The organism is Demequina muriae (assembly GCF_030418295.1).
GTDB classification, from domain to species: Bacteria; Actinomycetota; Actinomycetes; order Actinomycetales; family Demequinaceae; genus Demequina; species Demequina muriae.
Genome location: NZ_JAUHQA010000001.1, coordinates 1,250,412 through 1,307,536, shown reverse-complemented (window position 1 = coordinate 1,307,536; position 57,125 = coordinate 1,250,412). Strand labels below are relative to the sequence as shown.

Sequence of the window (57,125 nt, the reverse complement as noted above, 5' to 3'; positions counted from 1 at the left end):
CCCTGCCAGCGCCGCCACGTCTGCGGCGTCAAGGTCGGCGTCCGTCGCCACGGTGGTCGGAAGGGTCACATCGGCGGCGTCCGTCTCCAGCAGCCCTGACACGGGGAGCGGGTCCACCCACGGCGCCGTCATGAGCGACTCGAGGGTGCCGGACGGGGTCGAGGATCCCGGGCGCCACGAATCGTCAATCACGGCCAGCACCGGCGCGCCGTCGGCCTCGTCGGCGAGCAGAGCCGACTCGGCGAGGACTCGCGCGCGTGCGGCCTCGGTGCCGGGACGGTATTCGGTGATCGCCTCGCTGAGGCGCGCATCCGGCACCAGCACCAGGGCGTCGCCCGCCTGGGCGACCGCCGCATCGGCCTGCTCTTCGAGAGCCTCGAAGCCTTCGGCCTCGGGCAGGGCGAGGACGGCGCCGGCGCCGAGCTCGGTGGCCGCCCTCGTGCTGGACGCGTCGATCCCCGAGGGGACGGCGAGCCATGGCGCGGTCCCGATGCTCGCCAGATTGGTCCCTGCGGGCATCGAGAGCGCCAGGTCCATGAGGGTGGTCTCGCCTGCGTGCGCCAGAGACGTGAGGTCAGGAGATCCGCTCGCGAGGCGCCACGTCTCTCGCTCGACCAGTCCGGAGTCAAAGGCCATCGCGTTGGTGACGGGAGCGGGGTCGACGGCGGTCGTGACGCCTGCGACGTTGGAGGCACCGAGGTGGGTGGCCACCCGGTTCGCCGTGCCGGCAGCGGTCGACAGCGTCGTGAGCGTGAGCTCCGGCACCGCTGTTCCCTGCCAGGTGAGGGGGACGGCGTCGACGGCGATCGCGCCATCCGCCGTCATCAGCGTGAGCACGGCGCCATAGACGCCCCAGCGACCGGCGGGCAGTCCGAGCTCGGTGGGGGTGGCGCCGACGGTGATGGTCCGAGAGGCTCCCGCAGCGATGGTCACGCCCTCCGGTTCGGGCTCGGCCGCAGCGTCGTCCTCGTCGCCGACGGCGCCCAGCAGGTCCGCCGGGGTGGATGCTGTGGTCTCGGCAGACGTCTCCACCGGTGGTTCGGGCTGCTGCGCTGCGAGCCGGGAGGAGAAGGCGGACGGGTCGTCGAGGAAGGCGTCGAGCGCGTCGCGGTCTCGCAGCGGCTGGTCGGTGAGCGCGAGCTCGAGCACCACCCCGTCGACGGGCAGGGCGCCACGGTTCGTGGCGGTGATCGTCGCGCTCAGGCGCGCCGAGGGGTCCAAGGCCGGGGAGGCGAGGTCCACCAGCCGTGCCGTCAGCATTCCTGTCTGATCGCGGAGCTCGGGAGTCCGCGCATCGGCCGACGAGGACGCCGAGGGCGTGGGGTCGGGGACCTCCGCACCCACCGCGGCCGGGCCGGCGGCGGTGAGCAGGACGAGGCTCGCCGCGAGTGCGGCGACGATTCTGCTCACGTCGGGATCGCCAGCAGTTGAGCCGCCACCTGGGCCATCTTGCGTTCGTTGGGGAACGCGAGTCGGCTGCCGAGGTCGGCGACGGGGATCCAGTCGGCCACTTCGGCTTCGTGGTCGGGATCGTTCTCGGTGGTGATGATGCCGCCCTTGGCCTCGAGCAGGAAGTGGTGGACGACCTTGTGCACGCGGCGATCGTCGCCCGTGAACCAGTAATCGATCACGCCGATGGCCTGGATCACCTCGGCAGTGATGCCGGTCTCCTCCGCGACCTCGCGGATCGCGGCCTCCTCCGGGGTCTCGACGCCTTCGATGTGGCCCTTGGGCAGGCACCACTCGAGGCGCCCCGCGCGGTTGCGCCGGCCGATGCAGGCGGCGAGCGCCACGCCGTCCTCGACCTTCACGGCGATGCCGCCCGCAGACGTCTCGTTCGACACCGGCAGCTGCGCCGCCCGGAGGACGTGCCCCTCTCCCCGCGACTGACCGGCCCGACGCTGGCGCAGCGAGTGCCCCGCCGGGGGGCGGGGGGTCGCTCCGGGGCGCGGATCGGACGGATGGGACATGCGCCAACTCTAACGAGGCCCGCCGGGACCCGGAGCAGGCCGCGCGGTGAGGGCACGGTGAGGGCCACCGAGCCGGTGTCTGGGATGCTGGTGCACGTGACCGACCCCATCCCCATGCCTCCCATGGACGTGCTGCGCCGCCGCGCCGCGTCCCTGTGGGAGGCGCTGCCCGCCTCCATTCTCGAACTGGCGGAGGTGTTCGACCAGGCCGGACACGAGTTCGCGCTCGTGGGCGGGCCGGTCAGGGACGCGTTCTTGGGGCGGTCCTCCTCCGACTTCGACTTCGCCACCTCGGCTCGCCCCGACGACACGGAGCGCCTGCTGCGGACGTGGACGCGCTCCACGTGGGACATGGGCCGGGAGTTCGGCACCATCGGCGGCCGCCGCGGCGACCTCGTCGTGGAGATCACCACATTCCGCGCCGACGAGTACGACGGCGAGACGCGCAAGCCGGTGGTGGCGTTCGGCGATTCGCTCGAGGGCGACCTCGCGAGGCGCGACTTCACCGTCAACGCCATGGCGGTGCGGCTGCCGGCGCGTGAACTCGTCGACCTCCACGGAGGCCTCGAGGACCTGGGCGGCGGTCTGCTGCGCACCCCGATCGAGCCCGACGTGTCCTTTGGCGACGACCCCCTGCGCATGATGCGGGCCGCGCGCTTCGCGTCACAGCTCGGCTTCGACATCGAGCCCGCGACCTTCGCCGCGATGTCTCGCCTGGCCGAGCGCATCGGCATCGTGTCTGCAGAGCGGGTGCGCGACGAACTGACCAAGCTGATGCTGGGCGCCTCCCCGCGCGCTGGCCTCAGGGCGCTCGTCGACTCCGGGCTCGCGGCGCACGTGCTGCCCGAGCTGCCCGCGCTCCAGCTCGAGGTGGACGAGCACCATCACCACAAGGACGTCTACGAGCACACGCTCACGGTGGTCGATCAGGCGATCGCGCTCGAGACGGGGACTGACGGGCCGGTGCCGGCCCCCGACCTGGTGCTGAGGCTTGCGGCTCTGCTGCACGACATCGGCAAGCCGCCCACGCGGCGGCTCGAGCCAGGCGGCGGCGTCAGCTTCCACCATCACGAGGTGGTCGGGGCCAAGATGACGACCAAGCGCATGAAGGCGCTGAGGTTCGACAAGGACACGACACGCGCGGTGTCGCACCTCGTGGGCCTGCACCTGAGGTTCCATGGTTACGCCGACGCACGCTGGTCCGATTCTGCGGTGCGCCGCTACATCACCGATGCGGGCGATCAGCTGGAGCGCCTGCATCGGCTAACGCGCGCCGACGTCACCACCCGCAACCGCCGCAAGGCCGACCGTCTGTCGTTCGCCTACGACGACCTCGAGCACCGCATCGCCGAGCTGCGCGAGCGCGAAGAGGTGGACGCGATTCGCCCCGACCTTGATGGCAACGCGATCATGGAGATTCTCGGCATCGGCCCCGGCCGCGATGTGGGGCTGGCGTACAAGCACATGCTCGAGCTGCGGATGGAGCACGGGCCTCTCGAGGATGACCGCGCTCGCGCCGAGCTGCTGGCGTGGTGGACGGAGAGGAACAGCTGATGATCTTCCTCGTCGTCTTCGCGGTGCCGGCGCTCACGGGACTGGTGGCGCTCGTCTACAGCGGAATCTGGCTCCTGCGCCCCGACGATCGGGACGACGTCGCTCGTCGATATCCGTTGCGGCTGCTGACGTGGCTCATGGCCGTTCCGGGTGGGCTGGCCTCGGCCGCCGCGGCGTTCTTCGGCATCGGCTTCGCGCTGGACGGAGGCTTCAACGGTGCGTTCCTGGCCGATGTCGTGGGCCGGTTCGCGATGCCCGCGTTGGGCCTGGTCGGCATGGCGAGTGCGATCGGGGTGATCGTGGTCGCTCATCGTGTTGCGTCCCCACAGCGGCGCTCGCGCCCCTGGTTGATGCTCGCGTTCGCGGGCGCACCGATTCTGCTGGTGCTCGTGATCACCGCCGCGTCGTTCGGCGCGGAGCCGGTGGGGGCGTTGTCCGGACTGGTGCTCGCGCTCGGTGCCACGGCGAACGCGCTGCTGGCAGTCGCATCGGCCGCTGCGCCGTCCACCCCACCGCCGCTGACCCCACCGCCGCTGACCCCGCCCCCGCCTCCCCTGTAGGAAGGTTCTGTACCCAGAACGACTTCGGAGCGCGTCGTGTGGGAACGTTTTCCACAGGTTCGCTCAACGCCCCTGTTGGCATGAGGCCTGCGCGGCTAGTCATGATCCATGTCGATCAGGGGTCTCATCGCCGAGGCGCAACGCCTCCCTCGCCCCTTCACCGTGGACGAGGTGCGCGGTCTCGCCACTCCGCGCGGAATCGAGGCAGCTGTCGCGCGTGGCGAACTCGTCCGCGTGGCACCGGGCCACTACGCGAGCGCCCTCCATAGTGAGTCGTGGTCGGTGCGATCGCTCGCGGCATGCGCGTGGATGCCTTCCGGAAGCGCGCTCACCGGCCGGGGTGCACTCTTTGAGCGGGGAATTCTGGAGCAGGCGCCCGACGTCGCGGACGTCGTCGTCCCGCGAGGGTGTCACCGCCGCGGCCCAGACTGGGTGCGCGTCGTGAGTCAGACGCATCCGATCAGCGCTGAACTGATGCCACGAGGCACCGTCACCGCCGATGCGCCACTCGCCTTGATCCACGCGTTTGCCCGGGAGCCGGAGTACTCACGCGAGTCGCTCGTCTACGGGGCGTGTGCCGCCGGCCGTATCGATCCGGGCACGGTGACCGAGCTCGTCGACCGTCTGCCACGTGTGAGGGGACGGCGCCGACTCGTGCGACTTCTCGGAAATGCTGCGGACGGCATCGAGAGCCACCTCGAACTCCAAGGCGCCACCACCGTGCTGACCGGCGCTGCCTTCGCGAACATCGTGCGCCAGCACCGCCTCACTGTTCGTCGCGATTCGTACCGGGTGGATGCCTACGATCCGCCCACGCGCACGGCATTCGAGTTCGATGGCGGACAGTGGCACTCGCGACCGTCGCAGCGAGTGAGAGATCTGCGGCGGGATGCGGTGTTGACCTCGGCCGGGATCGCGACGGTGAGGTTCGGCTACTGGGACGTGGTCGAGCGTCCGCAATGGTGTCGCGCGATCGCGCTCCGGACGCTCGCTGAGCGTGCGGCGTGAACAAGACCTTCCTACAAGGCGCACCGCCACGACGTTCTGTGTACAGAACCTTCCTACAAGGGGCTGGGGTGCTGGGCTGCTGGGGTGCCGGGGCGGGTCAGCGCGCCAGGACGGGCGACGGCTCGCGGGGGGCGCGTGCGAACACCAGCGCCGTCAGCACGTACAGCCCCACGAGCACCGCCATCACGGCACGCGAGTAGCCGTCGTCCGGCAGCACCAGACCGCCAATGACCGCACTGGAGATGAACGCCACGTTGTAGGCCATGTCGTAGAGGGTGAAGGCGCGGCCGCGCACCTCGTCCTCGGTGTCGCGCTGCACGATGGTGTCCACCGCGATCTTGGCGCCCTGGACCGCGAAGCTCACGACCACGGCGGCGGTGAAGAGCGACCACGGCTCCATGGAGAGCGCAAGGGCGGTCTGGCCGACGGCTCCGACCCCCAGGCACAGCACGATCCACTGGTGGCGGGTGAAGCGCGACCCGAACACCGGCGTCAGCACCGCGGCGGCCCCGAACCCCACGGCGGCGAAGGCGATCACGAGCGTGAAGTTTCCCAGCGCCTGCTCGGGACGGTCGGGGTCGCCCAGCACGTGGCGCGAGATCAGAATCGACGCGACGAACATCACGCCGTACAGCAGCCGCTGCGCCGCCATCACGAGTAGCGCGTGGAACGGCGTGACGCGTGCATGCAGATACCGGACCGCCGCCGCGAGCTCCGTGCCGAGCTCACGCACCTGGGCCCCGAGTCGCAGCTGCTCGAGCGGGTGCACGGGTCCGAGGGCGCGCCGCCCCAGCAGCAGCGTCGCCCACGAGGCGAGGCCGAAGGCGATGCCACCGCCCACCAGCGCAGCGAATGCGAGGCTCGCATCAGAGGCCTGTGGCGCGACGAACGTCACGATCCCGCCGATGGCGCCTCCCACGGCCGCCGCCACCGTGCCGAGCGTGGGCTGGATCGCGTTGGCGGCGAGCAGGTCCTCGGTCGCGACCACCCGCGGGATCCCGGCGGACATCGCCGCGAGCAGGAACCGGTTGACCGAGAGCGTGAGGAGCGCCACCACGTACAGCGTCCACACCGGTGCGCCCCCCAGCAGCAGCGCGCACAGCGTGCCGACCAGAGCGAGCCGCACCATGTTGCCGACGAGCAGGATGCGCTGACGCTGCCATCGATCGATGAGCGGTCCCACGAACGGCCCGACCAGCGTGAAAGGCGCGAGCAGCACCGCGAAGCCGGCCGCGATCGCGCCGGGCGTCGCCGCCGTCGTGGGGTCGAAGAAGAAGGCCGCCGCGATGCCCACCTGGAACATCCCGTCGCCGCCCTGCGAGAGCAGCCGCACATACGTCAGACGGCGAAAGCCATCCGAGCGCCACAGCCGGGAGAGATCGCGCGCGAACGACATGGCGTCAGCCTAGAGCCCCCGGCGACGGCGGCAGAGCGCTTGCTTTCATGCGGCCGATGCGCGGGCCGGGCCCGGCGATCGCGCACCACCGGGGTGCGCCGGAGGGCGACGGCGCGCGGGCGGCGGACTGCGCGGCCACGCATCGCCCTGGCTGAGGGGTGAACCCGCTACGCTCGCGACCAGGCGCCGGTGGCGGCACGCAACTATTCGACCGTTGAGGGGATTCACCGTGGGATTCGGACAGGCAATCAAGAACTGCTTCGGCAAGTACGCGACATTCGAGGGACGCGCACGCCGCTCGGAGTTCTGGCTCTTCTATCTGTTCACGCAGTTCGTGTCGATCCTGGGCTTCGGACTCGTGATGGTGACCGCGCTGACGGTGATGCCCACGTCAGAGGTCGAGGCTGACCCGTCCGGGGCCGCGCTCGCGGTCTTCTTCGTGGTGATCGGCATCGTGGTAATCGCTGCGCTCGCGCTGATCATCCCGGTGTACGCCGCGTGGGCACGCCGCCTGCACGACATGGGCCAGTCCGGTCACTGGCTGTGGCTGAACCTCGTGAGCCTTGGCATCGTGCCGTTGATCATGGCCTTCATGGACTCGCAGCCCGGCACCAACCGGTGGGGCGCCGATCCCAAGGCCGCGGAGCGCGGTCAGTACGGCGGCTATGAGCAGGCGCAGTACGGCCAGGCGCAGCCCGGCCAGGCACCGGGCGGCTACCTGCCTCCCCAGCCCCCCGCGCCCACGCAGTAGGGCGCTGCCCGCGCATCGGCCCTTCGTTCGGGTGGGTGCCGGAGGCGCCCGGGCCTTCCAGACGGCCGATGCGCGGATTAGCCTGTGCGCATGATCACCGGAGAGTCCCTGCTCGCGTTCGTCGCGCTCGCAAGCGTGCTCGTTGCGATCCCCGGACCCAGCGTGCTGTTCATCGTCGGTCGTGCGCTCCAGCACGGTCGCCGCGGAGCACTGCTCTCGGTGCTGGGCAACGCAGGCGGATTCGTGGTGCATGCGGTGCTCGTTGCTGCGGGGGTCGGGGCCCTCGTGGCGGCGTCCGCCACGGCCTTCACCGTGCTGAAGATCGCCGGCGGCATCTACCTCGTGTACCTAGGGCTGCAAGCGATCCGCCATCGCCGCGACGGTCTCGGTGACCCGAGCGTGGTGGACCCCGACGACGGGACGTTTCCTCCGCTCAGCGTGAGACGGGCGCTGTCCGAGTCGTTCCTCGTGGGCGTCGCCAACCCCAAGACCCTGGTGTTCATGGTGGCGGTGCTGCCGCAGTTCGTGGATCCCGCACGAGGCCCGGCATGGCCGCAGATCCTGGAGCTCGGCGTGGTGTTCGCGCTCATGGCGGTGCTCGTCGACAGCGTGTGGGCGCTCGCGGCAGCTCGGGCACGGGGGTGGATCGCCTCGTCCCCCGCGCGGGTGGCCCGGGTGCGCGCGGCTGGCGGCGGGATGCTGGCGGCGCTCGGCGTGGTGCTGATGGCGTCGCGTCGTGCCGCCTGACTGCTCTGCTGCGTGACCGCCGCGCCATTCCCACTTCCACTGAGCGCGAACGAACGTGCATCCGATGCGTGGACGGGGCATGGTGGAGCCATGACTTCTACTCCCCAGCGCATCGCCATTGTGGGCGGCCACGGCAAGATCGCCCTCCAGCTCATTCCGATCCTGAAGGGCCGCGGCAAGACCGTCGTCCCCCTGGCTCGCAAGCAGCAGCAGCTGCTCGACCTCGCCGCGATGGGCACCGAGCCCCGCCTGCTCGACATCGAGGCGGCGTCCGAGGAGGACTTCGCCCAGGCCTTCGAGGGCTGTGACGCCGTGGTGTTCGCGGCCGGCGGCGGCCCTGACGGCGACATCGACCGCAAGCGCACCGTCGACCTCGAGGGTTCGCTCAAGTCGATCGCGGGCGCGAAGGCCGCCGGCATCGAGCGGTTCGTGCAGATCTCCGCGTTCGGCGTGGACAACCCTGTGCCCGACGACACGGAGCCCGTGTGGAAGGCCTACGTCGACGCCAAGCGCGACGCGGATGCTGCGCTGCGCGACTCCGGGCTGTCGTGGACCATCATCCGCCCCGGCGGACTCACCGACGGCGCGGCGACCGGCAAGATCGCCCTGTCCGAGTCCGTCGACCAGGGCCAGATCCCGCGGGCCGACGTGGCCCACGTGCTCGCCGACTGCCTGGACCAGCCCGCATCGGCCGGCAAGCAGTGGGAGGCCGTGAGCGGCGAGACGCCCATCCCCGCCGCCATCGAGCGCGAGGTCGCGTGAGCGTAACTAGCGCAGTCGCGTGAGTGCAATCAACGCAGTCGCGTGAGCGCAATTCGCTCAGTCGCGTGAGCGCAGTCGACGCAGTCGCGTCGGCGCTCGCGACACCGCCACAGCGAAAGGGCCCGGTCACCGTGATGGTGACCGGGCCCTTTCGCTGTGTGACGACCGAACTACCGCTCGATGTCTGAACTACCGCTCGATGTCTCCGGCGATGAAGGCCTCGAGCTGGACGCGGCCCTTGGTGTCTTCCATCTGCACGGGCGGCGACTTCATGAAGTAGGTCGAGGCCGAGAGGATCGGCCCGCCGACGCCGCGGTCCTTGGCGATCTTCGCGGCGCGGATCGCGTCGATGATGATGCCGGCGGAGTTGGGCGAGTCCCACACCTCGAGCTTGTACTCGAGCGTGAGGGGCACCTCGCCGAACGCGCGGCCCTCGAGGCGCACGTACGCCCACTTGCGGTCATCGAGCCAGGCGACGTAGTCGGACGGGCCGATGTGCACGTCGCGCGAGTCCTTGAGGTCCTTGAGCGAGCCCTCGAGGTTGGACGTGACGGCCTGGGTCTTCGAGACCTTCTTGGACTCGAGGCGGTCGCGCTCGAGCATGTTCTTGAAGTCCATGTTGCCGCCGACGTTCAGCTGGTACGTGCGGTCCAGCGTGACGCCGCGGTCCTCGAACAGGCGGGCCATGACGCGGTGCGTGATGGTGGCGCCCACCTGGGACTTGATGTCGTCGCCCACGATCGGCACGCCGGCGTCCTCGAACTTCTTGGCCCACACGGGGTCGGAGGCGATGAACACCGGGAGGGCGTTCACGAACGCCACGTTCGCGTCGATGGCGCACTGCGCGTAGAACTTGGCGGCCTCTTCGGAGCCCACGGGCAGGTAGCAGACGAGCACGTCGGCTTCCGTCTCACGCAGCACCTGCACGACGTCGACGGGGGCGTCGTCCGACTCCGTGATGGTCTCCCTGTAGTACTTGCCGAGACCGTCGAGGGTGTGGCCGCGCTGCACCTGGATGTCCGTCTTGGGGACGTCGCAGATCTTGATGGTGTTGTTCTCGGAGGACTGAGTGGCCTCGACGAGCTCCTTGCCGACCTTCAGCGAGTCGACGTCGAACGCTGCCACGAACTCGATGTCCGAGATGTGGTAGTCGCCGAACTGAACGTGCATGAGGCCGGGAACGGTCTCGCCTGCGACGCGGTCCTTGTAGAACTCCACGCCCTGGACGAGGGACGTCGCGCAGTTTCCGACGCCGACGATGGCGACGCGAAGTGCAGCCATGATTTCTCCTTAGTTGTTGCCCGCGGAAGCGGTGTTGTTGGTGTCTCCGCGGGTCGCGGATCGTTCGTTCTCAATGAGCCGGTCGAGCCATTCGACCTCCCGCTCGACCCGTTCGAGGCCGTGACGGTGAAGCTCGGTGGTGTAGGCGTCGTGACGTTCGCGTACGCGCTGGAGGCCCTCGGCGACCTCCTCGAGCCGCTCGGCGAGGCGCGATCGGCGCCCCTCGAGAATGCGCAGGCGGGTCACGGAATCGGTGCGCTCGAACATCGAGAAGCGCACGTCGAAGGCATCGTCGTCCCACGAGGAGGCGCCCGAGCTCGCGAGTTCCTCCTCCAACCGGGCCTTGCCGGCGTCGGTCAGCTGATACGAGATGCGGGAGCGCTTCGAGGCGGTGGCGCGGATCACGCTGTCGTCACGGTCGTCGGTGGCGATGAGGCCCTCGCCGACCATGCGCTTGAGGCACGGGTACAGCGAGCCGTAGCTGAGGGCACGGAACGGGCCGAGCTCGTTGCCGAGTCGCTTGCGGATCTGATAGCCGTGCAACGGCTGCTCGGAGAGCATGCCGAGGATTGCCAGTGACAGGACGTCAGTCTTGGCCACGGGCCCTCCTCTCGTTCGTTGCTCGATGCGGGTGCTGCCAGGGCGGCGACCGCCGCAGCAGACGCTCACCATAGCAGTTGGTTGTATCGACACGATACATCGGCTAGCGTTCCTGTGCGAGGGCGCGCAGGCCGGGCCACGATTCGACGTCGTCGCGCGTTACTGACGTGACCACCGCATCGGCCGCCTTCCAAGCGCCGATGCCACGGCGGGCCGTTCCCCTGGCTCGCCCCGATCTCCCTAGGGTGAGAAGACAGTGACCGATTCGAGCAGGCCGCAGCGGCCGACCCCGCAGCGCAGAAGCACGCGTTCCACCACCGGAGCGCAGCCGACGCGCGCCTCGACGGGCGTGAGGCGTGACTCGTCCGGCGCACCCGCGAACGGCATCCCGCCGTGGAGCTCCGTGAACACCACCAATGCGTCCGCACGCCAGGGATCCGCGGCCAAGCCCCGCACCGGCGCCAGCGGCACCGCGGCATCGAAGGCTGGCGCATCGAAGGGCAAGCCGAAGTCCGCAGCCAAGGGCGGCAAGGGCGGTGGCAAGGGTGGCGGCGGCAAGCGCACCGACCGCTCGGACCAGCCCCGCTGGAAGTTCTGGCTTCGCCGCATCGGCTTCGGCGCGCTGATCGCGGGCCTCGCGGTCGCGCTGATCGGGCTCATCGCGCTGATCATCAAGTACGTCAGCCTCGAGGTTCCGGAGCCCGACGACTTCGCGCAGGCGCAGGCCTCGACGTTCTACTACGCGGATGGCGAGACCGAGCTGGGAAGCCTGGGCGTCGCGAACCGTGAGGTCGTGGGCATCGAGACGCTGCCCGACCACGTGGGCAACGCCGTGGTCGCCGCGGAGGATCGCAGCTTCTGGACCAACCCCGGCATCGATGTGGTGGGCATGTCCCGCGCGCTGTTCCGCACCGTGGTGATGAACGAGCAGCAGGGTGGCTCGTCGATCACTCAGCAGTACGTCGAGCGGTACTACGTGGGCGAGACGACCACGTCGATCCCCGGCAAGATCGAGGAGACGCTGCTGGCGCTCAAGATCGACCAGGAGCAGTCCAAGGAAGAGGTGCTGGGCAACTACCTCAACACCATCTACTTCGGCCGCGGCGCCTATGGCATCCAGGCGGCCGCCGAGCAGTACTACGGCAAGCCCGCCGCGGACCTGACGCTGTCCGAGTCGGCCATGCTCGCGGGGATCATCCCGGCGCCCAGCAACTGGGACCCGCGCATCGACCCCGAGCGCGCCGAGCAGCGCTGGAACTACGTGCTCGACGGCATGGTCGACGCCGAGTTCCTCACGCAGGACGAGCGGGACGACATCACGCAGTTCCCCGAGCCCATCGAGTACCAGAACGCGGACGTGTTCGCGGGGACGCAGGGCTACATCCTGCGTGAGGCGATGGACGAGGTCGTCGAGCGCACAGGAGCCTCTCAGGAGGAGATCGAGTCGCTCGGCTACCGGGTCACGACCACCATCGTCCCCGAGCACCAGCAGGCCGCTGAAGACGCGGTGGCCCAGATGCCGGACGACCACGCCGACAACCTGCGCGTCGCGGCCGTGACCATGGACGCCGCTACCGGTGCGGTCACGTCGATGTACGGCGGACCCGACTACCTGGAGGTCCAGCGCAACGCGGTCACCCAGGACGTCGCCCAGGCCGGATCGACGTTCAAGCCTTTCGCGCTCATCGGCGCTCTCGAGCGCGGCATCAGCCTCGAGACCGAGTACCTGTCCAACAATGAGATGGAGTTCGAGGGCTTCGATCGCCCCGTGCGCAACTTCGGCGGCGTCGACTACGGCTACATCGACCTGGTGCGCGCGACCCAGAGCTCGGTCAACACCGCCTATGTGCAGCTAGGCCTCGAGGTCACGCCGCAGGTGGTGATGGAGACCGCGATCAAGGCGGGGCTCCCCGAGGACACGCTGGGCCTCGAGCCGAACGCGTCCAACGTACTGGGCACCGCCTCGCCTCACGCCCTCGACATGGCGCATGCCTATGCGACCATCGCCAACGCCGGCGTGCGGACCGAGCCGTTCATGGTGCAGACCGTGACCGACTCCGATGGCGAGGTGGTCTACGAGCACGAGGTCGAGGACGAGCGCGTGTTCGCCGAGGACGTCATGGCCGACACCACGTACGCGATGCAGCAGGTGGTGCGCTTCGGCTCCGGCGAGTTCGCCAACCAGATCGGCCGGCCTCTCGCGGGCAAGACGGGAACGTCCAACGAGAACCGCTCCGCGTGGTTCGTGGGCTTCTCGCCGCAGATCGTGGGCTCGGTCTCCCTGTACCAGGTGGGCGAGGACGGCTCCGCGGAGCAGATCACGCCGTTCGGCGGCTTCGATCAGATCACGGGCTCGACCGTCCCGTCGCGCGTCTGGACCTGGATGATGGAGCCGATCCTGGAGCCCATGGAGGTGGTGGACTTCCCGCCGCGCGCCAATGTGGGCGAGGTCGCCAACAGCGAGCCGCCGCCCCCGGAGCCGAGCCCCACCCCCAGCGAGACGGTGAGTCGACCGCCGGAGCCGGAGCCCGAGCCGGAGCCGGAAGAGCCCGAGCCCGAGCCGGAGCCGGAAGAGCCGGAGCCCGAGCCTGAGGACCCCGAGCCATCCCCCGAGCCAGAACCGTCGGGTCCGCCCACTGCGGATCCCGACGAGGAGTAGCCCCGCCAGCGGACCCCGCGTCGCGGCAGTCACGGAGTGCTGACATCGTGCCGGTTTCGGCACTCCGTGACTGCTGGCGCGCGGTCCGGCGACGGCCGATGCGCGGGCGGGCCGGGGCCCAGCGTTGCGGTGGCTAGCGCTTCAGCAGGCGCTTGAGGCGCAGCGCGAGGGTGAGCGCGCGGTAGCGCAGCGGCTTGACGGCCACGTCCCAGGCGCCGTCGACCTCTGTCTCGTCCGCGAACTGGCGCTTGAAGTCGCCCACGCTCTTCAGCTGCGGCGCGCGTGCGGAGTCGACGCCCATGAGGTCGTACTGGGTCACGCCCTCGGCCTTCAGCACCCGCATCACGTGCCAGCGCAGCAGCATCACGGCGTTGGTGCCGCGCGCCTCGTGGTTCGCGCCGGCGTAGTAGCTCGTCGCCTTGCCGTCGTAGGTCGTGACGATCACCCAGGCGACCGCGCGGCCCGGCTCGGCGGGGGCGTCGTCCGTGCCGGAGTCGGTGCGACGCGCGACGAACACCCGCGCGTGCTCCCCGAGCGCTGCGACCATCGCGTAGTAGGTGTCGGCCTCGTAGATGCCGAAGTCGTCCCGCTCCGCGGTCTCCTCATAGATCGCGTAGAGCTCGCCGAAGGCCTCGCGGCTGAGCCCGGACTCGTCCGTCAGGTCGAAGTTCTCGTCCCGCAGCGCCTTGCGGATTCCCGTGCGACGGCGCTTGGCGAAGGACGCGAAGATGTCGTCCTCCTCGGGCGTCAGGTCGATGACGACGGTGCGGTCGTAGGTGACCGTCTGCAGCAGCTCGTGCAGATCCGAGGCGGGGTGGCGGGCGTGGAGGCGGACGAACACGATGTGCGGCGCCTCGGCACCGATGTAGGCACGGAGGGCGTCGCGCAGAGCGCGCTCGGCCTCGGGGGTCTGCTCGCCGATCCAGACGGGGCCATGCTTGGCCCACAGGTAGCGGAACCCGCGCCCGGTGTACTCGGTGAGGGCGATCACGGCCACCGGTTCGTCCCCGTCGAGGACTGCCAGCCGCCGCCAGAAGGCGCGCTCGGACACGGCCTCGTCGTAAGGGTCCCACGCCGGGGACTGCTCGATCGGCACGGGCTCCCCCGAGCCCGAAGCCAGTTCCAGGAAGCGGTCGTCGGAGACCTGCTCCACGCGCATCGGCCGTCTGTTGCTCACCCCACCCACGCTACCTGTGGACGACGATTCCCCTGCGACCCCCACGCACGGTATCCTTGTCGCTGGCCCTCTCGCCCCCTGGTGAGAGAGTCGCAGGCATCAACCCTCCTGCCACGGAACGTCCGTGGCCGCACAAGTCCAGAGGAGGTGGGTATTCGATGCGTCAGTACGAAATGATGGTCATTCTCGACCCAGAGGTTGACGAGCGGACGGTTCAGCCGTCGCTCGACAAGTACCTGAAGGTGATCACGGGAGACGACGGCACGATCGACAAGCTCGACATCTGGGGCCGACGTCGCCTGGCCTACCCGATCAAGAAGAAGAACGACGGCATCTACGCGGTGATCAACTTCACCTCGGAGTCCGCCACGGCCAAGGAGCTCGAGCGTCAGCTCGGCCTCAACGAGTCGATTCTTCGCACCAAGCTGCTGCGCCCCGACGCCAAGTAGCGACTCTCCCGACTGCAACCGCACACGACACGACACTTAAGGGATTCACATGGCAGGCGAGACTCCGATCACCATCGTGGGAAATCTGACGGGCGACCCGGAACTGCGATTCATTCAGTCCGGTGCAGCCGTCGCCAACTTCACGGTGGCGTCCACCCCGCGCACGTTCGATCGACAGACGAACGAGTTCAAAGACGGAGAAACCCTGTTCATGCGCTGCTCTCTGTGGCGCGAGGCCGCAGAGAATGTGGCCGAATCCCTCACGAAGGGCATGCGGGTCATCGTGACCGGCCGCCTGGTGTCGCGATCGTGGGAGGCAAACGGTGAGAAGCGCACTGTCAACGAGATCCAGGTCGACGAGGTCGGCCCGAGCCTGCGTTACGCCACCGCCAAGGTGACGCGCACGCAGCGCTCAGGAGGTTCTGGCGGCTCCGGCGGCCAGGGCGGATTCTCGGGTGGCGGTGGCGGCTCCGCGCCGGCAGGCGGCTCCTCGAACGACCCGTGGGCCACGGCCCCCGCGTCTGACGAGCCCCCGTTCTAAAGCACTGATCCACTTCAGGAGTACCACAATGCCCAAGCACGACATTCGCAAGCCCCGCAAGAAGGTGAACCCGCTCAAGGCCGCCAAGGTCAGCACCGTCGACTACAAGGACACGGCCCTGCTGCGCAAGTTCATCTCCGACCGCGGGAAGATCCGTTCGCGCCGCGTCACTGGCGTGTCGACCCAGGAGCAGCGCGAGATCGCGCGTGCCATCAAGGTCGCACGCGAGATGGCGCTGCTCCCCTACGCCGGCTCCGGCCGCTGATCGGGGGTCTGACATGGCAAAGCTCATTCTGACCCACGAGGTCTCCGGCCTCGGCATCGCCGGCGACGTCGTCGACGTCAAGGACGGCTACGCGCGCAACTTCCTGGTTCCCCGCAAGCTGGCCACACCGTGGTCCGCGGGTGCTGAGAAGCAGATCGACTCGATGCGCAAGGCGCGTCGCGACAAGGAGATCGCCAGCGTCGAGGAGGCCCAGGCGGCCCGTGACTCGCTGCAGGCGAACCCCGTCAAGGTCGAGGCCAAGGCAGGCGACTCCGGTCGTCTGTTCGGCGGTGTGACGCCGTCCGACGTCGCGGACGCCATCGGCGACCGCGCCAAGGTCGACAAGCGTCGCATCCACATCGGCCAGGCGATCAAGACGACCGGCACCTACTCCGTGCAGGTCACCCTGCACGACGAGGTGACGGCCAACGTCGAGCTCCAGGTCGTCGCAGCAAAGTAGTTCGCACCGCTGAGCAATCAGCACCGCGCCGGCCCCGGTCGGCAGTCCCCTCACGGGGGCTGCTGGCCGGGGCCTTTGCCGTTCCCTCGCCGCGCATTTCGGTCGCGATGAGCCGATGCACGGATCGGGCGCTCGCAAGGACCTGGCGGGTGTTCGGGGCCGGCCGAAGGGTTATCCACCAGGCAGGACGCTCGGGTGTGGAAAACGTCACTCCGACACGCCCACGCGCGACACGCCGACGACTTTTCTCCCGCTCTTTTCCCCAATGGCCCGGCAGGTTAGAGGCCTGGTAATAACCCGGCTTTGGACATAAGGGATCGTTCATCCACATGTTCGTCCACAGGGCGCCGCGCCAGTTGTCCACAAGTCGTCCACTGTGAGTACGGCGTGTCTCCACGGGTTGTCCACCGGTCGCGCGACGTGCGAGTTGTGCCGCCGCGCCGGGACTCATATCTTGGCGTGTCAGACCGACGAGGGACACTCGTAGCAATGACGCCGCCACAGTCGCGGCCCGGTATCAGCAGTGACAGGGAGACCCCAGACGCATGTCGGTTGATGAGCTCGAAGCGGCGTATGGCCCGGAGCGCCATACGTACGACCGTCTTCCGCCCCAGAACGTCGAGGCGGAGCAGAGCGTGATCGGCTCGATGCTGCTGTCCAAGGATGCGATGGCGGACGTCATCGAGTCCGTGCGGGGCGACGACTTCTACAAGCCGGCCCACGAGACCATCTTCGACATCGCGGTCAAGCTGTACAACTCCGGCGACCCCGTGGACGCCCTCACGGTGAGCGCCGAGCTGCAGCGCACCAACCAGCTGGGGCGCGTCGGCGGCGCGGAGTACCTCCACACACTGATCGCCGTCGTGCCGTCCGCCGCATCCGCCGGGTACTACGCCCGCCTGGTGCGCGAGCAGTCCATTCTGCGCAGGCTCGTCGAGGCAGGCACCCGCATCGCCGCGATGGGCTACGACTCCGACGGCGCCGAGGTCGACATGGTGGTCGATGGCGCGCAGGCGGAAATCTTCTCCGTCACCGAGCGGCGCAACTCCGAGGACTATCTCGCCATCGGCGATGTCATGGAGCAGACGCTCGAGCAGGTCGAGGCGTCCTCCAACCGCGATGGCCAGATGCTCGGCATCCCCACGGGGTTCCGCGACCTCGATGAGTTGACCGGCGGCTTCCAGGCGGGGCAGATGATCGTCCTCGCCGCTCGCCCCGCGATCGGAAAGTCGACGCTCGGCCTCGACATCGCGCGCTCGGCCTCCATCAAGCACGGCAAGCCGTCGGTGATCTTCTCGCTTGAGATGAGCCGCGAGGAGATCACCAAGCGCATGCTGTCCGCCGAGGCCGGGGTGAAGCTGTCCAAGCTCACCAAGGGTCCGATGGGCCCGAGCGACTGGGAGCGGCTCGCGCAGACCGCAGCGAAGGTGTCGAAGGCGCCGCTGTTCATTGACGACTCCCCCAATATGTCGCTCATGGAGATCCGCGCCAAGTGCCGCCGGCTCAAGCAGCAGCACGGTCTCGAGCTCGTCGTCGTGGACTACCTCCAACTGATGAGTTCAGGCCGCAAGGTCGAGTCGCGTCAGCAGGAGGTCTCCGAGTTCTCGCGCGCGCTCAAGCTGCTGTCGAAGGAGATTGAGGTCCCCGTGATCGCGATCTCGCAGCTGAACCGAGGTGCCGAGCAGCGCACGGAGAAGAAGCCGATGCTGTCGGACATGCGCGAGTCGGGCGCGATCGAGCAGGACGCCGACATCGTGATCCTGCTGCACCGTGACGACGCCTACGACCGCGACAACCGCCCGGGCGAGGCCGACTTCATCGTCGCGAAGCACCGCGCAGGACCCACCGACACCATCGCAGTCGCGTTCAAGAAGGACTACGCGCACTTCGCCGACATGGCGCCCGACCTCTAGGTCCGCCCGCCCGGCCCGGTCGCACGGACCCAACCGCCGCGTCGGCCGCTCCGAATGCCTGCCGTGGTGCGCGAGGACCGCTGCGCGCCAGCAGTGACGATCAAGCCGGCACCCGGAGGCGACCTTGACCCATTCCCGCACGGTGAGGCGCGCTGCGTGGGGCGCATCGGCCGCATTGCTCCTCGTCGGCTGCGCTGCTGGCGCAAGTGACCCGACCGCGCCGTCCACCGCTTCCCCGTCGATGACATCGTCGGCGCCCGTGCCTGAGGTCACCGCAACCGAAGCCGCGCCCGATGCCTCAGCGGCGGCCCCGGAGGTGCAGGTCGAGGTGCCCGAGGCGCTGCAGTTCGAGGCGGCCCTGCTGGCGGACGGCGAGGTCTTCGACGGCGCGTCGCTCGCGGGGCAGGATGCGTTGATCTGGATCTGGGCATCCTGGTGCCCCGTGTGCCAGGCGGAGGCGCCGGACGTCGCGGCGGCGGCGGCCGAGCTGCCTGAGGGCGTCGCGATCTACGGTCTGCCTGGCAAGGCCGATGCGGCCTCGTCGCAGGCCTTCGTCGAGGACTACGGGCTCGGCGGCTTCCCGCACATCTTCAGCGAGGACGGGAGCCTGTGGGAGAACTTCGGGGTCTCGTACCAGCCGGCGCTCGTGATGATCGGTGACGACGGCTCGATCGAGACGATCGCCGGCTCCATGAGCAAGCAGGACATCATCGCCGCCGCCGCAGAGCTCGCGGCAGAGTAGCGACAGGGAACCAGGGAGGGTGTCATGAACACAGCGACGCGATGGGCCATCGGAGCCGTGGGCCTGGGAGTGCTGCTCGCGGGGTGTGCGAGCAGTCCGGGTGACATCGCACCGAGCGAGCCCGGGACGTCGACGACCACCTCGGCCCCTGCGACGAGTGCCTCGGCCGAACCGGAGAGCCCGTTCGCCTTTGAAGCGGCGACGGTGGCCGGGGGGACCGTGGATGGAGAGACGCTCCGCGGTCACGACGTGATCCTGTGGTTCTGGGCGCCGTGGTGCCCCACCTGCATGGTCGAGGGCAAGGAGCACGTGGCGGACGCGATCGCGCGGATGCCCGAGGGGGTCGAGTTCGTGGGCGTCGCGGGACGCAGCGACGACTTCGCGGCCATGGAGGAGTTCCTCGAGTGGACCGGGACCGGCGACGCCACGCATGTCGCGGACGTGGACGGCGCGATCTGGGAGGCGTTCGGCGTGCTCCAGCAGCCCGCGTTCCTGTTCGTCAACGACGACGGCACCGGAACCCGTGCGGGATCGGGCCTGAGCGCGGAGGACATCGTCGAGCGGGCTGAGGAGCTCGCGAGCAGCTAGCGCTGCGGGTGTGGCGCGAGGCGCATCGCGTTACTTGTGCCGGCTCGCGCGGCGCACGTAGTCGAGCGTGGCGGAGTCGGCCACGGTGAACGCCGCTGCGGATGGGACCGCCGGTGGACCGCCCACCTCATCGGCCTGCGGCCGTGGGTCGCCGTGGCGACCGCCACGCCTGGCCGCGATCAGAATCGCCGTAGCCGTGAGCGCCACGATCGCGACGAAGGCCACCAGCACCGCGGTCCCCCACGACTCGATCCACGCGGATACCCCTGACTGCCATTGGGCGGTTGTGGTGAGCACGGGGTTCAACGTGTCGATGTCGTAGCGGAGCAGCACCTCGGCGAGGCCGAAGACCAGCACGTAGAGGCCAGCCAGCACCATGAGCCCGCCACCGACGCGCATGAGCAGTGGGGTGTGGCGCCGCATGGCGGCGGCCGCGGCCGAGCCCGCGACGGCGGCGACCATCGAGATCGCGAGCACTGACGCGCCCATGCCCGCGCCGTAGATCAGGAACGGGGCGACGGCGCCCACGGGGCCGGTGGCGGCGAGCGCGTGCGCCACCACCGCGAGGAACAGCCCGATGGTGCAGCTGAGTGACGCGACCGCGAACGATGCCCCGTAGCCCACCTGCGACCAGAACGCGCGTCGCGGAGGGCCGCCGGAGACGCGCAAGCCTGGTCCGCGCAGCTGGCCGCCTCGCAGCATCACGATGCCGAGCCAGACCAGGATGGCGCCGATGGCCACGGTCACGTACGACACGTACGGCAGCACCGACCCCTGGAGTCCCAGGTTCACGGCGCCGAAGAGCAGGCCGAAGCCGGTGAACACCACCATGAACCCGAGCGTCATCGCAAGCCCGAATCCCACCGCCCGACGGAGCGCGACCGCGCGGGTGACGCCCGCATCGGCGCTGCCGGTGACGATCACGGTGATGTAGGCCGGGAGCAGGGCGAAGCCGCACGGGTTGAACGCGGCGACCGCGCCAAGCAGCAGCACATAGGCGGCGACGGTGGCGTCGAGCATAGGCCCTCCTCTGGGGCGAGTGTAGGGCGGCGGGGTGCGCCTGCAGTCGATTCGGTGCGGCGGCGGTCGCGGACGGGTCGGCACCCTAGGCTAACCGCGACTGGTAATCATTATCAAGTAGCGCTACAGTCACCGGTGGGCGCGTCGCAGCGCCCGACCGGCGCTCGCCGCCGGCCCCGATCCCCCACACGAAAGGTCGGCCCCACGAGGGCCAGGTTCTTCATGAGCACGACAGCTCACACCGCGCGAGCGGCCACGCTGGCAGGGGGCGCCGCGCTGGCGCTGCTCCTGTCCGCATGCGCCGCGGACCCCGGCACCGCCGCATCGGCCTCTTCGAGCGCCGCGCCGGGCGCGACTCAGGACGCGCACGATGACCCTCACGACGGAGAGGGTGCCGCGACGCAGCAGTCCTCTGCCACGCCCCGACTGGCCGTGACGTATGACGGCGGGGTCGCGGTCATCGACGCCGCCACCCTTGAGCTGGTGTCGGAGCTCGAGCTCGGGGGCTTCAACCGCATCAATGCCGCGGGTGACGGCAGGCATGTCGCCGTCGCCACCAACGGAGGCTGGGCGGTCCTGGACGCTGGCACCTGGAGCGAGGCGCACGGGGACCACGCGCACTACTACACGGCCGCACCGGTCCTCCATGAGGTGCTCGTCGAAGCCGAGCTGCCGGCGCACGTGGTGGTCCACGACGGGCTGACGTCGCTGTTCGACGACGGCACTGGTGACGTGACCGTGGTCGAGACCGGCGAGTGGACCGAGATGGTCGAGCACGGCGACGTGCACGCGTGGCGCGAGTACGCCACCGGCGCAGCGCACCATGGCGTCGCGGCAGCGGCGGCCGACGGCACGATGCTCGTCACCGAGGGCACGGAGGACGACGGCGTGAGCAGCGTCGGCATTCTGGACGCCGAGGACGAGGTCATCGTCTCCAGCGACGAATGCCCTGGACTGCACGGCGAGACCGCGTTCACGGGCGCATCCGGCGACGAGTACATGATGACGGGCTGCCACGACGGCGCCCTCGTGTTCCATGGCGACCACGCCCACAAGATCGCGGCGCCTGACGAGTTCGGGCGCATCGGCAACGCGTTCTCGTTCGATGGCTCCGACATCGTGCTCGGTGACTACAAGACCGACCCCGAGGGCGGCATCGGCCTCACGCAGGCGACGCTGATCGACGTCGAGAGCGAGTCCATCACCGTGATCGATCCATTCGATGGGGCCGATGCGCAGTACACCTGGCGCGGTCTCGCTCGCGGGGCTGAGGGCGAGGCCCTGGCGCTCGGCACCGACGGCGCGCTGCGCGTTATCGACCCGGCCACCGGCGACGTCGTGCGCAGCATCGACGTGATCGACGGGTGGGAGGTGCCCGAGGAGTGGCAGACCGCGCACCCGGCGCTGACCGTGCTCGAGGGCATGGCCTACGTGACCGATCCGGCGAACGGTGCCATCCACGCAGTCGACTACGTGAGCGGCGAGGTGTGGAAGTCCGCTGAGATCGGCGTCGAGATCAACGAGATCGTGGGCGTCACCGGCTGACGTCGCGGTCATCGCGTTCGGGGCCCGGTCCTGCTGCCATGCGTGGCGGGGCCGGGCCCTTCCGCGTGAGGGCGCCGTGCGCACGACGACTACGCCGGAGGCGAGTGGCGAGATCGGCCCGAGTTCAGAGGTCGACGTCGGGGATGTGGGACTTCAGGAAGGCGGTCACCGCGGCTACGGTATCGACGCCCTCTCGGTCGTAGAGCCACTGGATGCGAAGGCCCTGGATCAGCGCGATCGTCGAGGTGGCCAGGAGCGCGGTGTCGGCGTCCGGCCGCAGGTGCCCGGATCGCCGCAGGCCGTCATACACCCGCACGTAGAAGCCTCGCGAATCAGCGAATCGCGTGGCGAGGTAGCCATGCGCTGGGTGCTCCGGCGACGTGGCCTCGCCCGCGATGACCGCATCCAGCTCGACGAGGCTGATGGTTTCGTCTCTCTTCACCAAAGCGTCGGTGAGGTCGCGAAGCACCCTGAGCGGATCCGCTGACGCTTCGAGGGCGTGGTGTTCGCTCAGATACTGGGCGGACTCGCGATCCCCGTACTCGAGAGCGGCGACGAGCAGGCTCAGCTTGGTGGGGAAATGGTGCAGGAGCCCCGTGTGACTGATGCCGGCGCTGCGGGCGACGTCGGCCATGGTCGCCCCGTGATAGCCCGCCGCCGTGAACACCTCGATGCAGGCCTTGACGATCCGCTGTTTGACCTGGGCGGACTTCGCGTAGGGGCCTCGCCCCGACTCCGTCTGACGCTCTGTGCCCACGGCCATGACTCTACCTCTGTGAAAATAGTGACGGCTTGCTAAGTTCGTGTTAGCGTGTGGCTGCGCCAATGCAGCGCACCCGTCGATCATCAGGAGTCGTGAATGTCAGCACCACTTGCAGGAAAGGTCGCCGTCGTGACCGGCTCGGGTCAAGGGATCGGGCGCGACATCGCCCTGTGCATGGCAGAGGCCGGTGCGGGGGTCATCACCAACAACCGCAAGCCGGGGTCGTCGCTCGACGCCTTCGAGAAGACGACGTTGTCGTTCAGCGACGAGGAGCGCGAGGCCTTGGAGAACGTGTCGGGTGACGCTCAGACCACCGCGGACGAGATCCTCAGGCGAGGCGGCGAGGCGGTGCCGTTCTTCGGCGACGTGGGCGACTTCGAGGTCGCCAGGCGCATGGTCGAGACCGCCATCGAGACCTTCGGTCGAGTCGACATCGTCGTCAACAATGCCTCCTCGAACTGGGTCGGGAACTTCATGGACATGGACGAGGACCTGTGGGACGTCAGCGTCGTGTCCAAGCTCAAGGGCGCCTTCAATCTGATGCACCACAGCCTTCCGCACATGAAGCGCCAGGGCTACGGGCGCATCCTGAACTCGTCCTCCGATGCGTTCCTCGGCCTCGAGGGGTACGCGGCGTACGGCGCGGCGAATGCCGGCCTGGTCGCGCTCACCAAGGGCGCGGCGCAGGACGTCCGCGCCCACGGCATCACCGTGAACGCCTACACGCCGCTCGCCAAGACGCGGGCCTGGTACAACGCTGCCGCGACCTACCGCCTGCAGGGAGTCCCGGCCGAGGCGGTCGAGGCCGCAGCCCCTGCCGCGATGAAGCGCACCGCCGAGGGCATGGTTCCGTTCCTGGCCTACCTGGGCTCCGACGACGCCGCAGATATCACCGGCCACCTGTTCAGGCTCGCGGCCGACGGCGAGATCGGCCTCTGGTCCACTCCCGAGGTGGTCACCAGCATCCGCACGGACGCCGAGGCCTGGAGCATGAGCGAACTGAGGGCTCGGGTTCCCAATGAGCTGCTCAAGGACGTCGTCGGGGCGTCGACCAGCCTGCCGGTGGGCCAACGGGACTCGCAGTCCTGACCCCCGCGAACACCACCCCGGAACATTCACCGCACATCACACGAGGAGAACACGCATGGGAAAGCTCGACGGCAAGGTAGTCCTGATCACGGGGTGCTCCACGGGGCTCGGAAAGCAGCAGGCGATCCGCTTGGCTGAAGAGGGAGCGTCTCTCGCGATCTGCGCTCGCAACGAAGAGAAGCTGCACGTGACCAAGGAGATCTGCGAGGAGCGCGGAGCCGAGGTGCTGGCGATGCAGGTCGACATCATGGACTACGACCGCCTGGTGGCATTTGTCGAGGCGACGGCTGAGACGTTTGGACGGATCGACGTGCTCGTCAACAACGCGCACACCATCACGGTGCCCGCGCCCTTCCTCGACAAGACCATCGAGGACCTGGATCTGGAGATGCGTAGCTCCGTGTACGCGTACTGGCACCTGATGCAGCTGTGCTTCCCGCATATGCGTGAGCGCGAGGGCGCCGGCACATCGATCATCAATTTCGCCTCGGAGGCGGGGGTCATGGGTGACTCGCTGTACGCGCCTTACGCCGCGTCGAAGGAGGCCGTGCGTGGGCTGTCGCGTGTGGTGGCACGCGAGTGGGGGCAGTACAACATTCGCGTGAATACCCTCTGCCCCAACGGAATGACGGACAGCATCTCGGGCGGCATCGACTGGATGCCAAAGGAGACCCGCGAACACATCGAGCACATGTTCGTGAACAACCCGTTCGGTCGCGTTGGCGACCCCTACGTCGACGTAGCGCCAGTGACGGTGTTCCTTGCGTCGGACGACAGTCGCTGGATCACGGGCCAGAACATCCACGCAGACGGCGGCAGCCTGATCAACGCCTGAGGTCCCGTGTGGGAGCCGGGAACGAGTCAGGCGGATTCGCGCGCGATGATGTCGAGGTTCAGGGTGCCCTGAGGGGCGGTGCGCTCAGCGCGGTCGAGCCTCTCGAGAATGCCTTGGGTCGACACCGCGATGACCTGTGCCACGTCGTAGCTGATCGTTGTGAGGGGTGGTGTCGTGAACTGGGACAACGGGGTGTTGTCCATCCCGATGAAAGCGATGTCGCCCGGAATCGACCAGCCGCGCACCGCCGCTGCATGCATGAGGGCGGCCGCAATGTCGTCGTTGTAGCAGGCGACCGCATGGCCCGGCGCACCCAACTCATCCAGCGCGGCACTTGCCTGTTCGAGGGACAGATCGAGGTTGATGACCTGAGGGCGGTCCAGGCCCCGGGCAAGGCACTCCTTGACGAACGCCCGCTCGCGAGGTGCGCCGAAAGGATCTGCCCGTGAATCGCGCAGATGTGCATATGCGAGCGATCGGTGGCCCTTCTCGATCAGGTAGCGGGCCTGGAGGGCTCCTACCTGAGCGTTGATATCGGAACCCTCGCTGAGGTCGGGTTCGATGACGTCGACTCCGCGCGCGACGAGCGACTCCCGCTGTGCCTCGGGCATCGGCGTCATGGTCAGCAGCGCCCGGGGCTTGAGGCCGATTGCGAGGCGCTCGAGTGACTCGGGACTATCGCTAGAGAAGCGCAGCAGTAGCGAGAGGCCCCGCCGAGCCAGTTCGACGGTGAGCGCCTCGTAGTTGTTCTGCAGGTTGCCGCCGAAGGTGGTGTTGGGGATCAAGGCGATCACGATGTCGCTCGAGCCCCGAGCAAGCGTGCGACCGGCCGTCGACGGCAGATAGCCGAGGTCGGCAACGGCCTGCGCGACGCGCGCCCGAGTCTCCTCAGTGAACAGCTCCGCGCGCCCGTTGAGGATTTGGCTCACGGTGGAGCGTGACACCCCTGCGCGCTCGGCGACGTCCTTGCTCGTGGCGATCATGCGGGGAGCCTCCTTGGCCTCATCATGGCCAAACCTTAGCCGATTTGACGCCCGTCAATCGGCGAGGAATACTATTGACGCGCGACAATGAGCGTCGCAACGACAACGATGTTGAAGGAGCCTGGTGTGCCAACGACCACTCTGAATGACGGCTGGGCCGTCCGGGACAAGGTGAGCGCGTTCGCTGAGCTCGGCGGGGCGAAGGCCGAGTGGGTCGATGTGACACTCCCGCACGACGCGCTGTTCGACCGTCCGCGGAGCGAGGACGCGCCCGGTGGCGCAGCGACCGGCTACTTCCCGAGTGGAGCGTTCGAGTACCGTCGCGAGCTGGTGTTGTCGAATGAGGACCGCGGCAAGCTCGTGGTCCTTGAGTTCGACGGCGTCTATCGCGATGCCATGGTCTACGTCAACGGTGCCCTTGCTGGCCAGCACGCCTTCGGGTACTCCCGCTTCGCGGTGCGCATCGACCCTTACCTGCGCGTCGGAGAGGCCAATGAGATCCGCGTCACCTGCCGCGCACACCAGGACAGCCGCTGGTACACCGGCGCCGGCATCTATCGGGACGTCCACCTCACCGTCAAACAGCTGGTGCACTTGGCCGTCAGCAGCGTCCAGGTCTCGACCCTTCGCATCGACGACGAGGCCGCCACCGTCGAGGTGAAGGCGGAGGTCGCCAACCTCAGCAACGAGACCGCCACGGTGACGGTCGCAAGTGCGATCCGCACCGAGGGCGCGGGCGTCGTCGCACAGGACCGCTCGCCGGTCACCGTCCTGCCGGGCGCCACCGCGGTGCTCCGTCACCGAGTACTGGTGGAGCAGCCCGCGCTGTGGGACGTGGATTCCCCCGCGCTCCACACGGCGTCCCTCACGGTGATGCATGACGACATCGTGGTCGATGAGGAGGAGGTTGCGTTCGGCATTCGCTCGCTCGACGTCGACTCCCGCCGCGGCTTCCGGCTCAACGGTCAGCCACTCAAGCTCCGAGGCGCGAGCGTGCACCACGACAACGGGCCGCTGGGCGCGGTGTCGGTCCGTGCCGCTGAGGAGCGGCGAGTCCGCCTCCTCAAGGAGGCGGGCTTCAACGCGATCCGCAGTTCTCACAACCCCGCGAGCACGGCCCTCCTCGAGGCGTGCGATCGGATCGGCATGCTCGTCGTGGACGAGGCCTTCGACATGTGGACGTCCAACAAGACTGACTTCGATTACGCCTCCGACTTCTCCCAGTGGTGGGAGCGCGACCTCGAGGCGCTGGTCCGCAAAGACATCAACCACCCGAGCGTGATCATGTATTCGATCGGCAACGAGATCCCTGAGACCGGCACTCCCGCTGGCGGTGTGTGGAGCAGGCGACTCGCGGAGAAGCTCCGCGATCTGGACCCGGCCCGTCCCGTCACGAACGGCATCAACGGCTTCGTCTCGACCCTCGACGTAGTGATCGCCGGAATGCGCCAGGCCCAGGCGCAGGCGCAATCGCAGGCGTCCCCCGAGTCTGCAGGTGGCGTCAACGGCATGATGACCTCGGTCGGCGCCATGATGAACCAGATCGCGGCCTCCGACGTCGTGACTGAGCGCACGGCCGAGTCCTTCTCCGTCCTCGACGTTGCGGGGCTCAACTACGGCGATGCTCGATACGAGATGGATAAGTCGCTCTTCCCCCACCGGGTGATCCTCGGCACGGAGTCCTTCCCTGCGCAGATCGCGGCGATCTGGGAGCTCGTCACCGCCAATGACCACGTGGTCGGCGACTTCACCTGGACCGGCTGGGACTACCTGGGCGAGTCCGGCCTGGGATCAGTTGTCTATGCGGAGGGCGATGAGCCCGGGGCACTCTCGGTCGCGCAGCCCTTCCCTTGGCTCACCGCCTGGTGCGGCGACATCGACATCACCGGCCGACGGCGGCCCGCGTCCTACTACCGAGAGATCGTCTTCGGACTGCGTACGGAGCCCTACATCGCGGTCCGCAGGCCCGAGCGGAACGGTCAGACCCCGCTCGCGACCCCGTGGGCATGGTCGGACGTGGTCGGCAGCTGGAACTGGCCTGATCGCGTAGGGGAGACCGTCGCGGTGGAGGTGTACGCCGCAGCCGACGAGGTGGAGCTGCTCCTGAACGGTTCCAGCGTCGGCCGAGCCGAGGTCGGCGCGGAGTTCGCGTTCCGCGCGGACTTCCAGGTGGCCTACGCTCCCGGTCAGCTCGTCGCAGTTGCGTATGCCGCGGGCACGGAGGTGGGGCGCACGGATCTCGTGTCGGGCGCGGACCGCGTCGAACTCGAACTGGACGCTGATCGGCTCGAGCTGGACCGGGCCCGACGGGACCTCGCGTTCATCGACATCTCGGTGACCGATGGCGAAGGGGTGGCGCACAACGGCCGCGACCGCGAGGTCACGGTCACCGTCACCGGCGGTGACCTGGTCGCTCTGGGCAGTGCGGCACCGGCCACCCAGGAGGGCTTCTTCGGGCCGAGCCGCACCACCTTCGACGGCCGCGCGCTCGCGATCGTGTCTCCCGGAGACGCCGACGAGATCCAGGTGCTGGTGGAGGCGGACGGGTGCGAACCGCGCCGACTCACGTTGCGCGTCGCGACCAATGCCGCCGACGCGCCGCACGCCCAGGCGACCTTCGCGTCATGACCTCACTTTCACACCCTTGGAGCTGACATGACCACGACCCCCCGCAAGTCGAGCGCGCTGACGCTCGAGCAGAAGGCGTCACTGCTGACAGGCGCAACGTTCTGGTCCACGGCGGCGATCCCGGAGCACGACATCGAGGCAGTCACGATGTCTGACGGCCCCCATGGCGTGCGCCGACAGCTGCACGGAACCGACCACCTCGGCCTGCACCATTCCGAGCCGGCGACCTGCTTCCCACCCGCCGTCGCTGTCGGTTCCAGCTGGAGCCGCGACGTGGCCGCGCGAGTCGGCGAGGCGCTTGCGAAGGAAGCCCGCGCGCTCGGCGTCGACATCCTGCTAGGCCCCGGAGTCAACATCAAGCGGTCTCCACTTGGCGGACGCAACTTCGAGTACTACTCGGAGGACCCGCTGCTAACGGGTGAACTCGCGGTGTCGTACATCCGTGCGCTCCAGGACGGTGGCGTCGGAGCCTCGGTCAAGCACTTTGCGGCAAACGACCAGGAGACCGAGCGCATGGTCATCAGTTCCGAGGTTGACGACCGCACCCTGCGCGAGATCCACCTGTCCGCGTTTGAACGCGTGGTCAAGGACGCCGCGCCCGCGACCGTCATGTGCTCCTACAACAAGATCAACGGCACGCACTCGGCCGAGAATCGGTGGCTGCTCACTGACGTGCTACGCACCGAGTGGGGTTTCGCAGGCGCGGTGGTCTCCGACTGGGGTGCCGTGCGCACCCGCCCCGCGGCCGTCAGCGCGGGGCTCGACTTGGCGATGCCGGGACCCGGCCAGTACCTCACGCAGAGCGTGATCGACGCGGTCAAGGTCGGGACGGTCGACATCACTGCCGTCGACGAAAGCGTTGAGCGGATCCTCGCTCTTTCGGCCTTCGGTGGCGGTGCGTCCGGACAGGTCGACCACGACGCTCACCACGACCTCGCACGCGAACTCGCGGCGGAGTGCGCGGTGCTCCTCAAGAACGATGGCGACACCCTCCCTCTTGCGCCTGACACCTCGGTACTCGTGGTCGGCGAGTTCGCCACCGCGCCACGCTTCCAGGGCGGCGGCAGTTCCTACGTCAACGCGACCCGCGTCGACGTCCCGCTGGACCACATTCGCGATCACGGCGCTCAGCGGAACGTCACCGTCAGGGCCCTCACCTCGTCCGGGCAGACGAACGCCAACCCCAGCGACCTGCGAAGCGCCGCCGTCGAGGCGGCACGCACCGTCGACGTGGCAATACTGTTCGCCGGGAACCCCGAGTCCGAGGAGTCGGAGGGATTCGATCGCGAGCGGCTCGAGCTGCCCAGCGAACAGATCGAGCTGATCCGCGCGGTGGCCGAGGCCGCTCCGCGGACGATCGTGGTGCTCGCCAACGGCGGCGTGGTGTCGATGGAGGAGTGGCACGACGACGTCGACGCGATCCTCGAAGGCTTCTTGCTCGGCCAGGGTGGCGGACACGCACTCGCGGACCTGCTCTTCGGCGTCGCAAACCCGTCAGGCCACCTCGCGGAGACCATCCCGCGCCGCCTCAAGGACACGCCCACCTACCTTTCTTTCCCCGGCGAGCAGGGCCGGGTGCGCTACACCGAGGGCGTGATGGTGGGGTATCGCTACTACGAGACGGTCGATGCGCCGGTGCGGTATCCGTTCGGCCACGGCCTCAGTTACACCACTTTCGAGGCCTCCGACCTGACGGTGAAGGCCACGGGCGCCGATACGGTCGCGGTGAGCTTTGACGTCACGAACACGGGCAGCCGCGCGGGGCACTACGTCGCGCAGGCCTACCTCTCCACCGACGCGGGCCCCGTGCGACGCGCGGAACGCGCCCTGGCCGGATTCGACAAGGTCTATCTGGAGTCGCACGAGACACGGAGGATCGAGCTCGTTCTCGATCGGCGCGTCCTCGCCTACTGGGACACCCCGCTGTCGCGGTGGGTGGTGGCTCCCGGTCGCTATGCGGTGCAGGTCGCGGAGAACGCCTCCACCCCGGTCCTCGAAGGTGCAGTCGACCTGGACGGCGACAACCTCGCCCCCGTGCTCTCGCTCCAGTCGTCTGTGGCGGAGTGGGTAGCGCATCCCTTGTCCGGACCTGCACTGCGCGAACGACTCGAGCCCCTGATGGCACAGTCCGGGCAGAACATCGACGACGGCTCTGCCAACACGGCCGCGATGCTCGAGATGCCGATGAACCAGATCCTCAGCATCCTCGGCGGCGCGATCGACGGCGACTGGCTGCTGTCCCTGCTGTCGCAAGGCGACAGCGAAGGCCAGCCCGCCCTCCAAGCCGGAACTCACTCGTGAAGGAGACGGACATGACCGGCCGCAACCGCATCGGCGCTTTCACCTGCAACCCGGTGGACCTGAGCTATCGCTTCCAGGATCTCCGTCCCGCGGGGGGTGAGCGCACGGTGCACCGCGAAGCCGCCGACCCGTCGGTCGTTCGGTACCGCGGCCGCTACCTCATGTTCGCGTCCATGACCGCGGGCTTCTGGCACTCGACGGACCTGAGCAACTGGACCTACCAGCCCTCGGAGAACCTTCCCGCGTTCGACTATGCGCCCGATGTTCGCGAGGTCGACGGCACGCTGGTGATCTCGGCTTCCCGCACGACCGAGAGTCCGTTCTTCCGCAGCGTCGACCCGCTGAGTGACGACTTCGTGCAGATCAACGACGGCTTCGTGTTCTGGGACCCGCACGTGTTCCAGGACGAGGACGGTGCGACCTACTTCTACTGGGGCTGTTCCAACAAGGAGCCCATCGCGGGCGTGCGCGTCGATCCCGTGACGTTCGATGTCATCGGCGAGCAGGTGCCTCTCATCACCGGAGTGCCCGACCGCCACGGTTGGGAGCAGATCGGTGAGAACTACGTGAAGGCGGAGCCGAAGACCGAGCGGGAGCGCATGATCGCCGAGTACTTGGGCGACGCCCCGTTCATCGAAGGCGCGTGGATGACGCGCATCGGCGACGACTACTACCTGCAGTACGCGGGCCCCGGCACCGAGTGGAACACCTACGCCGACGGATATTACGTGGGCAAGTCGCCGCTCGGGCCCTTCGAGTATTCGCCTCACAGCCCGTTCTCGTCGAAGCCGGGCGGATTCATCACCGGCGCCGGACACGGCAGCACCTTCCAGGACGAGCACGGCAACTGGTGGCACGCCTCCACGATGCGGATCTCGGTGCACCACGCATTCGAGCGGCGGATCGGCATCTTCCCCGCAGGCTTCGACGCCGACGGGGCGCTGTTCTGCAACCAGAACTTCGCGGACTACCCCACGGTCGTGCCGGACGGCCCCTTCGACCCGTGGAAGGACGCCTTCGCCGGCTGGATGCTGCAGTCGTACCGGGCCTCCGCCACCGCATCGTCCGCCCTCCCAGGGCACGAACCCGCGCTCGCGGTCGACGAGGATGTCCGTCGCTGGTGGGTCGCCGAGGGTGACGAGCCCGGCGAGTGGTTGCAGCTGGACTTCTCCTCCGTCAGGACGCTCCACGCGATCCAGGTCAACTTCGCTGATCACGAACTGGCAGCGGTGGCGCCCGAGACCACCCACGGGCAGCAGTCCCCCGGCGAGTACCGGGCGATCTACCCCGGCACCATGCCCACGGAGTACGTGGTCGAGGCATCTCGCGACGGCAGGACCTGGGAGACGGTGGTCGACAACCGCGGCCAGGAGGCGGAGACGCCGCACGGATTCGTCGTGCTCGACGCGCCCGTGCGCGCGCGGTACGTGCGTCTCACGTCCTATGCGACGCCCTTCGGTGCCGCTGTCGCTGTCAGCGGGCTCCGGGTATTCGGGCTCGGGGATGGCGCCCCGCCCCCGGCCGTGACGCCGCGCGCGGTGCGGACGAGCGAACGTTCCGCCGACCTGGGCTGGGACACCGCCGCATCGGCCCAGGGGTACAACATCCGCTACGGCATCGCGCCCGACAAGCTGTATCACTCCTGGCTCGTATACGACCAGACGGATCTCATTCTGCCCAGCCTCAACGCGGGCCACGACTACTGGGTCGCGATCGACGCGTTCAACGAGAACGGCATCACCGCCGGAGAGCCGGTGCTCATCAGCGCCGACCCCTCATGACGAGCAAGGAGCAACACGCCATGTCAGCAGATTTCCCATCAGACTTCATGTGGGGCGCATCGACCTCGCCGCACCAGGTGGAAGGCAACAACGTCGCCAGCGACTGGTGGGCACGCGAGGGCGCTGTCCCGGGCATGCAGCTGAGTGGCGACGCCAATGACAGTTACCACCGGTACCGCGAGGACATGACGCTGCTCGCCGACGCGGGCCTCAAGGCTTATCGGTTCGGCATCGAGTGGGCCCGCATCGAGCCCAAGCAGGGCGCCTTCTCACATGCGGAGCTCGCGCACTACCGGCGCATGATCGACACCGCGATCGACCTGGGCATCGAGCCGGTCATCACGCTCCACCACTTCAGCTCGCCGCTGTGGCTTTCCGAGCAAGGCGGCTGGGCGACGTCAGAGGTGGCCGAGCACTTCGGCCGTTACGTCGAGAAGGCGGCGTCGATCCTTGACGGAGTCCGCCACGTCATCACCGTCAACGAGCCGAACATGCTGGCAATGATGGTGAGCCTTGAGACGGCGGCGCGCAACGGGGAGCTCGGCGACTGGCAGAGCCCCACGGTCGAGTCGTCCGGCGATGAGGAGTGGACCCAGCCTCCCCTTCCGGTGCCAACTCCGGCGGATGCACAGCCCATGATCGACGCGCATCACGCGGCACGCGCGATCCTTCGTGACCGCACCGACGCCGCCATCGGCTGGAGCATCGCCAACCAGGCCTTCACCGCCGCCCCGGGAGGCGAGGAGAAGCTCCGTGAGGTGCGGTGGAACTTCGAGGACCTCTATCTCGAGGAGACCAAGGACGACGACTTCGTGGGCGTGCAGTCATACACGTCCCAGCAGGTGGACGCCGATGGCCTGGTGCCTCACCCCGACCTCCCCGACAACACCATGATCGGGACGGCCTATAGGCCCGATGCGCTCTCACTGGCCGTACGCCACGTCGCCGAGGTCACCGGCAAGCCCATCCTGGTGACCGAGAACGGCATCGCGACTGCCGATGACGAGCAGCGGATCGGGTACACCCGGGAGGCGCTGCTGGGACTGGCCGCGACCATCGAGGATGGCGTGGATGTGCGCGGCTACCTGCACTGGAGCCTTCTGGACAACTACGAGTGGGGCCACTGGGAGCCGACGTTCGGGCTCGTCGCAGTGGATCGCGTGACGTTCGAGCGTCGACCCAAGCCGAGCCTTGCGTGGCTGGGCGAGGTCGCGCGCTCGAACGGTGCGAGCCTCACCGAGTAGCGAGCGCGCCCGGGCCTGCACCTACCAGAGGGAGCCGGTGACCGCCTGGGTCGCGCGGTTGCCGCCATCCGTGGGCAGGTCTGCGCCGGTGATGTACGAAGCCGCGGCGCTGTTCAGGAACAGCAGTGGCCCCACCTGCTCGTCCACTGCGGACCGGCGCCCGCTCGGGCGCTCCACAGCGGCGAGGAGTTCGGCGGGAAGGGCCAGTGCCGTGGCCTCGAGCAGGGGCGTCTCGACTGCTCCCGGACTGGTGCAGTTGATGCGGACTCCGCGTCCCGCGAGGGGTTCCGCGCTGTTGAGGGTCCACAGGATGGTCGCTTCCTTGCTGAACGGATAGCCGTGTCCCGCCCGCTCCTCGTTCGCGGCGTACCACTCGGCACCGCCCTCGTAGTCCGTGACGGCAAGGAACTCCTGCAGCATCGCCAGGTTGCGGCGCCAGCCGGACCCGTTGCTGGACGCGACGCTAGCAATGGCGCCGCCGGCGCCAATGGACTCGAGGATCCGGTCAGTGAGCATGCGCGGGCCGAGGAAGTTCACGCGCATGAGATCGATCGACGGCAGCAGCGGTGGCGCGCCAGCACAGTTGAACAGTGCGTCGACGTCGCCACCGACGGCCTCCGCGGCCGCGTCGATCGAGTCCGGCGAGGCAAGGTCGAGTTGGACGAACGCGTCAACGGGCAGGTCCGTCTCGCGCCGGCTCATGCCGATCACCTGGGCGCCGTAGCCCAGCAGTGCGGCGGTGGTCGCCCTCCCGATCCCGGAGGAGCACCCCGTCACGACCACGCGCTTGTCCTTGTATTCAGTGAAGTCCATGACCGTCCCTTCTGGCCGGGCGGGGCGCCCGACATCGTGTCTGTCTCGGACTATAGCCGCGGAAATTGACGCGTGTCACCTTGGAGCGAATCGCCCGCTGGACACGGGAGCCAATGGTCGTCTACCATCAGTTGACGCGTGACAATCAGACGTTGACGCGTGACAGTATCGCTGGAAGTAGTGATGCGCAACGGGCCGCCGCTGGGGGGCCCGCAATTGGCGCGGCGAGTGAGCCGTGGCACAGACAAAGGAGTCCTGATGCACCAGAGAAATGCCCTCCGGCTCGCGGCGGCTGCTGTAGCAGCGTCGCTCGCCTTGGCCGCGTGTTCAAGCGACAGCGGCACCAGCGAGAATGGTGCGACCGGCGACCCCGCCGCACCGACCAAGCAAGAGCTGAACCTGTCCGTCCAGGCCCCGACCGCCGATCTCTCCGTCGGCAACTTCACCGGCGGCGACACCACGATCTATCTGGGTGTGTACGACCGACTCGTCACCCAGGGACTCGCCGGCGAGCTGATTCCGTCGATCGCCGAATCGTGGGAGATGTCCGACGACGGGCTCACACTCACCTTCTACATCCGCCAGGGCCAGGCGTTCACTAACGACGAGCCTCTCGATGCAGCCGCCGTGGCCGCTTCTCTGGAAGCGTCCCGAGTCGGCCCCGGCAGCGCGGGCCAGCTCGCCACCATCGAGTCGGTCGAGACCCCCGATGAGACGACCGTGGTGCTCAACCTGTCACGCCCCGACGCCGCGCTGATCTACCAGCTGGCTGGAACGCCGGGCGTCATCTCCGCGCCCAGCCTGCTCGGAACCGATGAGGCGAAGCTGAATCCCGTGGGTTCGGGCCCCTATGTGCTCAGCGCGGAGGGCACCACCGTGGGCGCCACCTATGAACTCATCAGGAACGAGGATCACTGGAATGCCGATGCTTACGCGTTCCCCACGGTCAACGTGGCCGTGATCGAGGATCCGACCGCGCAGCAGAACGCCATGAAGACCGGCCAGCTCGACTTCATGACGCTCCAGTCACCTGACCTGGTCTCGCAGTTCCCGGAGAGCGACTTCACCACCGGCGAGGGCAACCCTCAGGCGCTCGGTGGCCTGTTCCTCACCGATCGCGAGGGCTCCGTGGTTCCCGCGCTCGCGGACGTTCGTGTCCGTCAGGCGATCAACCTGGCGATCGACCGCCAGACCATCGCTGAGAAGTTGGTTCCCGGAGTCGGCTCCGCCACCGCGCAGATTGCCAACCCCGTGGGTGAGGCCTATGACCCGGCGCTGGACGAGGTCTACGCGTACGACCTGGAGGCGGCGCGCACACTCATGGACGAGGCCGGCTACGGCGACGGATTCTCGGTGACCATGCCCAGCACGGTGCTGTCGCAGACGTTTGACACGACCATCGCTCAGCAGCTATCGGACATCGGCATCACCGTCGAGTACGAGTCCGTGCCGTTCCAGGACCTGTACGCGAAGCTCTACGAGGGCACGTACGGCATGTTCTGGTTCTACAACGGCTACTCAGGCAGCGATGCCAAGGACGTGGCACAGGTGCTCTCCGGTTCGTTCAACCCGCAGGCGACCACCACGCCCGAGCTCGAGGAGCTCCTCGCCACCGCCAACGCCGCGCCTCTCGACGAGCACGGAGAGTGGTTCGGTGCGGTCAACGAGTACTTCGTGGACGAGGCCTGGTTCGCACCGGTGAACGCCTCGACTGGAATCTGGGTCTCTTCGAACGAGGTCGCCTACACCCCGCCCGTCGTCGCGGACGGCTCCCTTCTCGCCTGGCAGCCGGCCTCTTAAGGCAGACCATCCGAACGGGGGTGCAGGGCTCGCGCCCTGCACCCCCAAGGAAGGCATCGCATGTTGATCTTCATCCTCAAGAGGTTCGGTTCCGGCCTCGTCCTCATCTTCATCGTGACTGCGATGACTTTCTTCCTCACGCACGCCGCGAGCGTGCCGGTCGCCATCAACCTCGCGGGCCCCAACGCCACAGCCGAGCAGATCGCGACCATCAATGCTCAGCTCGGCCTGGACCGGCCGATCATGGAGCAGTACACGAGCTGGATGTCCGGAGTGTTCCAAGGGGAGTTCGGCCGCTCGTACTTCTCCAGCGAACCCGTGGGCGAGGCGATGGCGAGCAGGTTGCCGGCGACGCTGTCAGTCGTGGTGCTGGCGATGCTGATCACGCTGGTTGTCAGCGTCATCCTGGGCGTGCTCGCCGCGTCTCGGCGCGGGTTCGTCGACCGGATCATCCAGGCGATCTCCACGATCTCGTACGTCTTCCCCGCGATCATCCTGGGCATCGTGATGGTCTTCATCTTCGCCATCAACCTTCAGTGGTTCCCCGCCGTCGGCTACACCCCGTTCAGCGAGTCGCCGTCCGAGTGGTTGTCCTCCATCATCCTTCCCGCGACGGTGCTCTCCGTGGGAGGCATCGCGTCGCTGTCGTCACAGATCCGCGGCTCGATGATCGATGAGCTTGGCAAGGACTACATCCGCACTCTGCGCAGCCGTGGAGTGTCGGAACGGTCGATCCTCCTGCGCCACGCCCTCCGCAACGCCTCAGGTCCGGCATTCACCACGTTCTCACTGCTCTTCATCAGCCTGTTCGGCGCCGCGCTCTTCGTCGAGAAGATCTTCGCGCTGCCGGGCTACGGCAGCTACGGCTACGCCGCGACGATCCAGGGCGACCTGCCGGTCATGCTCGGGCTGACCCTCTTCAGCGTCATCCTCGTGGTCGTCGTGAACCTCACAGTCGATCTCGTCAGCGGCTGGCTCAACCCGAAGGCACGTGTCTCATGACAAACTCCCCCCTCACGCCCGGCGCACCCCGAACGGCGCCCAGCACCAAGAAGCGCGCCGGCGCAGGTCGCCGCCTCCTGAAGAATCCTCTCGGCGCAGGATCTCTGGGCGTGCTCGTGGCTGTCATCATCCTCGGGCAGTTGGGCCCACTCCTCGCTGAGCATGACCCCAACTTCGCATCGCTGGACGCCATCAACGCCCCGGTGGGGACGCCCGGCTACCCGATGGGCGGCGATCAGTACGGGCGCGACATCCTTGCTCGCCTCATCTCGTCGATCAATGTCTCGCTGGTGTCAGGCGCCATCGGCGCCGGCGTGGCCATCGCTCTGGGAACGACGTTCGGGCTCATCGCGGGCTACGTCGGCAAGAAGACGGACGCGATCACCTCGTGGGCCTTCAACCTCCTCATGACCTTCCCGGCGCTCGTGCTAGTGCTGGTGCTGTCGCCCATCACTGGCGGCTCCTATCAGGTCATGATGGTGATCTTCGGCATCTTCCTCGCCCCAGGCACGTATCGGCTCGTACGAAACATGGTCGTCGGAGTGCGCAACGAGCTCTACGTCGACGCCGCCCGCGTGGCGGGCCTGTCCAACCGGCGAATCCTGTCGCGCCACGTGCTCTACGTCGTCCGCGGCCCGATCATCATCTCGATCGCCTTCCTCGCGAGCTCTGCCATCGGCATCCAGGCGGGTCTGGCCTTCCTCGGCCTGGGCTCGCCGCTCGTCCCCAGCTTCGGATCAATGACCAACGATGCCTTCGCAAATATCTACCTCTACCCCGAGCAGTTGGTGTGGCCGTCAGCGCTGCTGGCGATGCTCATCGGATCCATCATTCTGCTCGGCAACGCCTATCGCGACGCACTGGCAGGGCCGCAAGAGCTCTCCAAGCGCAAGCGCAAGCGTCAGCGCGAGCAGAGTGCGGCGGCCGAGGCAAGCGAGGCGAGCACCTCGCAGATGGATCGCGGCTACGAGCGGGACAGCGCGAATCAGACTGACGCGGCACCGCAAGCGACCGCCAAGGAGCGAGCCGAGAGCGCATCGGCCCCTGAACCAAGAGGCCGCACGGACCTGCTCAACGTCACCAACCTCAAGGTCGGCTACCCCCAGGTGGATGGCAGCCACAAGTTCGTCGTGGATGGCGTGTCCCTCCATGTCGACACAGGAGAGGTCGTGGGGCTCGTGGGCGAGTCCGGGTCGGGCAAGACGCAGACCGCGTTCTCGATCCTCGGGCTGCTGCCGCCCGAGGCCTATGTCGAGGCTGATGCGCTCACGCTCGGGGGGACGTCGCTGGCGGGCCTGTCGGGCGCGGAGATGCGTCGCGTGCGCAGCGGCGTGATCTCCTACATTCCGCAGGAGCCCATGTCCAACCTCGATCCGTCGTTTACGATCGGCAACCAGCTGGTGGAGCCGCTCAAGGCAGGCATGTCACGCCGCGAGGCGAAGACCATGATCCTCGAGCTGCTCGACCGCGTGGGGATCGCGGACCCGCCGCGGGTATTCGCCTCGTACCCCCACCAGATCTCGGGCGGTATGGCGCAGCGCGTGCTCATCGCGGGAGCGGTGGCCAGCCGACCCAAACTGCTGATCGCTGATGAGCCCACCACGGCTCTCGACGTGACCGTCCAGGCCGAGATCCTCGACCTGTTGCGCAGTCTGCAGAGCGAATACGGCATGGGCGTGCTGATGGTGACGCACAACTTCGGCGTCGTTGCCGACCTGTGCGACCGTGTGGCGGTCATGTCCAACGGCAAGATCGTCGAGGTCGGTGACGTCCGCACGATCCTGCGCACACCTTCCCACCCGTACACCCAGGAGCTGATCTCGGCGATCCTGGATGAGGAGTCCGTGCGCGAGGACCCGCCACCGTTGACCCCGCGAGTCTCGCCTCTGGGAGGTGCACGATGAACCCGCTGCTCACTGTCTCCGATCTGCGTCTCCGCTACCCGCGGCGTGGCCTCTTCGCCACCTCACCTGAGGTGCTGCGTGGGGTGTCGCTCGACATCGCGCCTGGAGAGACGCTCGGCCTCGTTGGCGAGTCCGGCTCCGGGAAGACCACTCTGGGCCGCGCCGTGCTTGGGCTCGCGAAGCCCACGGGAGGCTCGATCTCCTTTGACGGCCGCGACATCACTCACGAGACCCCGAAGGCCCGCCGGGACCTCGCGCGGGACATCCAGGTGGTGTTCCAGGATCCGTACTCCTCTCTGAACCCGGCGCTCCAGATCTCGGAGACGCTCGCCGAGCCGCTCATCGCTCAAGGCGAGACGAACAAGGATGCGCGAGCTACGGTGGCGGCTCTGCTGGACAAGGTGGGCCTCCCCGCCGACTCCGCTGAGCGCTACCCACGGGAGTTCAGCGGCGGCCAGCGTCAACGCGTCGCCATTGCGCGCGCGCTCGCATTGAGCCCACGTCTCATCGTGTGTGACGAGCCGGTCTCCGCCCTCGACCTCACTACTCAGGCGCGAGTGCTCGACCTGCTCATCGATATTCAGCGAGAGACAGGCGTCGCGTATCTGTTCATCACGCACGACCTGCAGGTGGTGCGCCACATCAGCCACCGGATCGCGGTGATGTACCAGGGCGAACTGGTCGAGACCGGGAAGGCGGCCGACGTCACGAGCAATCCTGAGCACGAGTACACACAGAACCTGCTCTTCGCCTCGCCCACCGCGGATCCCGACACGCAGCGCGAGCGTCGTGAGCGGCGTCAAGAGCTCCGACGGGAGCAGGCCGCCGCGTCCACCTGACACCTTCTCGGAAGGCGGTCCTACGTAGCGCCCGCCGCGCATGACGGCCGACGTCTCCGTCGTCGCGCTCGGGGCCGGGCCCTTCCGCGTGAGGGTGCCGTGGGCACGACGACAACGCAGGAGGCGAGGGAAGCTCGGAGGAGGTCAGGACGACTATCTGCGGTGCGGCCAGTGCGGCGGGCGCGGCGAGCGCGGACGTGCAGGAACTACAGCTCGCCCTTGCGCTGCAGGAACTTGAGGGCCGCGTAGCCCATGGGGACGCGAGCCCAGTAGGTGATCAGTCGGTAGATCACCACGACCGGCGTCGCGACGGGCAGCGAGATTCCTGCCGAGAACAGACCGGCGATGAGCGCGGCCTCGACGGCGCCCAGGCCACCGGGCGTGGGCACGATCGCGCCCGCTGCGTTGGAGAGGAAGAACAGCACCGCGACGTCGATGACGGCGAGCTCCTGGCCGAAGGCCTGCAGGGTGCAGTAGAAGGCGCCCACGTACGCCGCGGTTTGGACGAAGTTGCCGCCCAGGCCGAGGAGCAGGCGTCCCGGCTGGCCCAGCACCTGCACCAGGCGCGGCCACGTCTGGCGCAGCGGCGGCATCAGCTTTGCCGCGGCCCACCGCCGCACCGCGGGCACCAGTAGGGCGAGGGCGACCACGACGGCCACGGAGAAGACGCCGATCAGCACCGCCGTGGACGGCAGCGCGGCGAGCGTTCCTTCAGACCCGGTGATGAGGGTGAGCACCAGCAGGCCCACCACGGTCACCACGATCGCGCTCACCTGCACCAGCGCCACGGTGGCGACGGCGATCGGGCCCGCGACCCGTCGCTTGGTGAGCGTGCGCAGGTTGAGCGCCGCCGGGCCCACGCCTGCAGGCACCGCGAGCGCCACGTACGCGGCGGCCACCTGCACCAGCACCACGCGGAACCACGGCAGTCGGATGGGCGAGAACGCGAGCATGGCCATCGCGGCGCCCACGAACGTGAGCAGCGACCACAGGAACGCCCCGCCGATCCACCAGGGGTTCGACTCCCGCAGCGCGGACACGACCTCTTGGGCGTTGAAGCCCGCCAGCACGATGCCTCCCGCGATGACGGCGGCGCCGAAGGTCAGCACGGTGCGCCATCCGAACCTCGCGATGTTCTGCTGGTCTGTGCTGGCGTGCGGGATGCGCTGCACGATCAGGGTCCGGAGCTGCTGCAGCAGCTTGTCGTGCGACCTGACCGCCTGGCGGGTCTCGCGCGGCAGCACGATGGACTGCAGCAGCGGCGCGACCTGCTCGAGCACGTCCTCGTCGAGGGCGCGGAAGGCCGCGGCGACGGCACGGCCGGCACCCACCAGGGTCGCGGTCGCCGCGAGGACCTGGACGTCGTCGAGCCGGCGGGACAGCCGACCCGCTGCGACCTCGCCCATCTCCCACGTGGTGAGCCACACCATCGGCTCCCCCGTCGCCTCGTCGTCGCCCACGAGAATGGTCTGCGCACTGAGTGCCCGATGCGCGATGCCGGCATCGTGAGCGCGAGTCACCTCGCCCCAGATCGCGTCAAGGATCTCGTCGGTGACGTCCTCGGCCTCCATGTCGCACAAGGCGTGCGAGGCCACGGGCCGCTGGTAGACGGTGATCATCGTGTCGCGCGCCTGGCTCATGCCGAGCACGCGCGCGGTGCGGACGCCGGCCGTGCGGGCCGCGTGCGAGGCGAGCGCGGTGGACTCGGCGGTGTGGCGCAGGCTCACCTCGGCGCGGGTGTCGATGCCCCGGAACCGGACCGTCGCCCACAGCTTGGCCAGGAAGCCTGCCGTGTGCTGGTCACCGTCGAGCGCGTTGACGATGAGGTGGTGCCCTTCGACCGTGGTGAGGGAGTAGACCCGCCCCGAACGCGTGCGGCCCACTGCCGCCGAGACCGCGTCGACGTCGGTCGGCTCGTAGGCTCCCCGCGCATCGGCCCTCAGCAGGGTCCGTGGCTCGAAGCCCGCGCGGCGGATGCCGTCGACCAACGACTCCCCGTACGCGCGGTCCGCTGTCGAGCCCAGCGCCCAGCGCAGCACCAGCCCCGTCACCCGGCCGATGAGCACCACGGTGATCGCGGCGGGCAGCGTGACGATGCCGGAGATGATGCCGACCGCGGCCGCGATCCACAGCAGGGTCCACGACACCGAGAGCACCCGGCGCGTAGTCCGCAGCCCCGCGGCGGTCAGCATCGCCGAGACGGCCGCCAGATACGCCGGCAGCTGGATGACGAACTCGCCATCTGACCGCACCGAGAGGCTGGCGACCAGCTCGTCGGCCCCGAACTCCTGGGTGGTGATGACCGCGACCACGGTGGCGATGAACGCCAGCACGGCCGCGCCCAGCACCTCGAGGATGCGGCGAGGCTCGCGACGGACCGCCAGATCGATGATGACTGCGGCGGGCACAATGAGCGTCACCACGCCCGAGAAGATGTTGACCGGAGCGACCAGCAGCCGCTGCAGCAGGCGCGAGATGCCGCGCACGTCCTCGGTGAATCCCTGGGTGGTCTCGAGGCTGTACGCCCCGAGCAGCAGCACCAGCACGATGCCCACCGTGGTGCCGATCGCGGCGATCAGGTCCGCGACGCGATGGACCCTGGTCTCGGGCTCATCGTGGATCGTGACGCCGGCCAGCGGGTCGGGCACAGGAGTCTCCTGCGTCGAGGTGTCCGCGGCCATGGGGCGAGTCTATGAGTCGGCTCGCGCGATCACGCGACGCCGAGCTCCACGAGCCATTCCTCAGGCACGAGCTCTGGCCCGATGAACGACACGGCGTCGAGTGTCCAGTGGGCGATGATGAGCGGGCCGAGCCTGCCGGTGCGATGGAAGTACCACGCGAACACCACTCCCATCACGACGTTGCCGAGCGCCATGGGCCAGCCCTGGTACAGGTGGTACGCGCCGCGAAGCAGGGCCGATGCGAGGATTGCCCCGGTCGCCGACCACCGCATCTCCTTGAGCCGGGTGACGAGGTAGCCCACGGCGATCGTCTCCTCGAGCACGCCCGCGACGGCCGCCGAGAACAGCAGGATCGTCGCCGTCCACCACGCATCGGGAAGCCCGGAGGTGTCGATCCTCACGGTCTGGCCGATCGCGCGCCCCACCGCGTAGAGCACGAGGCCCGGCAGGCCGATGGCCGCGGCCAGCACCAGCCCCATCCCGAGGTCTCGCCACGCAGAGTGCTCGTGCCCCGTGATGCCGAGCCGGCGCAGCGCGCTCTTGCCCCCGGCGCTCAGCAGGAACAGCACCAGGGCGACGGGCATCAGCAGGTAGAACTGGCGCACCACCTGCTGGATCAGATCGAGGTAGTCGATGTCCGAACGCGACGGGTTCAGCTGCGTGGACTGCTGACCGATCGACGGCTCCGCGAGGTAGCGCTCGATCAGTCGCAGGGCCGCGGTGATCGCGTAGTAGCCGAGCGACAGCCCGAGCACGATGAGCACCTCGGCGCGCAGCCTGCGGCGGCTGGGCACGGCGACGGCCGATGCGGGGGCCGGGTTCGTTGGGGTCGCGGGCGCGGCGGCGTGGTCGTCCATGGTCACGCTCACCCTAACGAGCGATCGCCCGCGCGAGTGCCCGCCGAGGTGCCACCCGCATCGGCCGGATAGCCTGGCGGCATGCCCGTGACCGTCAGCGCACCGCAGGTGACCGCACTGCGCCGCTATCCCGTGAAGTCGATGGGCGGCGAGGCGCTGGCGACCGTCGAGCTCGACCCGCGTGGGCTCGTGGGCGACCGCGGCTACGCCGTGCGGGATGCTGAGGCCCGCCTCGCCTCGGGCAAGAACACCAAGCGCCTGGTGCGGCGCGACGGCATCTTCGCCTACAGCGCCCGGACGGCCGATGCGGGGGTCGAGGTCTCTGGGCCTAGCGGCACCTGGGTGGTGGGAGACCCGGCGCTCGACCGTGCGCTGAGCCTGGACCTGAGTGCCGCCGTCACCGTCGCCCCCGAGGACGACGTGCCTCACTTCGACGACGGCTCCGTGTCGCTTATCGGCACCGCGACCCTGGAGTGGTGCGCTCGCGAGCTTGGTGCGGACGCTGACGCGCGCCGCCTGCGTCCCAACATCGTGGTCGCGACCTCGGAGCCGTTCGAGGAGGAGGGCTGGTCAGGCGACGTGCGCATCGGCGAGGTGGTGCTGCGGCCCACCGGACGCATCGAGCGCTGCCGCACCATCGATCTGGCGCAGGACGGCGTCGAGACGCGCACGCGGTGGCTCAAGCCGCTCGGCGATCAGCGCGACATGCGCGTCGCGATCTATCTGGACGTGGTCACGCCGGGGCGGATCGCCGTGGGCGACGTGGTGGCGCTGCCCTAGTCCTTCGCTGCGCCGTGTGAGTGCACCACGTGACGATGGGGCCGAGATCGTGCGCTCATGCACTGCCAGGGAGCAGGCCTCGCGCAGGGACTAGCCCAGGTACTCGTCGACCAGCCGCTCGGCGAGCCCCACGTAGGAGCCCGGCGTGAGCGCTGACAGGCGCGCGGCGGTGTCGGCCGGCAGCGGCAGGGAGCCTACGAACTCCTGGATCGCCGCCGCGTCGATGGTCTGGCCGCGCGTGAGGTCCTTGAGCCGCTCGTACGGGTTGTCCATGCCCGGCACGCCCGCGACGGCCGCCGCGCGCATCGCCGACTGGATGGGCTCCGCGAGCACCTCCCACGACGCGTCCAGGTCCGCCGCCAGCGCCGCCTCGTTCACCGACAGGGTGGTGAGGCCGCGGCGCACGTTGTCGATCGCGAGCAGCGAGTGGCCGAACGCGACGCCGATGTTCCGCTGCGACGTCGAGTCCGTGAGGTCGCGCTGCAGGCGGGAGGTCACCAGCGTGGCGCCGAGGGTGTCGAACAGTGCTGCGGAGATCTCGAGGTTGGCCTCCGCGTTCTCGAAGCGGATGGGGTTGATCTTGTGCGGCATCGCGCTGGAGCCGATGGACCCCTTCGCGGCGGCCTGGGCGAAGTAGCCCAGCGAGATGTAGGTCCAGACGTCGGTGGCGAGGTTGTGCAGCACCCGGCCGAACCGCGCGAGGTCGGCGTACAGCTCGGCCTGCCAGTCGTGGCTCTCGATCTGCGTGGTGAGGGGGTTCCACGTGAGCCCCAGGCCCTCGACGAAGGTGCGCGACACGTCGATCCAGTCCGTCTGCGGCACGGCGGCGGTGTGGGCGCCGAACGTGCCGGTCGCACCGTTGATCTTGCCCAGGTACTCCTGACGGCCGATGCGCGCGAGCTGGCGCGTGAGGCGGTGGGCCAGCACCGCGAGCTCCTTGCCGAGCGTGGTCGGCGTGGCGGTCTGGCCGTGGGTGCGCGAGAGCATCGGCACCGCCTTGGCCAGGCGCGCCAGGGTGGCGATGTCGTCGACGAGGGCGGCGGCCGCGGGCGTCCACACCTGCTTGACGGCGCCCTTGACCATGAGGGCGTAGGACAGGTTGTTGATGTCCTCGGAGGTGCACGCGAAGTGCACGAGCTCGCTCAGCGGCGCGAGCGACGTCCCGTCGAGGCGGCGCTTGATGTAGTACTCGATCGCCTTGACGTCGTGGACCGTGACCTTCTCGATCTCCGCGTGCTCGGCGATGCCGGCGGCGTCGAAGTCGGCGGGGATCGCGCGCAGCAGCGACGTCTCGTCATCGGTGAGCTCGCGCGCGCCGGGCACGGCGCCGGTCTCGCACAGGTGGATGAACCACTCGACCTCGACGTGGAGGCGCGCACGGTTGAGTGCCGGCTCCGAGAGGTGGTCGACGAGCGGCGCTGCGACGGGACGGTAGCGGCCGTCGAGGGGCCCCAGCGCGATGGCGGGCTCCACGTCGGCGAAGGACACGAGGGCGGAGGGATTCCAGGCGGTCACGGCGACCATTGTTCCACGCGCACACCCGCGCGGGCCCGGCCGCTGTCCACAACCTCCGGGCGGCGCCCCTGCGACGGCGCTCGTCGCGGCTCTACCGTCACGCCATGACCGAGCTCGCCGCGTCGTGGGAAGGCACCGCGTCGGGCGGCACCGTGCAGCCGCCCGCCCTCCTGCTGCCGATTCACCCGCTGGACGAGGCGTACGCGGCTCTGGGTCGCGCGCTCGGGTCTCTGGCTCAGGCGCAGGACCTCGACTGGGTGTCCGTCGCCGCTGCGCAGTACCGCTCGGAGCTGGCGGAGGTGGAGGTGCGGGTGCGGCGTCTGACGGTCGCCGTCGACTGGTGTCGCGAAGACTGGCACCGCGCCCGCACCCTGGCGTGGATGCACGGCCACTCATGACGGAGCCGCCGCCCATCGCCGTCGGCGGAGGGGCGGGGGGTCACGCCGCCCTCACCGAGGACATCGCCCGCGCCAGCGGGACGCTCGAGCACGCTGTGGCCGAGGTGGACGAGGCGGCGCACCAGTTGCGGATGGCCGCCTACTGGCTGGAGCGGGCGCTGCCCGATGCGGTTCCGGCGCTGCGGGCAGCCCTCGGGAGCGCCCATGCGGGGGTGGGCGACGCTCTTCACGGCACCGGCGGCGCGGTGTCCGTCGCGGCGGAGATCGCCGATTCGGCGGTACGGCTGGCCGCCGTCGCGCGCGCCTACGAGGAGGCCGAGGCTGGCGCTCGCCAGCGCATCGGTGACGGCGAGTGGTGGGGACGAGCGGTGACCGACCTGGTGCAGACGGCGGTGTTCCCCGCTCGGGTGCAGTACGGCGCCCTCATGGCGACCAGTGCGATGGCGATGGGCGCGGCCGCTCACCTGAGCGGCCGCATCGGCGATGCCCTGACGGCGACGGGCCAGCGTGCCGGCCTGGCGTGGACATCCGGCGCGACGAGCCTGACGCTGAGCGCCGAGGGGGCGGAGGCGGCGGCTGCCGCGCTGCTGCCGGACGCCCCTCCGCCCACGACCGGCTACCTCAACGGGCGGTCCGTCGGGCCGCTGCTCCGCGCGCTCGACGTCCCCCGTGACCCCGTGCCCACCGGCTACGAGATGACCGCAGGCTCGCTGGCCGCGGTGCTGGGACTGCTGGAACGCATCGGGAACGAGCCCGTGTACTCCGGGGCGGTCCCGCGCATCGGCAGCACCGCCAGGCGCCCCGCACCGACGGGGGTAGCGGACCTGATCGCCGGGATCGACCCCCTGCAGATCGGCGGCGATGGGGTCGTGGCCGTCGAGACGATCGCGCATCCGGACGGCTCCCGCTCCCACGTGGTCCGGATCCCGGGCACGCAGGACTTCTCCGTCACCGCCGCCTCACCCTTCGACAACCGCACGAATGCGGTGGCCGTGACGGGAGGCGACACCGACACCGCGCGCCTGGTGCGCGACGCGATGCGCGCGGCGGGCGTGCTGCCTCACGAGCCGGTGATGCTGGTCGGCCACAGCCAGGGCGGAATGGTCGCCACCACCCTTGCGGCCGACGCGAGCGATGAGTTCCGGGTCACGCACGTCGTGACGGCCGGATCCCCCACGGACCGCATCGCGCATCGGGACGACATCCAGTACCTGCACCTGTCGAGCGAGCAGGAGGTGGTGCATCAGCTCGACGCGAGGGCCACTCCCGACGCGCCCCACATCACGACCGTCGTCGCGGACCTGCGTACGGCGACGGACGCGGCGGTCGCCAGTGCGGGACGGGGGCTCGCCGGGGCCCACGCGGTGCCCTCGTATGTCGAGGCGGGCCGGGCGGCCGATGCGTCGACCCACGCCTCGATGGCGGCGTGGAGGATGGGCGCCGCGGCGTTCGTGGGCGGGGGGATCGCCACGAGCCGCGAGTTTGCGCCCACGTTCACGGAGCGGTTCGGCACGCCGCCGTCCGTGCGGCGGCCGCGGGACCCTCGGAACCGGGAGGTCAGTCCCGGCGCGCTCCCAGGATGGCGCTCATGATCGCGGTGACGATGCTGATGACCAGCGCCGCGAACAGGGTCTGCCAGAAGCCTCCGATGGACAGGGTCATGAAGTCCACCTGCTCCGAGATCCACGCGGTGAGCCAGAGGATGAACCAGCTGATCACCAGGGCGAACAGGCCGAGCGTGAGGATCGTGATGGGCAGTGCGAGCACCGACAGGATGGGCTTGATGATCTGGTTCAGCAGCACGATCACCGCGCCGATTCCCAGGTAGACCAGGGCGCGCGTCCACCACTCGGCCTCTCCTCCGGAGACCTCGACATCGAGGGGCAGCAGCGACGTGATCCAGACGGCGACGGCGGTGGCCGCGACACGGGCGAGGAATTTCATGGCAACGAGTCTGGCACACCTGCCATGCTGGGCACATGGACCTCCCCCGCCCTCGGCCAGCCATCGCCGCGCTCCCCACGTACGTTCCCGGCGCGCGTGGCGACGCGGATCGACTGCCGCCGGTCAAGCTCTCGTCCAACGAGACCCCGTATCCCCCGCTGCCGATGGTGGCTGCGGCCATCGCTGGCGCCGGCGAGGTGGCGCACCGCTACCCCGACATGTTCGCGGTCGAGCTGCATGAACGCATCGGCGCTCATCTGGGGCTCAGCGCGGCGTCCGTGGCTGTCGGCGGCGGTTCCGTCGCCGCGCTCCAGCACGTGCTGCAGGCCTACACGGGTCCGGGCGACGAGGTGATCTTCCCGTGGCGCAGCTTCGAGGCGTACCCGATCCTGACCGCCATCACGGGGGCGACCGCGGTGACGGTTCCGCTCACGTCCGAGGCACGCCACGACCTCGACGCCATGGCGGCGGCTGTCACCGACGCCACCCGGGTGCTGGTGCTGTGCTCGCCGAACAACCCCACCGGCCCGGCGGTGCGCCTCGAGGAGTTCGAACGCCTCATGGCCACGGTCCCTCGGCGCGTCCTGGTGGTGCTCGATGAGGCGTACGTGGAGTTCGTGCGCGATGCCCATGCGGTGGATGGCCTGGCAGCTCTCTCCCGTCACCCGAACCTGCTCATCGCCCGCACGTTCTCCAAGGCATACGGGCTGGCGGCGCTTCGCGTCGGGTACGTCGCCGGCGCAGAGGAACTGATCGCCCCGGTCAAGTCCTGCGTCACGCCGTTCTCGGTCTCCGCCCCGGCTCAGGTCGCGGCCCTCGTCTCGCTCGACGCACGCGACGAGCTGATGGAGCGCGTGGAGACGGTGGTCGCCGAGCGCGCCCGCGTGGCCGATGCGCTCCGCGAGTCGGGCTGGGACGTGCCCGATGCGCAGGGCAACTTCGTCTGGCTCCCCGCGGGCCAGCGCACGGGTGAGGTCGCCCACGCGCTCGCGGCTCTCGAACCTGCGATCCTCGTGCGACCGTTCGCGGGCGAAGGGATGCGCGTCACGATCGGCACGCGCGACGAGAACGACGCTCTGCTGGCCGCGCTCGAGCGCCTGTGACGGGGCGGCCGCTCGTCCCGTCGTTCCTCATCACCTAGAATTCGTAACGTTCGACGGGCAAGCGATACGGCCCATTCTCCGATCTTCGCGAGGTGCACGTGGTGGGTAAGGACGCTGTGACGGTGTCCTACGTCGTGCCCGTGCTGAACGAGGAGCGCTACGTCAGGGCGACGGTCGAGAGCATCCTCGCGCAGGAGGGCGTCACCGATCCCGAGATCTTCCTCGTGCGCGGCGCGTCGACGGACGGCACCAACGCGATCATCGACGAGCTCGCCGCACGGCACCCCGAGATCACTGTCATCGAGAACCCTCGCAACGGCATCTCCATCGCCATGAACCTCGGCTTCGAGGCCGCGACTCGTGACGTGGTGGTGAGGGTGGACGCGCACTCCGTGCTCCCGCCCTCGTACACCCGCATCATGGTGGCGGCGCTGCACGAGTCGGGGGCCATCAACGCGGGCGGCCGCATGAAGGCCGAGGGGCTGACGCCGTTCCAGCGCGCGGTCGCCTGGGCATACAACTCGCGCGCCGGGCTCGGCGGGGGGATCTATCACGTCGGCGGGGAGCCCGGGCCGGCGGAGTCCGCGTACCTGGGTGTGTTCCGTCGCAACGCGGTGCTCAAGGTGGGCGGGTTCGACGAGAGTTTGTCGCGCGGCGAGGACTGGGAACTCAACCAGCGCTTGCGCGCCGACGGCGGCGAGGTGTGGTTCGTCCCCGAGATCGAGGTCGTCTATCGGCCGCGTTCGACGGTGCGGACCCTGTCACGGCAGTTTCTCGCCTCGGGGCGCTGGCGCGGCGAGCTGATGAGGCGCATGCCGGGCCGCGTCTCACTCAGGTACCTGGTGCCGCCCGTGTTCGTGCTCGGCTTGGCCGCTGCGCTCATCGCCGCGGTGGTCTCGCCGGCGCTGTCGGGAGCCGCGCGCGTCGTGGCGCTCGTCATCGCGATCGCTCCCGTGTCGGCCTATGCGCTCTGGGTGGCCGCCGCCGCGCTGGCGCCCGGCGACCTGGATCGGTCCGCCCGGCTGCGCCTGTTCGCGGTGATCCCGCTGACCCAGGTGTCCTGGGGAGCCGGCTGTTTGCTAGGTTTGGTCAGTCCGCGCCGCGGCCTCAGTGGGTTTCACGGGCGATGACGGCTGCGTGAAGGAGCAGGGTGACTCAGAACGACTACAGCGCGCTCGCCCGCGAGGCGGGCCTTGAGCGCGTAGGCGCACGGCCTCCCATCTGGGCTTACCTGAAGGACCTGTGGGCCACCCGTCACTTCGCGATCCTGCTCGCCCGGTTCCGCATCGAGGCGTCCTTGGGCGAGAACCGGCTCGGTCTCGGCTGGATCGTGCTGCGACCCATCCTGTTGGCAGTGATCTTCGGGACCATCTTTGGGCTGATCCTCTCTCGCGACACACGACCTGGGGTCAATTTCATCCCGTTCCTCGTAGTCGGGATCTTCATCTTCGAGTTCTTCTCGAAGTCCTTCAGCGCGGGGGCCAAGTCGATCACCTCAAACTCCTCGCTGGTGCGCAGCATGAGCTTCCCGCGCATGCTGCTGCCGATCGCGAAGATCATTCAGCAGGTGTTCGAGCTCATCCCCATGCTCATCGTGATGGGTGCGATCCTGCTGATCTTCGGCGAGCCGGTGACGTGGGCATGGCTGCTGGTCATTCCAGTCATGGTGCTCATGACGCTGTTCAACACAGGCGTCGCCCTCATCGCCGCCCGGCTCACCGTCCATGTGCGCGACGTCACGCAGATCATCCCCCTCGTGACCCGAGTGCTGTTCTACTCCAGTGGCATCTTCTACTCGCTTGAGGCGGTGCTCGAGGACCGCCCCGGCATCCTCGCCGTCGCTCAGCTGAATCCCGTCCACGGCTACATCACGCTCGTGAGGCAATTCACGGTGTCGGGATCCGACCCCTTGGGGACGCCGGGCTGGATCGTCGTCACCGCCGGCGCCGTCGTCACCTTCCTGGTCGGAGTGGTGTTCTTCTGGAGAGCGGAGGAGCGCTATGGACGGGACTGAGCACGAGACCGGCGAACTGACGGTGGTGGTCGACGATCTCCATGTCGACTACAAGGCCTTCGCCTCCGGCAAGACGGCACGCAGTCAGCGCGCCCTGATGACGCGGCAGCGCGGCGTCCGGATCGTTCACGCACTCAAGGGCGTGTCGTTCGTCGCTCGTGAGGGCGAGTCGATCGGCGTGATCGGCCACAACGGTTCGGGCAAGTCCACGCTCATGCGGGCCATCGCGGGTCTCACCTCCGCGACCTCGGGAGCGGTATACGCGGCCAGCAGGCCGGCGCTGCTCGGTGTCAACGCCGCCCTCATCTCTGATCTTTCGGGTGAGAAGAACGTGATGCTCGGCGGCCTCGCGCTGGGGCACAAGCCCAAGGAGATCCGCGAGCTCTACGATCAGATCGTCGAGTTCTCGGGGCTCGAGGAGTTCATCGACCTGCCGATGAAGACGTACTCGTCGGGCATGCAGGCCCGGCTGCGGTTCTCGATCGCGGTATCTCGGGACCATCAGGTGCTGCTGGTGGACGAGGCGCTCGCGGTGGGCGACAAGGCCTTCCGCCAGAAGAGCGAACAGCGCATTCGTGATCTGCGCGAGCAGGCGGGCACGGTGTTCCTCGTGAGCCACTCGATGAGATCGATCCTGGACACCTGCACCCGCGTCATCTGGATCGACCACGGCAATCTGAAGATGGACGGCGACCCGCAAGAAGTGGTATCCGCCTACCAGGCATCCAAGTGACGGTCGCGAGAGAACCTCTCGCATGACGCTCCAGGCATGGGTGGAGTCCCCGCTCCAGATCCTCAATGCGGTCGAGTACGCCCATGCGCAGCAGGCGTCGATGGTGATCCATGCACGCGGAGGCTCGGAGTCGCTGACCCGTGCGGCGACCCTCCTCGAGCCTCACCTCCCCACGGGCGTCACGGTGCGGCCCGACGGCCGCTCGGCGATGCTGTCGCCGTTCGCAGCGGCGTCGCGACGGATCGTCGGAGACGCCTACTCCGGCCAGGTGCGGGCGGTGATCGCCATGGCCGGAGCACGTCGCAGCGTGCTGGTCGACGATGGCTCGATCATGCTGGCGCTCGGCGAGCAGCTGGCACGCGATCAGGCGCTGCAACGGCCAGGCATCGACGAGGGATGGCCGATGCGCGTGCTGGGCAGGATCGCGACGCACCGCCTTCGCACGGGTCTTGTGAAGGGACGAGTCGAGGTCTTCACCGCGTACGCCGACCGGGCGCCGTTCCGGGAGCTGGCGAAGCTCGGCGGGCGCATCTCGCGCAACACGTATGACTGGGTTCGGGGGGTGCGGCTCGACGAGGCGGCGGCCCTGCGTCCGACGGTGATCGTGGGCGCGGCTCTCGTGCCGGACGGGCATCTCCTGCCCACGCCATATCTCGCGTGGCTGCGCGACCGCGCAGCGCAGGGCGACCTCACCTATGTGCCGCATCGGCGCGAGCACGGCCCGTGGCTCGACGAGATCGCTGCGATCCCCGGTGTGGACGTCCTCGACGCGGGCCTTCCCATCGAGGTGTTGCTCGGGGCTGCCTCGGCTAGCGTGGGGAGCGTCGTGACGATGCCGTCCAGCGTGGTCGCGACCCTGCGCGCGGTGCTGCCGCCCGAGGTGGACCTGGAGGTGCGCGGCATTCCCCCGCAGTGGTGGTCGGAGTCCGCGTCACCGACGATGAAGGCGATGATCGAAGCGATCCAGGAGGACGACCCGTCGTGACTCACGAGCACCCCCAGGCAGTAGCGATCATCCCCGCCCGCGGCGGCTCGAAGGGGGTCCCCGGCAAGAACGTCGCGCCCGTCGGGGGCGTGCCCCTCGTCGGCCGCGCCATCCTCGCGGCGCTGGCGGCCCCCAGCATCGGCGCCGCATACGTCTCGACCGATGACGCGGACATCGCTGCCGTCGCCCGGCAGTACGGAGCCGAGGTGATCGATCGGCCCGCCTCGTTGGCCACGGACACGGCGACGTCCGAGGACGCCCTGCTTCACGCGCTCGACGCGATCACGTCGACCACGGGCCGTGCCCCGCGCGTGCTCGCGTTCCTGCAGGCGACCAGTCCCTTCATCGACTCGGAGGCTCTCGAACGCGCGACCCGTCGGGTGCTCGACGGTGCGGATGACGTGGTGTTCTCCGCGTTCGAGACGTACGCCTTCCTGTGGCGCCGCGGCCACGACGGTGCCGAAGGCGTCAACCACGATCACTCCTTCCGCCCGCGTCGTCAGGACCGGGAGCCCCACTTCCAGGAGACGGGCGCCTTCTACGTGATGCGCGTCGACGGCTTCCAGGATGCCCGCTTCCGGTTCTTCGGACGCGTGGGCCTCGAGCAGGTGCCCGAGGCGACCGCGGTCGAGATCGACACTCCGGACGAGCTGGAGGTGGCGCGCAGGCTGGCCGCGGGGACCGCTGGCGCGCCCGCGCGAACGCTCGAGGTCGACGCTCTCGTCATGGACTTCGACGGCGTCCACACGGATGACCTGGTCTCGGTGGATCAGAACGGTGTCGAGTCGGTGCGCGTCAGCCGGTCCGACGGCATGGGGATCGGCATGCTGCGTGAGGCTGGCCTGCCGATGCTGATCCTGTCGAAGGAGCGCAACCCGGTGGTGGCGGCTCGCGGCGCGAAGCTCGGTGTCGAGGTGCTGCAGGGCATCGATCGCAAGGCCACGGCACTGCGGGACTGGTGCGCGCAGCGGGGCATCGCCCTCGACCGCGTGGCGTACGTGGGCAACGACGTCAACGACATCGAGTGCCTGGAGATCGTGGGCTGGCCGGTCGTCGTGCCCGAGGCGGGTGCCGCCGTGGCGGCGCACGCGCGCCTGGTGCTGACGAAGCCGGGCGGGGCGGGCGCAGTGAGGGAGCTCGCCGAGATGATTCTCAAGGCGCGTTGAGTGGCGCAGCCGCTGCCACCTGAGGTGCCCCGTGCGAAGCGACGCATGTGGGTGCTCGCCGATGCCGACTCGTACCTCAAGTGGGGTGTGACCCGCGCGCTCGAGGCGCAGGAGTCGTGGGATGTCAGGCTGGTGATCGTCGACTCCGCGGTGACGCCCAGCAGCGAGCAGGTATCGGCGGCTGTCGACGGACGGTGGCCCGAGGCCCCGGAGGTGGTGTCGTTCAGCGACGTTCAGCGACAGCTGGTGGCAGACCCCCCCGAAGCGCTCCTGCTCGCATGTCGGGGACCGCTCGTCGAACTGGTGGTGCGGGTGCTGTCGCAGGAGGTCGCACGTCCCCCCGTGACCGTGTGCGGGATCCCGGGGATCTGGATGCCACCGACGGCGCTGGGATTGCGCCTGCGGCAGGGCGTGGACGTCATGGTGGTGCACTCTCAGCGCGAGCGCCGGGCCGCCGCCGAGCTGTCCCAGACCACCGGGGGGCCTTCGGGATATGCCCTCGCAAGCCTGGGGCCCGTGCTCGCAGAGCCGTACCGGGAGCCAGTGCAGACCGTGGTGTTCGCCTCGCAGGCGCTCGTGCCTGTCACTGTCGAGCAGCGTCAGGCGATGGTCACGGCGCTCGTCACGGTGGCGCGTGCCCACCCCGAGGTCGCCGTGGTGATCAAGGAGCGCGGCAGGCAGGGCGAGGAGCAGACGCATCGCGACATCCGACCGTACCCCCAGATCCTGGAGGCGCTCGGGGGCGGGCCGGAGAACCTCACCGTGGGCTACGGGCCGATGCGCGACTACCTCGAGCCCGGCGCCGCTCTCGTGACCGTCAGTTCGACAGCCGTGCTGGAGGCCATTGCGTCCGGCATCCCCGCTCTGTGCCTCGACGACTTCGGCGTCAGCGTCGAGAACATCAACGTGGTGTTCGAGGGCTCGGGACTGTCGGGGTCGTTCGACGACCTTGAACGGCTCGACTTCAGGTGGCCCCGCGATGAGTGGGTGCGAGACAACTACTTCCACGAGCCCGCAGCGAATGACTGGCTCCGCGCGCTCGAGGACGCCGCGGACGGCAGTGCACGTGCATGCCGCGCTGACGGACAGGGTGATCGAAGGGCGCTGCACCGCGCGGCACGTCGGCGCACCGCCCTGGGGTCCCGTGACGTGTGGTGGCGCCGTCCCGCGACGTGGATCGCTGCCGCCATCGTTGCCGGCTGGCAGATCGTCGTGGGGCGTCGTCCATGAGGCGCCGCGATCGCCGGGCGTTAGGATGGCGGAGGCGACAGCCCCGCAGCCGCCATGGTGCAGTGGTGGCCAGCAGGCGCGTTCGAGGCGCATGTGTGGCGAGCGGGCACCGACCCGAGCCGTCGCTCAACCCCGAAAGGAATCTCAGTGTCTGACGCAGTGAAGATCGGCGACGTCCAGATCGGTGACGGCCACCCCGTCTACGTGATCGCGGAGATCGGCCTCAACCACAACGGCGATGTCGGCAACGCCAAGAAGCTCATCGACGTCGCGGTCGAGGCGGGCGCGCAGGCCGTGAAGTTCCAGAAGCGGACCCCGGAGATCGCGACGCCCGAGCACATGAAGTCGACCCCGCGTGAGACGCCGTGGGGCACCATGACGTACCTCGAGTACCGCTACAAGGTCGAGTTCGAGCAGGACGAGTACTCGGAGATCGACGCGTACTGCAAGGAGAAGGGCGTCGTATGGTTCGCCTCGCCGTGGGACGAGCCGAGCGTTGACTTCCTGGAGGGCATGGACGCGGTCGCGTACAAGATCGCCTCCGCGTCTGTGACGGACCTGGGGATGCTGCGCAAGATCAAGGCGACCGGCAAGCCCGTGATTCTGTCGACGGGGATGTCGACCATCGAGCAGATCGACACGGCGGTGGAGACGCTCGGCAAGGACAACCTGATCATCCTGCACGCGACCTCGACGTACCCGCTGCCTCCCGAGGAGGCCAACCTGCGCATGATCCAGACCCTCAAGGACCGCTACGGCGTTCCCGTGGGCTACTCGGGGCACGAGCCGGGTCTCCAGATCTCGATCGCGGCCGTGGCGCTCGGCGCGGTGGCGGTGGAGCGGCACATCACGCTCGACCGCACCATGTGGGGCTCCGACCACGCGGCGTCGCTCGAGCCCAAGGGCCTGATCTCGCTGTGCCGCGACATCCGCATCATCGAGACCGCGCTGGGCGATGGAGTCAAGAAGGTGTTCCCGGGAGAGCTGGCCCCGCTCAGCAAGCTGCGTCGCGTCGACGGCTGACGCGCGACCCGTCGCTCAGTCGCGACGCCGTGACGAGGCCGTGCGGAGGCGCGCGCTGAACCCGAGGGCCGCGAGCACGTTGCGGGCGCTGCGGAGGCGTCGGCCTGCGCCCGATGCGCCCACGCGCCCCAGGAGGCGACGTGCGCCGGTGACCTGGGGGCGGTGGCGCGAAGGAGCACGCGGACCGGAGGACGGCGGGACGAGGAAGTCGTCGGCCCCTGCGCACTGCGAGACGACGGCATGGGCGGCCGCGTCCGCGCGACGGAGAACGTCGGGTCGCATCTGATCGACGACCACGTCGAGGAAGGCCGCCACCGGAACGTCGAGCGGCGGATGCTGGCCGTCATCCAGGCTGGAGACGGTGGCGCGCGTCAGGGCGAGGGCGACTCGAGAGGGATCGTCGGGCGTGGTGATCGCGCGAGCGACGTCTGCGGTGCCAACGCTGAAGGCTGGCAGCCCGAAGATGGCCGATGCGGTGGCGAGGGCGGTGGAGGAGCAGCCGATGACGGCGCTCGGTGGGGTGCGCGCGTAGAACACCTCGACAGGATCGGCAGTCGCCATCAGTCGGAAGTCCAGGGATCGCTCCGCCGCGCGCGCGACGATCGCCGCCGGGAACGTCGGTCGCGCGTGGGGGTGCGGCCTGAATGCGATGGCGTGGTGGCCGGCATCTGCCGCGGCGTCCACCATGCGTGTGTGCAGCCGGTCTTCCTCGTCACCGGTCAGGAC

At 68.9% G+C, this 57,125-nt stretch carries 51 protein-coding genes (2 of these 51 cut by a window edge); 36 read left to right on the top strand and 15 right to left on the bottom strand.

Going from position 1 to position 57,125, the window contains the following annotated elements; genetic code table 11:
- Together QQX02_RS06085 and QQX02_RS06080 are read right to left on the bottom strand one after the other, a co-directional pair.
- Positions 1-1,410: the 5' portion of a DUF6049 family protein gene (locus QQX02_RS06085; protein WP_301141901.1), read on the bottom strand. 765 nt of this gene lie to the left of the window's left edge; the window shows 1,410 of its 2,175 coding nt (coding positions 1-1,410); it begins with the start codon at positions 1,408-1,410; its stop codon lies off the left edge, out of view.
- The gene (locus QQX02_RS06080; protein ID WP_301141900.1) at positions 1,407-1,970 is read right to left on the bottom strand and encodes an NUDIX hydrolase; all 564 of its coding nucleotides are present in this window, start codon (positions 1,968-1,970) and stop codon (positions 1,407-1,409) included. The genes QQX02_RS06085 and QQX02_RS06080 overlap by 4 nt, the downstream gene beginning before the upstream one ends.
- Before the next feature lie 114 nt (positions 1,971-2,084).
- On the opposite strand from QQX02_RS06080, the gene QQX02_RS06075 reads away from it, so the two are divergent.
- The 3 genes from QQX02_RS06075 (at position 2,085) to QQX02_RS06065 (ending at position 5,092) form a co-directional block, all read left to right on the top strand.
- Complete coding sequence (locus QQX02_RS06075) at positions 2,085-3,524, top strand: CCA tRNA nucleotidyltransferase (RefSeq protein WP_436968522.1); 1,440 nt, start codon at positions 2,085-2,087, stop codon at positions 3,522-3,524.
- Entirely contained in the window at positions 3,524-4,084 is a 561-nt protein-coding gene (locus QQX02_RS06070) for a hypothetical protein (RefSeq protein ID WP_301141892.1), read from the top strand. The genes QQX02_RS06075 and QQX02_RS06070 overlap by 1 nt, the downstream gene beginning before the upstream one ends.
- Positions 4,085-4,192: 108 nt before the next feature.
- A complete protein-coding gene (locus QQX02_RS06065) occupies positions 4,193-5,092 on the top strand; it encodes a PDDEXK family nuclease (RefSeq protein WP_301141890.1) in 900 nt (299 codons plus the stop codon).
- A gap of 97 nt (positions 5,093-5,189) precedes the next feature.
- Here the strand turns inward: QQX02_RS06065 and QQX02_RS06060 are convergent, their stop codons facing one another.
- Positions 5,190-6,488, bottom strand: a complete 1,299-nt coding sequence (locus tag QQX02_RS06060; protein ID WP_301141889.1) for an MFS transporter — start codon at positions 6,486-6,488, stop codon at positions 5,190-5,192.
- Positions 6,489-6,717: 229 nt separating this feature from the next.
- On the opposite strand from QQX02_RS06060, the gene QQX02_RS06055 reads away from it, so the two are divergent.
- From QQX02_RS06055 to QQX02_RS06045, 3 genes are all read left to right on the top strand, one after another.
- The gene (locus QQX02_RS06055; protein ID WP_301141887.1) at positions 6,718-7,239 is read left to right on the top strand and encodes a DUF805 domain-containing protein; all 522 of its coding nucleotides are present in this window, start codon (positions 6,718-6,720) and stop codon (positions 7,237-7,239) included.
- Between the two features lie 90 nt (positions 7,240-7,329).
- A complete protein-coding gene (locus QQX02_RS06050; RefSeq protein WP_301141885.1) occupies positions 7,330-7,986 on the top strand; it encodes a LysE family translocator in 657 nt (218 codons plus the stop codon).
- A gap of 90 nt (positions 7,987-8,076) precedes the next feature.
- Entirely contained in the window at positions 8,077-8,748 is a 672-nt protein-coding gene (locus tag QQX02_RS06045) for an SDR family oxidoreductase (RefSeq protein ID WP_301141883.1), read from the top strand.
- A 189-nt stretch (positions 8,749-8,937) separates the two neighbouring features.
- Here QQX02_RS06045 and QQX02_RS06040 read toward each other — a convergent pair whose 3' ends face one another.
- On the bottom strand, positions 8,938-10,029 hold the full coding sequence (locus QQX02_RS06040) for an inositol-3-phosphate synthase (RefSeq protein ID WP_301141882.1): 1,092 nt from the start codon (positions 10,027-10,029) through the stop codon (positions 8,938-8,940).
- A 9-nt stretch (positions 10,030-10,038) separates the two neighbouring features.
- Positions 10,039-10,629 carry a PadR family transcriptional regulator gene (locus QQX02_RS06035; RefSeq protein ID WP_301141880.1) on the bottom strand — a complete coding sequence of 197 codons (591 nt, stop codon included), beginning with the start codon at positions 10,627-10,629 and terminating at the stop codon, positions 10,039-10,041.
- 403 nt (positions 10,630-11,032) lie between these two features.
- On the opposite strand from QQX02_RS06035, the gene QQX02_RS06030 reads away from it, so the two are divergent.
- On the top strand, positions 11,033-13,288 hold the full coding sequence (locus QQX02_RS06030) for a transglycosylase domain-containing protein (RefSeq protein WP_301141878.1): 2,256 nt from the start codon (positions 11,033-11,035) through the stop codon (positions 13,286-13,288).
- A gap of 133 nt (positions 13,289-13,421) precedes the next feature.
- On the opposite strand, the gene QQX02_RS06025 is transcribed toward QQX02_RS06030, so the two are convergent.
- Positions 13,422-14,465, bottom strand: a complete 1,044-nt coding sequence (locus QQX02_RS06025) for a lipid II:glycine glycyltransferase FemX (protein WP_301141877.1) — start codon at positions 14,463-14,465, stop codon at positions 13,422-13,424.
- A gap of 158 nt (positions 14,466-14,623) precedes the next feature.
- On the opposite strand from QQX02_RS06025, the gene rpsF reads away from it, so the two are divergent.
- The 7 genes from rpsF (at position 14,624) to QQX02_RS05990 (ending at position 19,423) form a co-directional block, all read left to right on the top strand.
- Positions 14,624-14,914, top strand: coding sequence for a 30S ribosomal protein S6 (gene rpsF / locus QQX02_RS06020; protein WP_301141875.1), 291 nt, complete (start codon positions 14,624-14,626; stop codon positions 14,912-14,914).
- 49 nt (positions 14,915-14,963) lie between these two features.
- A complete protein-coding gene (locus tag QQX02_RS06015; protein ID WP_062137732.1) occupies positions 14,964-15,455 on the top strand; it encodes a single-stranded DNA-binding protein in 492 nt (163 codons plus the stop codon).
- A 28-nt stretch (positions 15,456-15,483) separates the two neighbouring features.
- On the top strand, positions 15,484-15,720 hold the full coding sequence (gene rpsR / locus QQX02_RS06010) for a 30S ribosomal protein S18 (RefSeq protein ID WP_062137727.1): 237 nt from the start codon (positions 15,484-15,486) through the stop codon (positions 15,718-15,720).
- Between the two features lie 13 nt (positions 15,721-15,733).
- Positions 15,734-16,180: a 50S ribosomal protein L9 gene (gene rplI / locus QQX02_RS06005; RefSeq protein ID WP_301141872.1), complete on the top strand. Its 447-nt coding sequence runs from the start codon at positions 15,734-15,736 to the stop codon at positions 16,178-16,180.
- 545 nt (positions 16,181-16,725) lie between these two features.
- Positions 16,726-18,093 (top strand): replicative DNA helicase, encoded by a 1,368-nt coding sequence (gene dnaB, locus QQX02_RS06000; protein ID WP_301141870.1) that lies wholly within the window; start codon positions 16,726-16,728, stop codon positions 18,091-18,093.
- 259 nt (positions 18,094-18,352) lie between these two features.
- Positions 18,353-18,835: a redoxin family protein gene (locus tag QQX02_RS05995; RefSeq protein ID WP_301141869.1), complete on the top strand. Its 483-nt coding sequence runs from the start codon at positions 18,353-18,355 to the stop codon at positions 18,833-18,835.
- 24 nt (positions 18,836-18,859) lie between these two features.
- On the top strand, positions 18,860-19,423 hold the full coding sequence (locus tag QQX02_RS05990) for a redoxin family protein (protein WP_301141867.1): 564 nt from the start codon (positions 18,860-18,862) through the stop codon (positions 19,421-19,423).
- A 30-nt stretch (positions 19,424-19,453) separates the two neighbouring features.
- On the opposite strand, the gene QQX02_RS05985 is transcribed toward QQX02_RS05990, so the two are convergent.
- Positions 19,454-20,443: a cytochrome c biogenesis CcdA family protein gene (locus QQX02_RS05985; protein WP_301141866.1), complete on the bottom strand. Its 990-nt coding sequence runs from the start codon at positions 20,441-20,443 to the stop codon at positions 19,454-19,456.
- A 222-nt stretch (positions 20,444-20,665) separates the two neighbouring features.
- Here QQX02_RS05985 and QQX02_RS05980 point away from each other — a divergent pair, with 222 nt between their 5' ends.
- A complete protein-coding gene (locus QQX02_RS05980) occupies positions 20,666-21,988 on the top strand; it encodes a hypothetical protein (RefSeq protein ID WP_301141865.1) in 1,323 nt (440 codons plus the stop codon).
- A gap of 124 nt (positions 21,989-22,112) precedes the next feature.
- Here the strand turns inward: QQX02_RS05980 and QQX02_RS05975 are convergent, their stop codons facing one another.
- Positions 22,113-22,751 carry a TetR/AcrR family transcriptional regulator gene (locus QQX02_RS05975; RefSeq protein WP_301141864.1) on the bottom strand — a complete coding sequence of 213 codons (639 nt, stop codon included), beginning with the start codon at positions 22,749-22,751 and terminating at the stop codon, positions 22,113-22,115.
- A 96-nt stretch (positions 22,752-22,847) separates the two neighbouring features.
- Between QQX02_RS05975 and QQX02_RS05970 the strand changes: the two genes are divergently transcribed.
- Together QQX02_RS05970 and QQX02_RS05965 are read left to right on the top strand one after the other, a co-directional pair.
- Positions 22,848-23,840: an SDR family NAD(P)-dependent oxidoreductase gene (locus QQX02_RS05970; protein ID WP_301141863.1), complete on the top strand. Its 993-nt coding sequence runs from the start codon at positions 22,848-22,850 to the stop codon at positions 23,838-23,840.
- Between the two features lie 55 nt (positions 23,841-23,895).
- Positions 23,896-24,675, top strand: a complete 780-nt coding sequence (locus QQX02_RS05965) for an SDR family NAD(P)-dependent oxidoreductase (protein ID WP_301141861.1) — start codon at positions 23,896-23,898, stop codon at positions 24,673-24,675.
- 26 nt (positions 24,676-24,701) lie between these two features.
- On the opposite strand, the gene QQX02_RS05960 is transcribed toward QQX02_RS05965, so the two are convergent.
- Entirely contained in the window at positions 24,702-25,658 is a 957-nt protein-coding gene (locus QQX02_RS05960; protein ID WP_301141860.1) for a LacI family DNA-binding transcriptional regulator, read from the bottom strand.
- A gap of 126 nt (positions 25,659-25,784) precedes the next feature.
- Here QQX02_RS05960 and QQX02_RS05955 point away from each other — a divergent pair, with 126 nt between their 5' ends.
- Genes QQX02_RS05955 through QQX02_RS05940 form a run of 4 tightly spaced genes read left to right on the top strand, consistent with a single transcriptional unit; the run spans position 25,785 to position 33,612 of the window.
- Positions 25,785-28,286, top strand: coding sequence for a glycoside hydrolase family 2 TIM barrel-domain containing protein (locus QQX02_RS05955; RefSeq protein ID WP_301141859.1), 2,502 nt, complete (start codon positions 25,785-25,787; stop codon positions 28,284-28,286).
- A gap of 27 nt (positions 28,287-28,313) precedes the next feature.
- Positions 28,314-30,587 carry a glycoside hydrolase family 3 C-terminal domain-containing protein gene (locus QQX02_RS05950; protein WP_301141858.1) on the top strand — a complete coding sequence of 758 codons (2,274 nt, stop codon included), beginning with the start codon at positions 28,314-28,316 and terminating at the stop codon, positions 30,585-30,587.
- An 11-nt stretch (positions 30,588-30,598) separates the two neighbouring features.
- Complete coding sequence (locus QQX02_RS05945; protein WP_301141857.1) at positions 30,599-32,368, top strand: family 43 glycosylhydrolase; 1,770 nt, start codon at positions 30,599-30,601, stop codon at positions 32,366-32,368.
- Between the two features lie 20 nt (positions 32,369-32,388).
- Positions 32,389-33,612, top strand: a complete 1,224-nt coding sequence (locus QQX02_RS05940) for a glycoside hydrolase family 1 protein (RefSeq protein WP_301141856.1) — start codon at positions 32,389-32,391, stop codon at positions 33,610-33,612.
- Positions 33,613-33,633: 21 nt separating this feature from the next.
- Here the strand turns inward: QQX02_RS05940 and QQX02_RS05935 are convergent, their stop codons facing one another.
- The gene (locus QQX02_RS05935) at positions 33,634-34,425 is read right to left on the bottom strand and encodes a coniferyl-alcohol dehydrogenase (RefSeq protein ID WP_301141855.1); all 792 of its coding nucleotides are present in this window, start codon (positions 34,423-34,425) and stop codon (positions 33,634-33,636) included.
- A 258-nt stretch (positions 34,426-34,683) separates the two neighbouring features.
- Here QQX02_RS05935 and QQX02_RS05930 point away from each other — a divergent pair, with 258 nt between their 5' ends.
- From QQX02_RS05930 to QQX02_RS05915, 4 genes are read left to right on the top strand one after another with little or no spacing between them, the layout of a single operon-like run.
- Positions 34,684-36,225 (top strand): ABC transporter substrate-binding protein, encoded by a 1,542-nt coding sequence (locus QQX02_RS05930; RefSeq protein ID WP_301141854.1) that lies wholly within the window; start codon positions 34,684-34,686, stop codon positions 36,223-36,225.
- Between the two features lie 60 nt (positions 36,226-36,285).
- On the top strand, positions 36,286-37,227 hold the full coding sequence (locus QQX02_RS05925; RefSeq protein ID WP_301141853.1) for an ABC transporter permease: 942 nt from the start codon (positions 36,286-36,288) through the stop codon (positions 37,225-37,227).
- On the top strand, positions 37,224-39,131 hold the full coding sequence (locus tag QQX02_RS05920) for a dipeptide/oligopeptide/nickel ABC transporter permease/ATP-binding protein (protein WP_301141852.1): 1,908 nt from the start codon (positions 37,224-37,226) through the stop codon (positions 39,129-39,131). The genes QQX02_RS05925 and QQX02_RS05920 overlap by 4 nt, the downstream gene beginning before the upstream one ends.
- Positions 39,128-39,970, top strand: a complete 843-nt coding sequence (locus QQX02_RS05915) for an ATP-binding cassette domain-containing protein (RefSeq protein ID WP_301141851.1) — start codon at positions 39,128-39,130, stop codon at positions 39,968-39,970. The genes QQX02_RS05920 and QQX02_RS05915 overlap by 4 nt, the downstream gene beginning before the upstream one ends.
- Before the next feature lie 206 nt (positions 39,971-40,176).
- Here QQX02_RS05915 and QQX02_RS05910 read toward each other — a convergent pair whose 3' ends face one another.
- Both QQX02_RS05910 and QQX02_RS05905 read right to left on the bottom strand, forming a co-directional pair.
- The gene (locus QQX02_RS05910) at positions 40,177-42,651 is read right to left on the bottom strand and encodes a lysylphosphatidylglycerol synthase transmembrane domain-containing protein (protein WP_301141850.1); all 2,475 of its coding nucleotides are present in this window, start codon (positions 42,649-42,651) and stop codon (positions 40,177-40,179) included.
- Between the two features lie 29 nt (positions 42,652-42,680).
- On the bottom strand, positions 42,681-43,508 hold the full coding sequence (locus QQX02_RS05905; protein WP_301143668.1) for a CPBP family intramembrane glutamic endopeptidase: 828 nt from the start codon (positions 43,506-43,508) through the stop codon (positions 42,681-42,683).
- Between the two features lie 81 nt (positions 43,509-43,589).
- Between QQX02_RS05905 and QQX02_RS05900 the strand changes: the two genes are divergently transcribed.
- On the top strand, positions 43,590-44,288 hold the full coding sequence (locus QQX02_RS05900; RefSeq protein ID WP_301141849.1) for an MOSC domain-containing protein: 699 nt from the start codon (positions 43,590-43,592) through the stop codon (positions 44,286-44,288).
- Between the two features lie 90 nt (positions 44,289-44,378).
- On the opposite strand, the gene purB is transcribed toward QQX02_RS05900, so the two are convergent.
- A complete protein-coding gene (gene purB / locus QQX02_RS05895; protein ID WP_301141847.1) occupies positions 44,379-45,812 on the bottom strand; it encodes an adenylosuccinate lyase in 1,434 nt (477 codons plus the stop codon).
- Positions 45,813-45,907: 95 nt separating this feature from the next.
- On the opposite strand from purB, the gene QQX02_RS05890 reads away from it, so the two are divergent.
- The gene (locus QQX02_RS05890; RefSeq protein ID WP_301141846.1) at positions 45,908-46,201 is read left to right on the top strand and encodes a hypothetical protein; all 294 of its coding nucleotides are present in this window, start codon (positions 45,908-45,910) and stop codon (positions 46,199-46,201) included.
- On the top strand, positions 46,198-47,793 hold the full coding sequence (locus tag QQX02_RS05885; RefSeq protein ID WP_301141845.1) for a PGAP1-like alpha/beta domain-containing protein: 1,596 nt from the start codon (positions 46,198-46,200) through the stop codon (positions 47,791-47,793). The genes QQX02_RS05890 and QQX02_RS05885 overlap by 4 nt, the downstream gene beginning before the upstream one ends.
- Here QQX02_RS05885 and QQX02_RS05880 read toward each other — a convergent pair.
- Positions 47,759-48,145, bottom strand: a complete 387-nt coding sequence (locus QQX02_RS05880) for a phage holin family protein (RefSeq protein WP_301141843.1) — start codon at positions 48,143-48,145, stop codon at positions 47,759-47,761. The two genes, QQX02_RS05885 and QQX02_RS05880, sit on opposite strands and share 35 nt — an antisense overlap.
- Before the next feature lie 35 nt (positions 48,146-48,180).
- On the opposite strand from QQX02_RS05880, the gene hisC reads away from it, so the two are divergent.
- The 8 genes from hisC (at position 48,181) to QQX02_RS05840 (ending at position 56,399) form a co-directional block, all read left to right on the top strand.
- Entirely contained in the window at positions 48,181-49,248 is a 1,068-nt protein-coding gene (gene hisC, locus QQX02_RS05875; RefSeq protein WP_301141842.1) for a histidinol-phosphate transaminase, read from the top strand.
- A gap of 101 nt (positions 49,249-49,349) precedes the next feature.
- Positions 49,350-50,378 (top strand): glycosyltransferase family 2 protein, encoded by a 1,029-nt coding sequence (locus QQX02_RS05870; RefSeq protein WP_301141841.1) that lies wholly within the window; start codon positions 49,350-49,352, stop codon positions 50,376-50,378.
- A gap of 20 nt (positions 50,379-50,398) precedes the next feature.
- Positions 50,399-51,262: an ABC transporter permease gene (locus tag QQX02_RS05865; RefSeq protein ID WP_301141840.1), complete on the top strand. Its 864-nt coding sequence runs from the start codon at positions 50,399-50,401 to the stop codon at positions 51,260-51,262.
- Complete coding sequence (locus QQX02_RS05860) at positions 51,249-51,995, top strand: ABC transporter ATP-binding protein (protein WP_301141839.1); 747 nt, start codon at positions 51,249-51,251, stop codon at positions 51,993-51,995. Before QQX02_RS05865 ends, QQX02_RS05860 begins: the two co-directional genes overlap by 14 nt.
- A gap of 22 nt (positions 51,996-52,017) precedes the next feature.
- Positions 52,018-52,980 (top strand): hypothetical protein, encoded by a 963-nt coding sequence (locus tag QQX02_RS05855; RefSeq protein WP_301141838.1) that lies wholly within the window; start codon positions 52,018-52,020, stop codon positions 52,978-52,980.
- Complete coding sequence (locus QQX02_RS05850) at positions 52,977-54,146, top strand: acylneuraminate cytidylyltransferase (RefSeq protein WP_301141837.1); 1,170 nt, start codon at positions 52,977-52,979, stop codon at positions 54,144-54,146. The genes QQX02_RS05855 and QQX02_RS05850 overlap by 4 nt, the downstream gene beginning before the upstream one ends.
- On the top strand, positions 54,147-55,376 hold the full coding sequence (locus QQX02_RS05845) for a DUF6716 putative glycosyltransferase (protein ID WP_301141836.1): 1,230 nt from the start codon (positions 54,147-54,149) through the stop codon (positions 55,374-55,376). It begins immediately after the preceding gene.
- 147 nt (positions 55,377-55,523) lie between these two features.
- Positions 55,524-56,399 (top strand): N-acetylneuraminate synthase family protein, encoded by an 876-nt coding sequence (locus QQX02_RS05840; protein WP_436968502.1) that lies wholly within the window; start codon positions 55,524-55,526, stop codon positions 56,397-56,399.
- A 15-nt stretch (positions 56,400-56,414) separates the two neighbouring features.
- Here QQX02_RS05840 and QQX02_RS05835 read toward each other — a convergent pair whose 3' ends face one another.
- Positions 56,415-57,125 carry the 3' portion of a polysialyltransferase family glycosyltransferase gene (locus tag QQX02_RS05835; RefSeq protein ID WP_301141835.1) on the bottom strand. 633 nt of this gene lie beyond the right edge of the window, so only the last 711 of its 1,344 coding nucleotides appear in the window; its start codon lies beyond the right edge, outside the window; the stop codon is at positions 56,415-56,417.

Excerpts from the sequence above, each read along its gene's own strand:
- QQX02_RS06050 (WP_301141885.1), top strand. The coding sequence starts at position 7,330 with ATGATCACCGGAGAGTCCCTGCTCGCGTTCGTCGCGCTCGCAAGCGTG.
- QQX02_RS05985 (WP_301141866.1), bottom strand. The coding sequence starts at position 20,443 with ATGCTCGACGCCACCGTCGCCGCCTATGTGCTGCTGCTTGGCGCGGTC.
- QQX02_RS05890 (WP_301141846.1), top strand. The coding sequence starts at position 45,908 with ATGACCGAGCTCGCCGCGTCGTGGGAAGGCACCGCGTCGGGCGGCACC.
- QQX02_RS06015 (WP_062137732.1), top strand. The coding sequence starts at position 14,964 with ATGGCAGGCGAGACTCCGATCACCATCGTGGGAAATCTGACGGGCGAC.
- QQX02_RS06065 (WP_301141890.1), top strand. The coding sequence starts at position 4,193 with ATGTCGATCAGGGGTCTCATCGCCGAGGCGCAACGCCTCCCTCGCCCC.
- QQX02_RS05975 (WP_301141864.1), bottom strand. The coding sequence starts at position 22,751 with ATGGCCGTGGGCACAGAGCGTCAGACGGAGTCGGGGCGAGGCCCCTAC.
- QQX02_RS05990 (WP_301141867.1), top strand. The coding sequence starts at position 18,860 with ATGAACACAGCGACGCGATGGGCCATCGGAGCCGTGGGCCTGGGAGTG.
- QQX02_RS05900 (WP_301141849.1), top strand. The coding sequence starts at position 43,590 with ATGCCCGTGACCGTCAGCGCACCGCAGGTGACCGCACTGCGCCGCTAT.
- QQX02_RS05885 (WP_301141845.1), top strand. The coding sequence starts at position 46,198 with ATGACGGAGCCGCCGCCCATCGCCGTCGGCGGAGGGGCGGGGGGTCAC.
- QQX02_RS06040 (WP_301141882.1), bottom strand. The coding sequence starts at position 10,029 with ATGGCTGCACTTCGCGTCGCCATCGTCGGCGTCGGAAACTGCGCGACG.
- QQX02_RS05920 (WP_301141852.1), top strand. The coding sequence starts at position 37,224 with ATGACAAACTCCCCCCTCACGCCCGGCGCACCCCGAACGGCGCCCAGC.
- hisC (WP_301141842.1), top strand. The coding sequence starts at position 48,181 with ATGGACCTCCCCCGCCCTCGGCCAGCCATCGCCGCGCTCCCCACGTAC.
- QQX02_RS05930 (WP_301141854.1), top strand. The coding sequence starts at position 34,684 with ATGCACCAGAGAAATGCCCTCCGGCTCGCGGCGGCTGCTGTAGCAGCG.
- QQX02_RS05860 (WP_301141839.1), top strand. The coding sequence starts at position 51,249 with ATGGACGGGACTGAGCACGAGACCGGCGAACTGACGGTGGTGGTCGAC.
- QQX02_RS06045 (WP_301141883.1), top strand. The coding sequence starts at position 8,077 with ATGACTTCTACTCCCCAGCGCATCGCCATTGTGGGCGGCCACGGCAAG.
- rpsF (WP_301141875.1), top strand. The coding sequence starts at position 14,624 with ATGCGTCAGTACGAAATGATGGTCATTCTCGACCCAGAGGTTGACGAG.
- QQX02_RS05905 (WP_301143668.1), bottom strand. The coding sequence starts at position 43,508 with ATGGACGACCACGCCGCCGCGCCCGCGACCCCAACGAACCCGGCCCCC.
- rplI (WP_301141872.1), top strand. The coding sequence starts at position 15,734 with ATGGCAAAGCTCATTCTGACCCACGAGGTCTCCGGCCTCGGCATCGCC.
- purB (WP_301141847.1), bottom strand. The coding sequence starts at position 45,812 with ATGGTCGCCGTGACCGCCTGGAATCCCTCCGCCCTCGTGTCCTTCGCC.
- QQX02_RS05855 (WP_301141838.1), top strand. The coding sequence starts at position 52,018 with ATGACGCTCCAGGCATGGGTGGAGTCCCCGCTCCAGATCCTCAATGCG.
- QQX02_RS05950 (WP_301141858.1), top strand. The coding sequence starts at position 28,314 with ATGACCACGACCCCCCGCAAGTCGAGCGCGCTGACGCTCGAGCAGAAG.
- QQX02_RS05960 (WP_301141860.1), bottom strand. The coding sequence starts at position 25,658 with ATGATCGCCACGAGCAAGGACGTCGCCGAGCGCGCAGGGGTGTCACGC.
- QQX02_RS06080 (WP_301141900.1), bottom strand. The coding sequence starts at position 1,970 with ATGTCCCATCCGTCCGATCCGCGCCCCGGAGCGACCCCCCGCCCCCCG.
- QQX02_RS05965 (WP_301141861.1), top strand. The coding sequence starts at position 23,896 with ATGGGAAAGCTCGACGGCAAGGTAGTCCTGATCACGGGGTGCTCCACG.
- QQX02_RS06070 (WP_301141892.1), top strand. The coding sequence starts at position 3,524 with ATGATCTTCCTCGTCGTCTTCGCGGTGCCGGCGCTCACGGGACTGGTG.
- dnaB (WP_301141870.1), top strand. The coding sequence starts at position 16,726 with ATGTCGGTTGATGAGCTCGAAGCGGCGTATGGCCCGGAGCGCCATACG.
- QQX02_RS05940 (WP_301141856.1), top strand. The coding sequence starts at position 32,389 with ATGTCAGCAGATTTCCCATCAGACTTCATGTGGGGCGCATCGACCTCG.
- QQX02_RS06060 (WP_301141889.1), bottom strand. The coding sequence starts at position 6,488 with ATGTCGTTCGCGCGCGATCTCTCCCGGCTGTGGCGCTCGGATGGCTTT.
- QQX02_RS05925 (WP_301141853.1), top strand. The coding sequence starts at position 36,286 with ATGTTGATCTTCATCCTCAAGAGGTTCGGTTCCGGCCTCGTCCTCATC.
- rpsR (WP_062137727.1), top strand. The coding sequence starts at position 15,484 with ATGCCCAAGCACGACATTCGCAAGCCCCGCAAGAAGGTGAACCCGCTC.
- QQX02_RS05910 (WP_301141850.1), bottom strand. The coding sequence starts at position 42,651 with ATGGCCGCGGACACCTCGACGCAGGAGACTCCTGTGCCCGACCCGCTG.
- QQX02_RS05880 (WP_301141843.1), bottom strand. The coding sequence starts at position 48,145 with ATGAAATTCCTCGCCCGTGTCGCGGCCACCGCCGTCGCCGTCTGGATC.
- QQX02_RS05915 (WP_301141851.1), top strand. The coding sequence starts at position 39,128 with ATGAACCCGCTGCTCACTGTCTCCGATCTGCGTCTCCGCTACCCGCGG.
- QQX02_RS05945 (WP_301141857.1), top strand. The coding sequence starts at position 30,599 with ATGACCGGCCGCAACCGCATCGGCGCTTTCACCTGCAACCCGGTGGAC.
- QQX02_RS05980 (WP_301141865.1), top strand. The coding sequence starts at position 20,666 with ATGAGCACGACAGCTCACACCGCGCGAGCGGCCACGCTGGCAGGGGGC.
- QQX02_RS05970 (WP_301141863.1), top strand. The coding sequence starts at position 22,848 with ATGTCAGCACCACTTGCAGGAAAGGTCGCCGTCGTGACCGGCTCGGGT.
- QQX02_RS06075 (WP_436968522.1), top strand. The coding sequence starts at position 2,085 with ATGCCTCCCATGGACGTGCTGCGCCGCCGCGCCGCGTCCCTGTGGGAG.
- QQX02_RS05935 (WP_301141855.1), bottom strand. The coding sequence starts at position 34,425 with ATGGACTTCACTGAATACAAGGACAAGCGCGTGGTCGTGACGGGGTGC.